Origin of the sequence: Shewanella benthica KT99 (assembly GCF_000172075.1) — a bacterium.
Classification (GTDB): domain Bacteria; phylum Pseudomonadota; class Gammaproteobacteria; order Enterobacterales; family Shewanellaceae; genus Shewanella; species Shewanella benthica_A.
Genome location: NZ_ABIC01000028.1, coordinates 1 through 56418, shown reverse-complemented (window position 1 = coordinate 56418; position 56418 = coordinate 1). Strand labels below are relative to the sequence as shown.

At 44.6% G+C, this 56418-nt stretch carries 48 protein-coding genes and 9 pseudogenes; 36 read left to right on the top strand and 21 right to left on the bottom strand.

Annotated features, from left to right (window positions below; all coding sequences use genetic code 11):
• Positions 1–256: 256 nt before the first annotated feature.
• From KT99_RS21735 to KT99_RS13300, 8 genes and pseudogenes are all read left to right on the top strand, one after another.
• Positions 257–765, top strand: a pseudogene (locus tag KT99_RS21735) (DUF6444 domain-containing protein); the annotation flags it as partial.
• A gap of 98 nt (positions 766–863) precedes the next feature.
• Positions 864–1055, top strand: a complete 192-nt coding sequence (locus KT99_RS13325; protein ID WP_005500911.1) for a hypothetical protein — start codon at positions 864–866, stop codon at positions 1053–1055.
• Between the two features lie 57 nt (positions 1056–1112).
• A complete protein-coding gene (locus KT99_RS13320; RefSeq protein WP_005500909.1) occupies positions 1113–1493 on the top strand; it encodes a DUF6622 family protein in 381 nt (126 codons plus the stop codon).
• Positions 1468–1698 (top strand): DUF6622 family protein, encoded by a 231-nt coding sequence (locus KT99_RS23605; protein ID WP_005500906.1) that lies wholly within the window; start codon positions 1468–1470, stop codon positions 1696–1698. The genes KT99_RS13320 and KT99_RS23605 overlap by 26 nt, the downstream gene beginning before the upstream one ends.
• A 145-nt stretch (positions 1699–1843) precedes the next feature.
• A complete protein-coding gene (locus tag KT99_RS20930) occupies positions 1844–2020 on the top strand; it encodes a carbon storage regulator (RefSeq protein ID WP_005500905.1) in 177 nt (58 codons plus the stop codon).
• 153 nt (positions 2021–2173) lie between these two features.
• A complete protein-coding gene (locus KT99_RS13310) occupies positions 2174–2527 on the top strand; it encodes a group I truncated hemoglobin (protein ID WP_005500903.1) in 354 nt (117 codons plus the stop codon).
• Between the two features lie 214 nt (positions 2528–2741).
• Positions 2742–3320, top strand: a complete 579-nt coding sequence (locus KT99_RS13305; RefSeq protein ID WP_040571981.1) for a PhnA domain-containing protein — start codon at positions 2742–2744, stop codon at positions 3318–3320.
• 435 nt (positions 3321–3755) lie between these two features.
• The gene (locus tag KT99_RS13300) at positions 3756–4211 is read left to right on the top strand and encodes a YaiI/YqxD family protein (protein ID WP_005500899.1); all 456 of its coding nucleotides are present in this window, start codon (positions 3756–3758) and stop codon (positions 4209–4211) included.
• Between the two features lie 86 nt (positions 4212–4297).
• On the opposite strand, the gene KT99_RS22065 is transcribed toward KT99_RS13300, so the two are convergent.
• Positions 4298–4438, bottom strand: a complete 141-nt coding sequence (locus KT99_RS22065) for a hypothetical protein (protein WP_005500897.1) — start codon at positions 4436–4438, stop codon at positions 4298–4300.
• 344 nt (positions 4439–4782) lie between these two features.
• On the opposite strand from KT99_RS22065, the gene KT99_RS13295 reads away from it, so the two are divergent.
• Positions 4783–6072, top strand: coding sequence for a dicarboxylate/amino acid:cation symporter (locus tag KT99_RS13295; RefSeq protein ID WP_005500895.1), 1290 nt, complete (start codon positions 4783–4785; stop codon positions 6070–6072).
• Between the two features lie 60 nt (positions 6073–6132).
• Here KT99_RS13295 and KT99_RS22945 read toward each other — a convergent pair whose 3' ends face one another.
• Both KT99_RS22945 and KT99_RS13290 read right to left on the bottom strand, forming a co-directional pair.
• Positions 6133–6282 carry a diguanylate cyclase gene (locus tag KT99_RS22945; protein WP_269764051.1) on the bottom strand — a complete coding sequence of 50 codons (150 nt, stop codon included), beginning with the start codon at positions 6280–6282 and terminating at the stop codon, positions 6133–6135.
• 420 nt (positions 6283–6702) lie between these two features.
• Complete coding sequence (locus KT99_RS13290; RefSeq protein WP_005500891.1) at positions 6703–6954, bottom strand: hypothetical protein; 252 nt, start codon at positions 6952–6954, stop codon at positions 6703–6705.
• Between the two features lie 150 nt (positions 6955–7104).
• On the opposite strand from KT99_RS13290, the gene rsmS reads away from it, so the two are divergent.
• Positions 7105–7317, top strand: coding sequence for a pleiotropic regulatory protein RsmS (rsmS, locus tag KT99_RS13285; RefSeq protein WP_005500889.1), 213 nt, complete (start codon positions 7105–7107; stop codon positions 7315–7317).
• A gap of 19 nt (positions 7318–7336) precedes the next feature.
• Here rsmS and KT99_RS13280 read toward each other — a convergent pair whose 3' ends face one another.
• The 3 genes and pseudogenes from KT99_RS13280 to KT99_RS13270 form a co-directional block, all read right to left on the bottom strand.
• Positions 7337–7741, bottom strand: coding sequence for a hypothetical protein (locus KT99_RS13280; protein ID WP_005500887.1), 405 nt, complete (start codon positions 7739–7741; stop codon positions 7337–7339).
• Positions 7742–8302: 561 nt separating this feature from the next.
• Entirely contained in the window at positions 8303–8974 is a 672-nt protein-coding gene (locus tag KT99_RS13275; protein ID WP_005500885.1) for a cupin domain-containing protein, read from the bottom strand.
• Positions 8975–9063: 89 nt separating this feature from the next.
• Positions 9064–9225, bottom strand: a pseudogene (locus KT99_RS13270) (SDR family oxidoreductase); the annotation flags it as partial.
• 359 nt (positions 9226–9584) lie between these two features.
• On the opposite strand from KT99_RS13270, the gene KT99_RS13265 reads away from it, so the two are divergent.
• Positions 9585–10565 (top strand): sensor domain-containing protein, encoded by a 981-nt coding sequence (locus tag KT99_RS13265; RefSeq protein WP_005500881.1) that lies wholly within the window; start codon positions 9585–9587, stop codon positions 10563–10565.
• Positions 10566–10628: 63 nt separating this feature from the next.
• On the opposite strand, the gene KT99_RS13260 is transcribed toward KT99_RS13265, so the two are convergent.
• Positions 10629–12866 carry an acyl-CoA dehydrogenase gene (locus tag KT99_RS13260; RefSeq protein WP_040571980.1) on the bottom strand — a complete coding sequence of 746 codons (2238 nt, stop codon included), beginning with the start codon at positions 12864–12866 and terminating at the stop codon, positions 10629–10631.
• A 514-nt stretch (positions 12867–13380) separates the two neighbouring features.
• Positions 13381–15714 (bottom strand): TonB-dependent receptor, encoded by a 2334-nt coding sequence (locus KT99_RS13255; protein WP_040571979.1) that lies wholly within the window; start codon positions 15712–15714, stop codon positions 13381–13383.
• Between the two features lie 233 nt (positions 15715–15947).
• Here KT99_RS13255 and KT99_RS13250 point away from each other — a divergent pair, with 233 nt between their 5' ends.
• The 7 genes from KT99_RS13250 to KT99_RS13230 all read left to right on the top strand — a co-directional run bounded on the left by KT99_RS13250 (position 15948) and on the right by KT99_RS13230 (position 20345).
• Positions 15948–16271 carry a hypothetical protein gene (locus KT99_RS13250; protein ID WP_005500875.1) on the top strand — a complete coding sequence of 108 codons (324 nt, stop codon included), beginning with the start codon at positions 15948–15950 and terminating at the stop codon, positions 16269–16271.
• On the top strand, positions 16261–16512 hold the full coding sequence (locus KT99_RS13245) for a hypothetical protein (protein WP_005500874.1): 252 nt from the start codon (positions 16261–16263) through the stop codon (positions 16510–16512). The genes KT99_RS13250 and KT99_RS13245 overlap by 11 nt, the downstream gene beginning before the upstream one ends.
• Positions 16513–16598: 86 nt before the next feature.
• Positions 16599–18203, top strand: a complete 1605-nt coding sequence (locus KT99_RS13240) for a PepSY-associated TM helix domain-containing protein (RefSeq protein WP_005500873.1) — start codon at positions 16599–16601, stop codon at positions 18201–18203.
• 553 nt (positions 18204–18756) lie between these two features.
• Complete coding sequence (locus tag KT99_RS22060; protein WP_157752207.1) at positions 18757–18918, top strand: hypothetical protein; 162 nt, start codon at positions 18757–18759, stop codon at positions 18916–18918.
• A 7-nt stretch (positions 18919–18925) separates the two neighbouring features.
• Positions 18926–19216: a hypothetical protein gene (locus tag KT99_RS20180; protein ID WP_050774365.1), complete on the top strand. Its 291-nt coding sequence runs from the start codon at positions 18926–18928 to the stop codon at positions 19214–19216.
• Between the two features lie 150 nt (positions 19217–19366).
• Complete coding sequence (locus tag KT99_RS20175; protein ID WP_050774364.1) at positions 19367–19579, top strand: hypothetical protein; 213 nt, start codon at positions 19367–19369, stop codon at positions 19577–19579.
• Between the two features lie 13 nt (positions 19580–19592).
• Positions 19593–20345, top strand: a complete 753-nt coding sequence (locus tag KT99_RS13230; protein ID WP_005500867.1) for a cache domain-containing protein — start codon at positions 19593–19595, stop codon at positions 20343–20345.
• A 26-nt stretch (positions 20346–20371) separates the two neighbouring features.
• Here KT99_RS13230 and istB read toward each other — a convergent pair whose 3' ends face one another.
• The 3 genes from istB to KT99_RS13215 form a co-directional block, all read right to left on the bottom strand.
• Positions 20372–21070: an IS21-like element helper ATPase IstB gene (gene istB, locus KT99_RS13225; RefSeq protein WP_269764050.1), complete on the bottom strand. Its 699-nt coding sequence runs from the start codon at positions 21068–21070 to the stop codon at positions 20372–20374.
• Positions 21003–21371, bottom strand: a complete 369-nt coding sequence (locus KT99_RS22055; RefSeq protein WP_157752206.1) for a Mu transposase domain-containing protein — start codon at positions 21369–21371, stop codon at positions 21003–21005. The genes istB and KT99_RS22055 overlap by 68 nt, the downstream gene beginning before the upstream one ends.
• Before the next feature lie 346 nt (positions 21372–21717).
• Positions 21718–22865, bottom strand: a protein-coding gene (locus KT99_RS13215; RefSeq protein ID WP_086017597.1) for an IS3 family transposase whose coding sequence is annotated in 2 segments (ribosomal slippage) — positions 21718–22613 and positions 22613–22865 — 1149 coding nt in all. Because the reading frame shifts where the segments join, the coding sequence is not laid out codon by codon here.
• 67 nt (positions 22866–22932) lie between these two features.
• Here KT99_RS13215 and KT99_RS13205 point away from each other — a divergent pair.
• A pseudogene (locus KT99_RS13205) lies at positions 22933–23378 on the top strand (IS1595 family transposase); the annotation flags it as partial.
• Between the two features lie 138 nt (positions 23379–23516).
• Here the strand turns inward: KT99_RS13205 and KT99_RS13200 are convergent.
• Positions 23517–27668 carry a collagenase gene (locus tag KT99_RS13200; protein ID WP_005500863.1) on the bottom strand — a complete coding sequence of 1384 codons (4152 nt, stop codon included), beginning with the start codon at positions 27666–27668 and terminating at the stop codon, positions 23517–23519.
• 495 nt (positions 27669–28163) lie between these two features.
• Between KT99_RS13200 and KT99_RS13195 the strand changes: the two genes are divergently transcribed.
• The 5 genes and pseudogenes from KT99_RS13195 to KT99_RS22935 all read left to right on the top strand — a co-directional run.
• Entirely contained in the window at positions 28164–28643 is a 480-nt protein-coding gene (locus KT99_RS13195) for an aminoacyl-tRNA deacylase (protein ID WP_005500862.1), read from the top strand.
• A 500-nt stretch (positions 28644–29143) separates the two neighbouring features.
• Positions 29144–29878: an IS1595 family transposase gene (locus KT99_RS13190; protein ID WP_005500861.1), complete on the top strand. Its 735-nt coding sequence runs from the start codon at positions 29144–29146 to the stop codon at positions 29876–29878.
• Between the two features lie 25 nt (positions 29879–29903).
• Positions 29904–30542, top strand: a complete 639-nt coding sequence (locus KT99_RS13185) for an IS4 family transposase (protein ID WP_005500859.1) — start codon at positions 29904–29906, stop codon at positions 30540–30542.
• Positions 30543–30685: 143 nt separating this feature from the next.
• Entirely contained in the window at positions 30686–30991 is a 306-nt protein-coding gene (locus KT99_RS22940) for a helix-turn-helix domain-containing protein (protein WP_232504303.1), read from the top strand.
• Positions 30943–31422, top strand: a pseudogene (locus tag KT99_RS22935) (IS30 family transposase); the annotation flags it as partial. The gene KT99_RS22940 and the pseudogene KT99_RS22935, both read left to right, overlap by 49 nt.
• A gap of 426 nt (positions 31423–31848) precedes the next feature.
• Here KT99_RS22935 and KT99_RS13170 read toward each other — a convergent pair.
• The 9 genes and pseudogenes from KT99_RS13170 to KT99_RS13130 all read right to left on the bottom strand — a co-directional run bounded on the left by KT99_RS13170 (position 31849) and on the right by KT99_RS13130 (position 42052).
• A complete protein-coding gene (locus tag KT99_RS13170; RefSeq protein WP_005500857.1) occupies positions 31849–33486 on the bottom strand; it encodes a methyl-accepting chemotaxis protein in 1638 nt (545 codons plus the stop codon).
• Between the two features lie 170 nt (positions 33487–33656).
• A complete protein-coding gene (locus KT99_RS13165) occupies positions 33657–34793 on the bottom strand; it encodes a hypothetical protein (RefSeq protein WP_005500856.1) in 1137 nt (378 codons plus the stop codon).
• Positions 34794–35159: 366 nt separating this feature from the next.
• Entirely contained in the window at positions 35160–36488 is a 1329-nt protein-coding gene (locus KT99_RS13160; RefSeq protein ID WP_005500855.1) for an MFS transporter, read from the bottom strand.
• Between the two features lie 561 nt (positions 36489–37049).
• Positions 37050–38032, bottom strand: a pseudogene (locus KT99_RS23600) (IS30 family transposase).
• A gap of 76 nt (positions 38033–38108) precedes the next feature.
• Complete coding sequence (locus KT99_RS13150) at positions 38109–38432, bottom strand: IS30 family transposase (RefSeq protein WP_005500844.1); 324 nt, start codon at positions 38430–38432, stop codon at positions 38109–38111.
• A 220-nt stretch (positions 38433–38652) separates the two neighbouring features.
• Entirely contained in the window at positions 38653–38940 is a 288-nt protein-coding gene (locus KT99_RS13145; RefSeq protein ID WP_005500842.1) for a 4Fe-4S dicluster domain-containing protein, read from the bottom strand.
• Positions 38937–40229 (bottom strand): FAD-dependent oxidoreductase FixC, encoded by a 1293-nt coding sequence (gene fixC, locus KT99_RS13140; RefSeq protein ID WP_005500840.1) that lies wholly within the window; start codon positions 40227–40229, stop codon positions 38937–38939. The genes KT99_RS13145 and fixC overlap by 4 nt, the downstream gene beginning before the upstream one ends.
• 91 nt (positions 40230–40320) lie before the next feature.
• Positions 40321–41268, bottom strand: a complete 948-nt coding sequence (locus tag KT99_RS13135) for an FAD-binding protein (protein ID WP_005500838.1) — start codon at positions 41266–41268, stop codon at positions 40321–40323.
• A gap of 10 nt (positions 41269–41278) precedes the next feature.
• Positions 41279–42052, bottom strand: a complete 774-nt coding sequence (locus KT99_RS13130; RefSeq protein ID WP_005500837.1) for an electron transfer flavoprotein — start codon at positions 42050–42052, stop codon at positions 41279–41281.
• Between the two features lie 493 nt (positions 42053–42545).
• Between KT99_RS13130 and KT99_RS13125 the strand changes: the two genes are divergently transcribed.
• The 12 genes and pseudogenes from KT99_RS13125 to KT99_RS21710 form a co-directional block, all read left to right on the top strand.
• Entirely contained in the window at positions 42546–43430 is an 885-nt protein-coding gene (locus tag KT99_RS13125; protein ID WP_005500835.1) for an IS1595-like element ISSbe2 family transposase, read from the top strand.
• 707 nt (positions 43431–44137) lie between these two features.
• The gene (caiT, locus tag KT99_RS13120; protein WP_050774366.1) at positions 44138–45682 is read left to right on the top strand and encodes an L-carnitine/gamma-butyrobetaine antiporter; all 1545 of its coding nucleotides are present in this window, start codon (positions 44138–44140) and stop codon (positions 45680–45682) included.
• A gap of 56 nt (positions 45683–45738) precedes the next feature.
• On the top strand, positions 45739–46875 hold the full coding sequence (gene caiA / locus KT99_RS13115) for a crotonobetainyl-CoA dehydrogenase (protein ID WP_005500831.1): 1137 nt from the start codon (positions 45739–45741) through the stop codon (positions 46873–46875).
• A gap of 211 nt (positions 46876–47086) precedes the next feature.
• Complete coding sequence (gene caiB / locus KT99_RS13110; protein WP_005500830.1) at positions 47087–48313, top strand: L-carnitine CoA-transferase; 1227 nt, start codon at positions 47087–47089, stop codon at positions 48311–48313.
• 10 nt (positions 48314–48323) lie between these two features.
• Entirely contained in the window at positions 48324–49877 is a 1554-nt protein-coding gene (gene caiC / locus KT99_RS13105; RefSeq protein WP_040571976.1) for a crotonobetaine/carnitine-CoA ligase, read from the top strand.
• 61 nt (positions 49878–49938) lie between these two features.
• Positions 49939–50724, top strand: a complete 786-nt coding sequence (caiD, locus tag KT99_RS13100) for a crotonobetainyl-CoA hydratase (RefSeq protein ID WP_005500828.1) — start codon at positions 49939–49941, stop codon at positions 50722–50724.
• 610 nt (positions 50725–51334) lie between these two features.
• Complete coding sequence (locus KT99_RS13095) at positions 51335–52285, top strand: alpha/beta hydrolase (RefSeq protein WP_005500827.1); 951 nt, start codon at positions 51335–51337, stop codon at positions 52283–52285.
• A gap of 79 nt (positions 52286–52364) precedes the next feature.
• Positions 52365–52570: pseudogene (locus KT99_RS22920) on the top strand (IS3 family transposase); the annotation flags it as partial.
• Positions 52571–52662: 92 nt separating this feature from the next.
• Positions 52663–54099, top strand: a pseudogene (gene tnpC, locus KT99_RS13090) (IS66 family transposase).
• Between the two features lie 162 nt (positions 54100–54261).
• Complete coding sequence (locus tag KT99_RS13085) at positions 54262–55158, top strand: LysR substrate-binding domain-containing protein (RefSeq protein WP_005500825.1); 897 nt, start codon at positions 54262–54264, stop codon at positions 55156–55158.
• A 467-nt stretch (positions 55159–55625) separates the two neighbouring features.
• A pseudogene (locus KT99_RS21715) lies at positions 55626–56083 on the top strand (DUF6444 domain-containing protein); the annotation flags it as partial.
• 100 nt (positions 56084–56183) lie between these two features.
• Positions 56184–56418: pseudogene (locus tag KT99_RS21710) on the top strand (DUF6444 domain-containing protein); the annotation flags it as partial.

The following is a 56418-nucleotide window of genomic DNA, read 5'->3' as shown; positions in this document are numbered from 1 at the left end:
GGCTATGATCACTGTGCCTCTTTAGGTGATCTCATCGGCCTCGGGCTTGTTTTTACTCTTCTCGTATCTGGGCAAGAGCTGGTATCAAGTAATAAGTGCAACAGATTAAGGTTGAAAAGTGAGAGAGCCGAAGAAAGTTTATCGGCTCCTCACTCGTAACCGTTCACCAGCCCCTTATTGACACGATCAATTGATGATCGATAAGGTTTGGTCATATAGCTATTGAACGATCTCTTTGCCATGTGAAAATGGCTTGATGAAAAAGAAAAAACAATTCGTAACAGAGCCACCTACGGTTGCTGAACTAGGTGAAAACAAAGCAAACTTACTCATTCAAGAACTGTGGGAAAAGTTACTTGACCACTTCAGACCGCCTAGCATTGAGTTCTAGAAACTCATCCAAGTCACCATCCTCTGATTCCCCTGCGGATAAGGCCGAGCGAAAAAGCTCAAACGCCTCGTAGTGGAAATAAGGTTGGCGCTCAACCTGGATATAGGGGGCATAAAAGACCATTAGCGGAACTCAGCGCAACCGATGAGCAAGTCGCTTGCTTACCCGATTCATGTTGTGCTGATTGTGGTGGCGAGGTCATTGCCAACTCGGCTCCAAACTATCGTCATCAGGTGTTTGAATTACCTAAACCTACACTTGATATCACCGAATATCAGTTATTTCACGGGCGTTGCCAGCAATGCAACACCCCTCTGGTGAATGCTTACCCTCACTCGCTCTTATGGCGGCCTGAGTTGGGAGCTAAGTTGCTCATTATCGATAAGGTGGATTTCAAGTTACAGCAGTGGGTCGACCTTCCCGCCGGCTTCGCGTTTCATTTTGGCTAAGCTGTCGAAATTGGCAATTAGTATTGGCTGCGAAAGTCGCCAAGTTAACCCGCAGTAATATTGAGATGGAGTTCCCACAGTTCGATAACCGCATAAGTGATTCTATGGCACCTGTGTTTGGGGTCGGTGCAGGCATAAATAATGCCACGGGTCCCATTGCCGAGGCTAAGATGGCGAGAGTACTGCCATTAGGCTTTCACGGCTGTTTAGTTTAGTAGATTGTTATTCATTATGTTTTTTGCCGAGTTAAAATATCAAAATGGAATTTTATTATGCAACTTGATTCACTTTCTCAAGCCTTATTAGAGCCGCTATCCCAAACGTTTTCGCAAACACCGATCTGGGTATTTATTCTTTTTATTGCTTTATTCGGCCTGGGATACTCCCAGAGTAGGCAAAGACGTGTGAGTCGGGTAAGGGCGTTTATCTTCCCCCTTGTCATGTCAGTATTCTCATTAATCAGCCTGAACACTCTAGTTAGCAGTAGAGGGAATGAAATGCTTGTTTTCGGTTTAGCCTCTTGGCTGGCGGGTCTATTGTTAGTGTTTATTTTGGTGATGGTTTATCAGACTGGAAACAGAAATAGTCATGGAGAGAGCTGGGAAGGAGTCGTCTATGTAAAACAGCATGATATTTTTTGTCTTGGGTGGTAGTTGGTGGCCGTTATTTTTGATCTTGATGATATTTGTATTTAAGTATGTGGTGAATGTGTTGTTAGCGACCCATGAAGAAGTGGCAGATCAAGTCGCATTTATTGCCGGTGTCTCATTGCTTTACGGCTGTTTTAGTGGGTTTTTCATGTCTCGACTCATCGTATATCGAAGTGCAATGAAAGTAAGAACAGAGACACATGTATAACCTACGTGACTCGCCGCAATACAAGCACGGCTAGTCATCTCTGTATTTCTATCACTATCTTTTAGTTAATTGGCTAAAAGTTAACTTCATTGCTAAACCTAGTGGGTATACTGCTCAGGGAGCCATATCTGGACATGGAGGTTTTATGCTTATTCTTACCCGAAAGCCTAATTCATCGATCACGATCACCAATATCTATGATGAAAACGGCCAGAAACTTGAAGATATTGAGATTAATATCTATTCAGATAACCGCATTGGCATCGTTGCCGATAGGTCGATTGATATCTATCGAAGCGAGATCTTGGAGCTAGGTGATTGATTTAGGCTCTGTGTCTCTTTCCACCAGTATGGGAAAATCTGGACCCGTTTGGTTGAATTAGTTTCTCTGCATAAAACACCATGAGTTTTTATTCACACACACGCGTTTCAACTAGACTTAGTGGGTCTTAGCTTAATGAATACGAGGTGTGTTATGAGTCTTTATGAGCGTCTTGGAGGGGAGCAGAAAATCGCACGGATCGCGGCAGATATATTCGATACCCATGCGACAAACCCAACCGTGGCTAGTCGTTATAAGGACAGTGACAGAGAGCGGGTGATCAAGATGGTGACCGAGTTTTTGTGTGCCGGTACCGGTGGACCACAGGACTACACGGGCAAATCTATGCCGGAAGCTCATCGATGCATGAACATCAATGAGGCGGAATATTTAGCCGTCATCGATGACATCATGGTGGCGCTGGATAAGAACGAAGTGGGAGATCAGGAGAAGCAAGAGCTGTTGATGATAGCCTATTCGCTCAAGGGAGAGATCATCGGCGCCTAGCCAGGCACTGACAATATCAGCTCATCCTTTTATCTACGCAGCCAACTGGCTGCGTTTTCGATCTCATCATCCAGGGTTAGTGCCGATCGGTCATCGAACTGAAAACTGAAACATGAGCTAGCTCTAGGCTTAGGCCTCACTCACTTTTTCACTTTAGGACTCTGTGCTATAGTGCCGCCCATTATTGTGCAGATGTTTGATTGAAGAGATCGAGATGACTAGAGAACTATTAAAGCGCTGCGACAGCAAGTGTGAACTGTGTGGTAGCGGGTCAGAGTTAGCCTCCTATGAGCTTCCAGACTCAAAAGGATATGGCGATGCGCGTATCATGATCTGTGATACTTGTACTGGTCAAATTCAAGACCGTAGCACCATAGACATGAACCACTGGCGTTGTCTCAATGACAGCATGTGGAGCCAAGTTCCAGCCGTTCAGGTGATGGCTTACCGTATGCTTAAGCAAATTAGCGAAGAAGCATGGGCACGTGATCTACTGGATATGCTCTATCTTGATGATGATATGCAGACATGGTGCGATGCAGGCATCGAAGAGGTTGATGACGATTTCGTCCCTCATAGAGACAGCAATGGCGCCATTATCGAAGCCGGTGATAACGTGGTGATCATTAAAGATCTTAACGTGAAAGGCACCACTTTTACCGCTAAGCGTGGTACTAGGGTTCGTGGCATCTCACTGACAAATAATCCTGAGCACATCGAAGGCCGCGTTAACGGTACCCGCATCGTTATCCTCACTTGCTTCGTTAAGAAAGTGCCGTCAAGCGAAGAGTAATACCAATCGGTATAAATACTCTTCCTCTGCGTATATTCAGATTTTAGGCCGCCGTTATTGCACCATAACGGCGGTTTTTTGTGGGCCTAAAATACACTCTCTGTCCTGACCTGAGTTATAAAATAAGCAGTTGAATATTTAGCTTGTTTTTTCTGTTCAATGAAGTGAAGGAGGCTCTAATCTCGAGTAAACCATCCTCTCATAACCCTGAGACCCATTGGGGATTTTAGGTTTAGATGTTCCCATCTTACTGCTTGACGATAGCCAAATTGAGAGCTCAGATCATGTTAATGGTAAAAGTCCTGAGAGAGCTCTGAATTGAGCATAAATTTAATGGAATTGGTATTATACTGTCAACTTGTATTTGGGTATGAAGATAGTGCTTTCTATTAAGTCGCTAGACTCGATTGATGTGATGATAGTAATTGGAAAAATATGAAAATTTGGGTTGATGCCGACGCTTGTCCCGGCGTGATAAAAGAGACGCTGTTTAGGGTGGCCGACAGGGCTAAAGTGGAAGTAACCTTAGTGGCTAATCACTCGATGCGTGTGCCGCCATCACGTTTTATTAAGATGGTGATCGTGCCTTCGGGTTTCGATGTGGCCGATGATGAGATAGTTAAGCGTCTCGATACCGGCGACTTAGTGATAACCGCAGATATCCCTTTGGCATCTGAGGTGATCGATAAAGGCGGCGTGGCACTGAATCCACGCGGTGAGCTTTATACGGTGCAAAATATTAAGGCTATTCTGAATATGCGTGATTTTATGGATACCATGCGAGCCAGTGGTGTGCATACCGGCGGCCCGGCGGCATTGGGCCAGAGTGAACGTCAGGCGTTTGCCAATCAGCTCGATAGATTTATCACTAAGCACCACAAACCCGCTTAATATCTCTAGGTTGACCAGATACTTTTCTATGCTTAGCTTATTGCTTAAGCCTTAACTAGCTAATTTAGCTTAGCTTCTTCTAACTTTTATCTGTGGTCAACCATAGCCACTACCGCCGAGTCACCCACTAGGTTAGTACTGCCAGCAAAACCATATTGAATTATTGTACCTAATATCAGGCCGGCAAATAAGCCGACAAATATACCGGATGATAGAGATTTGAACATAAGTCTGCACCTTCAATTTTAACTATGATGACTCCTTCCATAGAGCATTACTTCCTTTTTTAGTACTAAAAATACTCTGATATATACAAGGCGCTAACAAGTCCTACCACGGTGATTAGGGTGAACTTTAACCTGTTTTACTTAAGGCGATAACTCAGTGAACCTCTGACGCTAACGTCTGGAATACGAGGCTTGTACACGAGGATCGTGAAATTAACTTTTTAGCAATAAAACTGATAATTGTCAGGTAGGGATACTGATTGACGGCCTTATTTAGATAATTCCTCTGTGTTTTACTAGTATTTGTAGGGTAGTTACCATGTATATTCATTGAGGTGTGACAGATGAAACTTCATTGGCAGATAATGATAGCGATGGTTATAGCCATTTTTGTTGGCTTGATCACGCCGCAGAATAGTCAAATTTACCAAGTCTATGGCTTTTTCGGTACCCTGTTTCTTAATGCTTTAAAAATGGTGATTGTCCCCTTAATCATGGCATCGATTATCTCCAGTATGGCTAGCCTTAATCAGGGGGATAATTTGGGCCGTTTGGGGCTCAAGACCTTGGGCTATTACGCCACGACGAGTCTCATTGCCATCTTGATTGGCCTCACGGTCGTTAATATCACTACCCCAGGCATTATTCATGGTGCGCCCGCGGGTGAGCTATTAAACCTGCACGCCGATAGCGCCGAACTCGAGTCGACGCTGATGAAAGTCGAAGGCAGAGGCAGTAAAGATCTGATTGAGATTTTTATCCGCATGATCCCTACCAACATAGTGGCCGCGGCGGCAGAAGGGCAGATGTTGGGATTGATATTCTTTAGCCTGCTGTTTGGCTTCTTTATGGGACGTGTGGAAGGACGCAGGGGAGAGGTGCTACGAGACTTTTGGAAGGGCGTGTCTAAGACCATGGTGCTTATCACTCAATTTGTCCTCAAGTTTGCCCCTATCGGTATTTTTGCATTAATCGCTAAAACCGTGAGTGCCACAGGCTTTGGTGCCTTCGCCCCCATGTTGGTTTTTCTGTTGACTGTGATCACGGCATTAGCACTACATGCATTTGTGGCTTTACCACTCTTGCTTAAATTTGTCGGGGGCGTGAGTCCGCTAAAGCAGTTATCTGTGATGTCGCCAGCCATGTTGATGGCATTTTCTACCGCTTCATCATCTGCCACTCTGCCTCTGACTATGGAGTGCGTGAAAAAGCGCGCCGGAGTATCACATAAGACTGCCAGTTTTGTACTGCCCTTAGGGGCAACCGTGAATATGGATGGAACCGCTTTGTATGAGTGCGTTGCAGCCATGTTTATTGCTCAGGCTTATGGTCTGGAATTGGGACTCGTCACCCAGTTCACCATAGTTCTCGTGGCGCTATTAACGTCTATTGGAGTCGCTGGGATCCCAGCGGCAAGCTTAGTGGCCATTACCGTGATTTTAGCCGCCATAGGCCTGCCACTCGAGGCGATAGGCCTGCTCTTAGTCACCGATAGGGTCCTGGACATGATGCGAACTGCGGTCAATGTGTATAGCGACGCCTGCGGCACTGTGATCATTGCGCGAACCGAGGGAGAGTATTGGGTGCTCTCCCCTGAGCAAGGTCACGATGCCACCGAACCTGACAATGATTAACCTTCATTAATGAAAGTGTTTGATACCGGCTAGTTCGGTATCTGGGCAGATCACAATAAATTAATCTCCACCAAGACGACAGCATAAATCATCGGTTCGTAGGCTATGGGTTATTTGTCGGGCCAATTCGCAAAGCACCTTATCTCCGGCATCATGGCCGTAAGTATCATGCACTGATTTAAAGTCATCGGCATCACTTAACCCGGTAATGAAGTTGAGCTTAATTTCACCAATGACAGTGATTTACAGCCAAAAACTAGTGACTTTATTGTGGCCAATTATGTCTTGATCTCAATGACACTTTTATTTAGCCATCATAAGATACCAATCTTGCAGAACTAGTCGTGAGTAAGTCATTTTACCCTGCTTACATTTATCTAAAATGCTTATAACAACTCTTCGACGATGAGCTTGAGCAGGTAGATCACTCGTTCGATAGACCTGCCTTTCTTGGGGCCGCTCGCTATGGTGTGATCGTTGCGTTTTATTGCCTCATATATGTTGATCTACACTGGCGTCATGCCATTTTTAATTTCGTGTTTTTTCTCGTTTCGTTGCACCGAGTTCGGGGTGAACTTTCTGCCTTAACGCCTTATTTAAGAAGGATTTAGCAAGAGGATTTTGGAGGGGTTAAAGCACCACCTCCAGTTCTAACTCAATATCGGTACAGCCTTGTTTACAAAAAACACCATATTTCCCGGTCTGTTGCTTGTCTGTCGGCACGATGAGCTGGAGAGGTTGCTTACAGGTTTCACACAAGACTGTGTTACCTTTAAAGAGGCGTTTAATCAAGTTTTTCTGTGCGTTAAACGATTTTGCAGTGGTCTTATTAATTGCTGAGAAATCGAGTTTCTGTGTCTTGCCTGGGCTAGTTTCGCTCATTATCCGCCATCTAAGTCAGTTATCCTGATTATCTATTGTTGAGTATATCTTTGCTGGAGCAAACACTAAAGGCTTAATCGAGCTTGTGGCTAAGATAAGAAATATCTACAATGTCAGTCAACCAATATCCGATAGGTCCCAGATGACAAGATGTCCAAGCTAAACAAACCTGAATCAGAGGAAGTCCCCACAAACACTACCGCGCCAGCTTCTTCTCTGGATGACGCTGCAGATGAAGTTAAACTGGCTGTCGACCTAATCTACCTCTTCGAAAGTAACAAGATAGAAGTCGAAGTCGCGTTAGCGGCCATCGAGATAGTCAAAGCCGATCTTATGTCTAAACTAGGTAAACTCGCAGGCTAATCCCCATAGTTGAGTGCCTCTAGAACTGATAGCGAACTCCCGCTATGGCTTCCAACTCGACTTTCACATCATCGATAATATAAAGAATAGGCTGAGCCTCAACGAAGAAAGTGAACTTCTCTACTGATGTTTGCGCACCAAATATGGCTCTGGCACCCAATTTAACATCATGATGACTGGAATTGATATCGTCAATCTTGCCACCAAAGCCATAGTAAAAATACGGTGTGTTATTAAAATCAATCATCTTGTCTAGTGTGATTGAAAAATTATCTAACCCTACTCCTATCTTAATATCACCAAATTTAGCATTGATCCCAGAATCGCTGCCAAGCATGACGCCGACTTGAGGCGCGGCTACTGCCGTTGAGCTGGTTATTATCACCAACGCGAGCAGACTGAAGATATATCGGATTGATTTCATGTTTTACCTTTAACTGGAATGGTCATATACCTAATGGTATTGTCGCCATCGATGGGGCAAATCGACTCTCTATTTCAATCGAATTCAGGCTTAATTCATTATAGTTACCATTAATGATCTTTTATTGAAAAATTATGATAATAAATACTGTGCCGCCTTATCTATAATGAAAGGGAGCTGTGAGTTTTTTGCTTTTAATCTGACTAAAATGATGTAAGGTTCGCCCCGTTGTGGTGTGACGTCCCTTGCTGTCATCACCATTAAGTACCAGCCAGTCACCCACTGTAATATCAGGCATCTGCTTTGTGATTGAGAGCGTTAAAACCTTGGTACTTGTTTCTAGTTCGAACTGATTGGATCAAGGGATCGTCAACTAACCTGAGGTATATCTGAGATCCCGGTGTTATGCGTTACTTGCGCTTAGGACGAATCGTCGCTAGTCGTAACGATAAATAAAACCGAGCAGTGGGAGCCTACCTACATGAACAGCTACTAAAAAGAGCTAAACAATAGCAAAATCCGCTAGGCCTAGTTACTCGTTGCTGCTTTTTCTCTTATTTTTTAAACAGGCAGATGTCCCACCTTAACTAAAATAATCGTCTCCTGTTTCACAAAGGGATGATGCTCACTCTGATGTGGGCTGCGTATCCAGGTGTTTGCCGGATATCTGCCATGCTCATCTTCAAACAGCCCCGATAATACCAGCACCTCTTCGCCGCCAAAGTGTCTATGGGGTTGAAACATTTCATCGGCAGGCCATTTCACCAGCGCCGTGTGCTGGCCCTCAAAATCATGCAGTGACATGACCTCGAGCCCTCCAATGCCTCGTTGCCATGCCTGTCTCTTGGTATCGACTCGTACTTGCTGAATATCTCGAATATTAAACTGGTTGAGTTTGACAAAAAGGGTGCAGCCATCTGTGCTAAATGGACTATGACTGCTGCCTGGCGGATTACGAATGTAAGTCCCCGCCGGGTAGTCACCAGTCTCATCGGAAAAGGTGCCTTCTAACACAAATATCTCTTCACCCTTTGGGTGACTGTGAGCGCTGAAATGTGAACCAGCCTGATAACGCACTAGGCTGGTGGCATGGCCGCTCTCTTGGTTCTCCCTTGCCAGAGGCTTACGAGTGACTCCCTCAAGGGGGCTTGGAAGCCAGTCCATATCATTACTGTCGATAACGACTCGCTCTGAAAAATCCATATGCAGATTTATATTTAATGAAGGATTCATATCCTGGCCCTTGTTGATTCCAAAGTGCTGATGATTACTCTACTTAAAACTTAAAACTTAAAACTTAAAACTTAAAACTTAAAACTGACTTAATTACGTCTAGCCATCACGCCACCATCGACATCCCAGATGGCACCTGTGACCCAAGTGGATGCATCTGAAAGTAAAAAGCTAATGACATTGGCAACATCTGATGGAGTGCCTACCCTACCGATTGGATGTAAGCCATTAAAGCCAGCTAAGGCTTCATCCTCACTCAACTCGGCAACGGCCTTCTCTAGCTTAGCGGCATTTTTAGCCGTTTGATGTGATAATCTTATGCTTTATCGACAGATTAAAAAAGTAATGTGATGCCTTTCGGAAATAAGTTTATGACAATATTGGACGCGCTTAAAGAGCTGCAACAAGAGATAGAGGCGCAATAATATGCTTAATTGTAGATTATGGCATGCCAGTATCAGGCGAAACCAGTTAGCCAGCATCACTAACACTTTTAATGATATCGCTTGCTTATTATCAGTGTGGCAGGCCATGCTTTATTACGGCACGCTATTCCGTTAAGCTCAGCGGTAGGACCTTAAGAAAATAATATGTCAGGGATACAGGGGAGATGTGCGCAGATAAAACCATCAGGCAATTACAAGAGCAGATAAAGGCGCTGCAAGACAAGAATGTTGAGCTGAAACGACAGAAGCTAAATGTCGAGGAGAAGTTGACCGCTGCTCTGGATGGCACAGGTTTATGTCTTTGGCAGCAGCATATACCCAGCGGCAAGCTCACGATCTTTAATCGTGAGTGGGGACACCTGCTGGGTTATACGGAGCAAGAGCTGTCGGCTCATGTGGATAGCTGGAAAGAAAAGCTTCATCCGGAAGACAGAGATTGGGTGATAGCCGCTTTTGAAGACCATGTATCCGGTAAAGTTGATGCCTATCAGGCAGTTCACAGAATGCTGCATAAAGACGGCAGCGTGAGTTGGGTCTCTGACAGAGGCCGTATCGTCGAATATGACACTGAAGGTCGGCCCGTTCGTATGATGGGAACTCATATCGATATTACCCAAAAGAAGTGCTATGAACTTGATTTAGCCAGGCTAGCTCACTGTGATCCTCTCACCCATCTGCTCAATCGTAAGGCGCTAGAGCAGGCGTTTTATACTCAGCCACGCATTGGTGGTGCACTCTTCTTCATCGATCTCGACAGTTTCAAGCAACTTAACGATAAGCATGGTCATCGATTCGGGGACCAAGTGTTGATGGATGTGGCACAGACTCTAAAAAATAAGGCGGGAGACTTAGCAAAGCTGGCTCGCTTTGGTGGTGATGAGTTCGTGATTTTGCATACCGCTATCAATAAAGAGGTGATTGTTAAGTTAGCTCAAAGCATCTTGGAACATTATCGCACACCCGTTCAGATTGATTGCTGTGAAATCAAATTAGGGTTAAGTATCGGTATCAGTCTATTTGATTGCTCAGATCCATTTATCGCGACGTGTGAATACGCAGATAGGGCTATGTATCGGGTGAAGCAGAGTGGAAAACATAATTATGCCTTTAATACCAATAACATGATGGCAACAGGTTTGCTTTAATTGCAGGACATAAAAAATGCAGCCACTTGGCTGCATCTCTTCGTTGTATAGTGAAAACTGAACTTAGTTAGCTATCTTTAGCTCTGCTTTATCAGCAATTAAGTTCATATCAAAATCGAACTCATCGACGCGGATCGCGCGCTCACGTTTAAGGTTGTAGCTCTGTAATTGCTTGTGCTCGGTGGCGTTGATGACTTTAGCGGCTAAGGCATTATCGAGTGTGATAGGGAAGCGCATTCCTGATTTGAATGCACGCGCCTTAAGCCCCTTTTTCACCTTAGCCAGTAATTCGAGGCAATCCATCTTAGCCAAATAGGCTTGCTCGTTGATGTAGTGACCATCACCGACAACGGGTTTAATCAAGTGCGTCAGGTTCTTCTTGAACTCGGTATTGAGCTGGGCCTGCTCGGCAAGCTCTCTGACTAAGTCATCATTCACTTTCGGCATTTTAGCCGAATAAGTCACAGTTAATACACGCATTAACTTACGTACTGGCGACGACGGGAAGTTATCCAGGAAGGCAAGCAGTGCTTCTTCTGCCTTACACAGAGACCAACGGGTCGCATAGTGAAAGTAAGGCGCCGCTTGTGCTCTTTGCTCGCTTGGCAGTTTCTGCTCGTAATAACGAATCGACGCCATGGCAGCGTACAAGTAACTCATTACATCACCCAGGCGCGCCGATAGCATCTCGGCTTGCTTGAGTTTTCCGCCAAGTACCAGCAAAGAGAAGTCGGCGTATACCGCGAGCTTCGAAGCCAGCTTGTTGACCGATTTCTCGTATGTCGCGACTTCAGGTAGCTTAGAGATTGAAGAGGCTGTAAATGGCAGTAGGCCCAAACGGAATGCGCGCAAGCTGTTGTTGATGCTGTAAACTATGGTTTTACGGAATATGCTGTTAAACACCTTATCGGCATTCTTATGATCGCTGTGAATCGCCTCGACCATGCTCTGCATGTGAGGGTGACAGCGCATCACGCCTTGTCCGAAGATCATCAGGTTACGGGTCAGAATGTTAGCGCCTTCGACTGTGATAGCGATAGGCTGGGCAATATAAGCCGAGGCTAAGGTATTTTGTGGACCACGTTGAATGGCCTTACCGGCTTGAATGTCCATGGCGGAATTGAGTATGTCTCGGCCAAGTTCGGTCATATGATATTTTGCGATAGCAGTCACTACCGAAGGCTTAAGGCCTATACCTAGGCCTTCTGTGGTCAGCACTCGCATGGATTCCTGCAGATAGGTCTTACCGGCAATGTCTGCAAGTTTCTCTTGAATGCCTTCAAACTTGCCGATAGATAATCCAAATTGCTCACGGACGGCGGCATATTCTGCCGAAGACTTAAATGAGCACTGGCTCACTGCTGCGCCAAGAGCAGGTAAAGAGATACCACGACCCGCGCCAAGACATGCAACTAGCATAGCCCAGCCACGGCCAATCTTAGCCTGGCCACCTATGATGAAATCCATAGGGATAAATACGTTTTCGCCGCGTGTGGTGCCGTTATAGAAGTTAACGCCCATAGGATCGTGACGATTGCCAAGTTGCACCCCAGGGTGAGACTTAGGGATCAGGGCACAGGTAATGCCAAGGTTTTCTTTGCCACCAAGCAGACCCTTTGGATCTTGAACCTTAAACGCCAGTCCAAGTACTGTGGCGATAGGGGCTAAGGTGATATAACGTTTATCCCAGGTGATCGAGAGGCCAAGTACCTGCTTACCTTCAAATTCACCCATAGTCACTATGCCTACATCTGGGATACCACCGGCATCAGAGCCAGCTTCCGGGCTGGTCAGGGCAAAACAAGGGATCTCCTGACCTTTGGCTAGGCGCGGTAGCCAGTAGTCTCTTTGTTCACTAGTACCATAATGCATCAATAGCTCGCCTGGACCCAAAGAGTTAGGCACCATGACAGTAACGGCAACGGCTGAGCTCTTGGCCGATATGGTGGCGACTATGGTTGAGTTAGCATAAGGGCTAAATTCGAGTCCGCCGTAGGATTTTGGAATGATCAGTGAGAAGAATTTGTTCTTTTTAAGGTAGCTAAGAATGTAATCCGGTATATGTATATCACCCTGAATCGCGAAGTCATCGATCATCTCTATCAAGCTGGTCACTGGACCGTCGAGGAAGGCCTGTTCATCGGCGCTTAACTTAGCGACCGGAATATCTCTCAGTGCCGCGAAGTCAGGTTTGCCTTGGAAGATCGATCCCTCTAACCATACATCGCCGGCATCGAGTGCCTCTTGCTCTGTGGTAGAAATACTCGGCATTATCTTTTTTAATTGGGTTCTTATGCTCATCTTCTTCGCTCCTCCGACCAGAAATTCAGATCACATTACCACATAAAATCAGACTTAGATCAATGACTCCAAACAAGTAATTTAAACGATTGTTTGAATTGCTCGTTTTATATAAAATTTATAGTCGACTTTTCACTGGCTTACACATGTATTCTCAGTTGTGATTAATTTATAATAAGATTTTATTTCTTACTGATTAGAATAGAAAATTGGATATATCTGGGTCTTTTCATTGGTTATTTGGGTGTCGTGATCAGTGTCATAAGGATAGGTGTTCTCTGGTAGGGCTAAGACCTAGAGTTAAGTTTTAAATAGTAGATGACTGGATTTAGCACTAGGTCAAATTTAGTCGAGGCTAAATGTCTTATCTAAAGGTAGCGATAAAGGCTAGGAGAGTAACTCCTAGATGGAATCAGACCCTGAAATAAAAATGAGCAGCCCTTGCTGCTCATTTAGCTTATCTAAATATAATCATCAACTTATCTAGTTTTAATCATTAACTGACTCGTCCTGGTTAAAACTGAGCTTCGACTCTCAGGGTGAGTTGTCTTGGTGCGCTCAATGTTTGGAAATCATAGCCAACATCCACTAATGACATATACTCATTGTCGAAGATGTTGGTGCCTAAGGCATAGATTGAGAAAATATCCCATTCATAGCCGACACGCGCGTTGACTAAGATTCTTTCTTCGTTCATTGGGTCGTGATCAAGCCCGGCGGCTTCTGGATTATTGATGCCAGATGATTCACCGGCATAGCTGACGTTTAAGTTAGCGAAAAACCCTGAATCACTGCGATAGGTGGAACCTAAGTTAGCCGTCCATTCGGGGGCATCTTCGAAGCTGCGACCGGAGAGATTATAAGTGACAGTAGGCAGTACGACCAAAAACTCTTCAAACTCAGTCTTGGCATAACCCACACCGCCATAGACATTCCAGTCACTGTCGATCTGATAAAATAGCTCAGCTTCGAAACCTTGGACCGTGGAGCTACCTGCATTACGGGTTTCACTGTCAAAGGTGTTAGAGGAGAACTGTACATTTACCTGTTGATCTTGCCAGTCGACATAGAAGATGTTGGCGTTGGCACTTAAGCTGCCCTCTAACCAGACCGAGCGAAATGCCAGTTCATAGTTCCAGGTATATTCGGGATCGAAGGTATGTGTGGTGTTTTGGGCCGTGTTAGTGCCTACACCGCCGGAGCGATAACCTTGTTGTACGGTGAAGCTGGTGGTGATATCGCTGTTCCAGTGATAACTGGCACCGAGTTTTGGCAGGAAGGCATTGAATGAGGCATCGACTAAGGGCTCTGCTCCTGAGGCATTGTTGGCAAAACCTAGCAGTTTTTCATTGATGCCTGCAACTAGCGCGCTGGTCATAGGGTCGAATGCTGGGTTGCTTGGGTCCGGCATCAGATAAGCGTTGGTGATGGACACATCACCAACGGATTCATTTTCCTGTTTTTCGCGATCGAAACGGAAACCGGCAAAAATGTCCCAATTGTCATTGATCTCATAAACGGCATCGGCAAACAGGGCTAAGTTAGTCACGCTTTTCTTGGTTAATGCTTCATTATAGATAAGCACTGGATCCACATCGGCATATAGGTCTAATACCATGTCAGCTAAAGGTTGTGGCAGGCCTAAACCGCCATCTTCTGGAGAAGTGACTAGCAGTGCTGGTACACCTAGTCTTTGGAAGGTGATATATCTCTGGCCATGGGAGGTAACTTCATTCTCCTGGTTTGCATAGAAGCCACCAATCACACCGGAAAACTGTTCGGTACCGAAGACAAATTTTACTTCCTGACTGAAAGCATCTTCCTGATTATTCCAGAATCGAGCCGCCGTAGGCTCCGAGGTGCCATCATCGTCCCAGCTAAAACCAGCTTCGACTGCGGAGTAAGTGCTGACGGCGGAAGCTGTCCAGATGTCGTTGATGTCATAGTTGAGCGCTAAGGTGTATATATCCATATCGGTGAAGGTAAAACTGGCTAGATCGAGAGATACTTGTCTGTGAGTGAAAGGATCCGTTAAAAGGCTACCATCTGCTGCTAGGGTACTGGTACCTCGTATGCCTAAGTTGGTTTTATTCTTGGTGTAGCCTATTTGGGCATAAAACTCTTGCAAATTTGATGGTTGATATTTGAGCTTAATGCGGTAGGTTTCATTATTGTTGTGATCCGCCGGCTCTCCAGTGAAAGTATTGTCGATATATCCGTCAAAATCATTTTTATCGGCGCTGGCCCTGAAGGCGACTTCATCTTCGATAACCTCACCGCCTATGGCTGCTGCATATTCCCGTTGGCCGTATTCGCCCACACCGAGTCTGGCCTTACCTTCCCATTCGAAGCTAGGGTCTACAGTACGCATAATGATGGCGCCAGCCAAGGAGTTACGTCCCTGAAGGGTCGATTGAGGACCACGCAGAATTTCTATCTGGCTGACATCCCAAGTTGAGAAACCGCCTTGACGAATCACATCGAAGGGCATGACTGCACCATCGATATACAGGGAGGCTAAGTTGCTGGATCCGCCACCTGAAACGTTATAGGCATCTATGCCACGTATGCTGAAGCCATTGCGAAGGTCGCCGTTAACGTTTGGGGTACGCTCGAGTGCATCATAAAGATCGCTGATATTCTGATCTTCGATCTGCTTGCTGGTGATCACAGCGACACTGGCCGTAGTTTCTTGTAGTGTTCTGTCTACTTTCTGACCTGTAACCACGATTCTTTCTATGGCTTGGTCATCGGCATTAGCCATGAATGGAAGCATGAGTGAGCAGAGTATGCTGGTGCGAATAGCGAGTGTTATTGGGTTTTGTTTCATCATAGGTCCTGTTAGCATTCATTTCTTGATAAAAATTATCGTGAATGATAACCATTATTATTATCGTTACGCTTGTGCGGCGGATGTTACCAGAAGGTGGGGGGGGGAAGGCAAGAGCATTTACACTAATATGCCTCGTATCCATTGCCAGGCCGCAGATGTGCAGCCTGTAATGTAAATTTTAATGTAAAGTTTATGAAAGCTGGTAGGCTCGCCTGTTATATGAATGATAACTATTTGCATATATTAAGATGAGTGTAACAATTGTCGTACTCTGGATTGGGTGTTTAAGCGTATTTCTGTCCAGTAAGCATCAAGGTTTACTGGCTAAACCTTTGATGAAGTTTTTTTCCATTTCTGTTTTTATCGGTTGCTTAATCGCTAGTACCTGGTTGTTAACCTATATCTATAACCCGATTGCTGCGGCGCTGATGGTATTGGCGTTTACCATGTTTATCTGGCTGAGTTTAGTGCTACAGCTTGGGCATGTTAAGGCTAAGTTGGCCCCCCTGTGCTGTGTCAACTTGGTTTTTTGGTTAGCTGTGGTTCAGCTAGGAGGTCAACATGTGGCCTAAAACCTTCGCTGCCATATTCGGTGGTTGTCTTATCTCGATTTCGGTCATGTTGAATCTCAATTATCTGCTGCCATTAGATGTCGATACTCGGCTATTTGTCGGATTATTGATGGCCTTTCCACTCTGGATTGGCGCTATGATCTGGTGTTATGCCAGTGACTCAGGCTGGCATGCCTGGCGACGTTGTGGCGGCTTACTGCTGGTATCGATTGGATTCAATACTCTGTTTTTCTTCAGTTAAATTGAGAGATATCTGAACTGAGGTCAAGCGAACAACAGCTTATTAAACATAAGTCATTAAACCTAACTCATTAAAACTAAGTCATTATGAATAAACAATTTTTAAAGCATTTAACCGAGGCTCACAGTTGGCTGGGATTGATCATCTCTGGCTTGCTGTTCATCGTGTTTTTCATGGGCTCAATAAGCTTATTTCGCAGTGAAATATACCTCTGGTCTGTGTTGCCACATCATACACCTGCCCAAGGCGAGGTATTGTCTCCCAGTGAGATCATGAAGTTGGCAATTGAGGATCGTTCCTTCAATGCCAAGGAGCATTTGACCTTAGTGTCTCCCACTGCCGAGATACCATTCTACAAAGTCTATGTGGATATCGTCCTAGCCGAAGATGCGACGACGGACATCGATTATGTGTCACTCTTGATGGACCCAGTATCTGGTGAAATTGTGGCAAATATCGATGACTTCTATCTGGCCGAGTTTATTTACCAGTTGCATTATAATCTTAATATTCCCAATGGCGGTTATATCATAGGTTTTGTGACCCTGTTTTTCTTGTTCGCACTGGTGTCAGGGATCTTCATTCATGCGCGTAAGTTATTCAGGCAGTTCTTCCTTTATCGCACTAACGAGGGCAAGCGGGATCAGCTGCTGACCATGCATAATGTCATCGGTGTAATGACCCTGCCTTTTACCTTGATGTATGCCATCACAGGTTTGATATTTAACTTGGTTATCATCTATCAAATCGCGTTCGCCTTAGTGCTTTATAAGGGAGATCAACAGGCGCTGTTGGTCGATGCCGGCTATACCCAACAGATGCCAGAGTGGCTGGATAAGCCGCTGGATACCAGTGCCGAAGTTGATACCTTAGTGGCTCAGTATGTTGCAGCGTTTGGTCAGCCACCTAGAGTCTTACGCGCCTATAACTATGGCGACACTAGTGCACTGCTGCACATGATCGGCGATGAAGCTGGCAAATTTGTCAGTCCGGTCGAGCAAGTGTTTGCTCTCGATGACGGTGAAACCTTATTTTCAACAACACCTGAGTCGCCTAATTCTATGACAACCGGGAGAATTGTACTCTCGACGCTACACTTTGGTGACTATGCCGGCATGGATCTTAGACTTATCTATTTATTGCTTGGCATGGGCGTGTGTGTGCTTATCGTCAGTGGCAATCTAGTTTGGGTCGAGAAACGGATGCAGCAAAGAAAATCTTCGCCGAAGAGTATCGCATTAGTTAATAGCATGACTTTGGGTTCGACCATGGGAGTCATATTAGCCACAGCCATGGCATTCTTATTCGAACGCATACTGCCCCTGGGAATGGCTGGGCGAGATGAGTCGATGATGGCCAGTTTCGTGGCGAGTCTTGGACTCTATCTGCTGTTGGCTTGGTTGGTGTCTGATAAGCGCAAAATGCTGTTTATCTCGCTGATTGCTACGGCATGTATCTTATTAACCACCATTTTAGCCGATTGGGTGCTTTTCCATGAACAGATAGTGACGGCGTTAAATGCGGGCTTCCTGGCCGTTGCCGGGGTGCAGATAGGCTTGGCGATCACTGTGGTACTGTTTGTTACGGTCGCTTTCTCTCTGTTTAACAAGCACAAATCTGATGTACATGACTCGGGTTTCAGCCCTGAACGGAATAAGAGCCTGGCCGATGAGGCGCTAACTCAAAGTTAGCCATCAGATAAGGGTTTTACCAATTTGGCCATACTTGTATCAGAAATAGCAAGCGCCGCCAGATAGCGACGCTTGCTTGTGGTAGAGCCTTATTAAAAACTTGGGGCGTGATTAATTTATGCTTGACATCTGCTGCTCAAGCCCGGTGTCATTTTGCCAAACTTGGAATTGTGGAGCCCTAGTATCATAAAACCACAGCACGGCAATCAACTTATCCTGATGATTCGCCACCTTAATTTTGGTGGTGAGTTTTCCCTCATCGAGTGGACCGCGGAATTGGCAGGAATTGTAATATTTTTATGATTTTATGATTTTATGATTTTATGTTTTGTTTGTTATTTCAGATCGCAATTTGTGATTCAACTCCGTACTTATCCTGAATCCATTAATAATGAGTACATGGGTGATTATCAACCATGTTAAATGTAAGGAATTAGCTTGAAATTCATCGGGTGTTTTTTTACTCTTGCTTAGTGAAAAGATGACGATGCTCTACTAAGCTCTGTGAGTACTGCTATGCAGTTGCTTATCATCACGGGTCAAGGAGAGACGCATGTCAGCTAGTGTTCGTTCGCCACATCGATTTATCACCTATTTAGCGTTTGTTATCACACTCTTTTTTGTCTTAGCTGTGTCGGCTAGTGCTCATGGTGCCGATAAAAAAGTCATCAAGGCTCTGTATATTCCTCTTGCAGGCATACTTTCAATCTGGTGAAGTCGATATGGCCTATGTGATGAGCCCATTGGCGATGGATATGTTCAGCGAGAAATCGCATTTCAGATGGATAGGCTTGATGCACAGAGATGGAAACGCACTGGCGATAAATGATCTGCTCAATGAGCAGGTCAAGCTTGCCGCTGTGAGCCATGAAAGAAAGCCCGATGATAAGGTTGCCAAGGCATTGAAGCAAGTATTTGAGTCGACAGGCCGCGCAACCGAAATCGGTATGCCTCATCTTTTGGCGACTGTTACTATCGCTATCTTAAAGAGCACGGTCTCACCATGGGTTTAACGCCTAATTCAGGCTCAGATGTGCTGGCGATAGCCGTCGCGCCATCTAAATCACCAAGCTTCATAAAGAGTAAGAGCAATAGAGCCCAAGCTGCCGCTTTCGAACAATCCTTACCCTGGGCGGATGTGGTTGAGACGGGGGGGTGGGCATGTGGCCTGGTATTCAAAAGATGTGATGCCTTGGAAGCATGGTCATGTGGAATGCATCGCTCTGGCGACTGATGCTGCGATTAAAGGTAAGCGTCAGGCTGTTCATGAAGTGATGAATTATATTCATCAGGCGGGAGAGGACATCGAGTTTGCCGATGAGAATTTTAGTCGCCATGACTTAGCCGCAATGAGCCAGGCCCAATTGAACCGCTAGAGTGAGAGAACCGATGGAACATGAGTTCACACAAGCACCGATGAAAGAGGTAAACCGGCTAAGTTCTTTAAGCTTCAACCTGACTATCTGGTTCTTGATCTTATCCTTACTACCTCTAACTATCGTTGCCTGGTTTAGTTATCAGCAGGCCAAGCAGAGTCTGGTCGATGCCGCCGAAGAAGAGTTAACTCAGTCTTCGCTGCTGAGTGTGCAGTCCATCGAGAGCTGGTTTAATTATCGTATGATAGATCTTAATGTCGAAGCCGAATCTATCAATGCGGGGCTTATCTTGAGTTCGCTCACCGAGGGAAAAGAATCCAGCGGTAAACCTGTTAGCGAATATGTGACGAGTTACGACTGGACCCAACGTGTCGATGGCCTGCAGAACGATCTTATCGTATTAAGTCGTCAATATGATTATATCAGTGATATATTTTTGATCGATCTCGATGGAGACATTCTTTACTCGGTGATCAGTAATGATGCTAAAGGCAAAAATGTTTTTTCGGACAATTTAGTCGACTCGCAGTTTACTCAAAGTTTAACTGTGACTATGGACTCAGGTTTGGCTAACTTTTCGGGTCTGGAGAGGAGCCCATTGAGCCAAGGTCAAATCACCGGCTTTATCTCTGCCCCCGTTCTCGATGAGTTTGGTGATCCTATCGGAGTCTATGTTATCGAATTAAAGTTCGACAAAATATTTAATATGCTGCACTCGACCATATCAGATTCTAGTTCTTTAACGCATTACATTATTGGTTGTTAGACGTCAACTAGCTTGGCCTATAGGCGTCAATTAAGTTGGCCGCTTTTGCCGTTTATTTTCATGGCTTCTTTTCTTCGATAACTCTCTCCTTCAAGTTGATAAATCTCTGCGTGATGCACCAGTCGATCAATCACGGCTACTGTCATCATATTGTCTCCAAATATACTGTCCCACTCACTAAACACCTGGTTCGTTGTGATCACTAGGCTGTTGCGCTCATAACGATGTGCAATGAGCTCAAATAGAACCTGACTTTCACTATCACTCTTTTTGACATAACCGATGTCGTCCAAAATGAGTAGCTCATATTTATCGAGTTTTTTAAGTGCATCTTCCAGACCTAAACCTTCTCGGGCTTTCTGCAAGTGCTGCACCATCGCCGTGCCTGTCGTGAATTTCACACGAACAGATTGCTCAATAAGCGCATAACCCAGCGCGGCTGCTATGTGAGTTTTACCTAGGCCGCTCGCACCGAATAATAAAATATTATGCCCTTGTCTCAACCAGCTCAACTCACTGGCCTTACGTTTAACTTGAACTGCGCTAATGCCCACCACTTCACTGAAATCGTATTGAGACAACTGTTTCCCTATCGGTAACTGGCTTTCTTTGAGTAAGCGTTTTAGGCGTACTTCCTGTCGATGTGTCGCCTCTATTTCACATAATTGAGCGAGAAATAGCTCGGGTTCCCACGGCTCCTTCACCGCCTTTAGGGATAAGAGCATCCCTGATTTGCGATGCTTTAAAAGCATTACGTTTCTTAGCCAATGCATGGATAACATGATGATAATCTATTGAGCGACCACGAGTTGCGCCTTGAGTATGCATTCGCGCTAAGGTTAATGTGAGTTCATGCCCATAGAAAAGCACTACACGGTCATCAAAAATATGTGCCAGTAATGTCACACCAATGAGTCGTGATGGCACCGAATATGTCACACGCTTAATTGAAATCGTGCTGCTGGATGTCACTTTGACGTATTGCTCACTAAAGTCATGAGTTCGACGAGCGGGTAAGGAGGACAAGTAGGCGCACTCCTCTAGATAACGGGTATGACATTGATGAAGTTTCGGTATTGCTTTAAATCAGTGAAATCACGACTGTCGCGTAATAACAGTTGTTGCTCTATCTTACGCTTTAGATGGCCATTAGGGCCCTCAATTGCGCCATTTTCATGGGCGACACCTTTGTTGTTTCGAGTGGCTTTTACCCCGTAATGTGTGCATAACTTGGTGTAGCGTTCTGTCAGAACTTCAGCTTCGGTGTGGTTTTTAAATGCAGCGCTTAAGCTGTCTGTACGGTGGGTGAACTAGCCCTACGTGATGCGCTTGATATGTAGTGGTCAAGTAAAACTGGACAGCTCTCAGTGTTCTATCCAGCTAGTCTAGCTTCTGATTCAACAGGAGTTAGATAGCCATTGTAGCTGTGAGGTCTTCGTTTGTTGTAATATCCCATCAGGAATTCGCCTATATCTGTCTTAGCTTCATCCAGCGAGCCATATCCTTGTTCTGGTACCCATTCGCTCTTTAGGCTTCTAAATACTCGTTCCATTGGCGCATTGTCCCAGCAATTACCACGCCTACTCATGCTTTGTTTGAGCTGATATCGCCAAATCAGTTGCCGGTATTTTGAGGCAGTATATTGGCACCCTTGATCTGAGTGAAACATCACACCTTTAGGGTTTCCTCTTATCAGATAAGCCATGGTGAGAGCTTTAGCTACTAGCTCAGTATTAGGAGAGTCAGACATCGACCAGCCAACAACACGACGGGAAAACAAGTCGATAACAACGGCCAAATAGACCCAGCAAGTACCAGCCCAGATAAAAGTGATGTCACCACACCAAACTTGATTTGGCTCCGTCACCGCAAATTCACGAGATAAATGATTGGGGATATCAACATGCTCTTTAGGGGCCGCTTTATACTTATGTTGACCTGGTTGACGGCTTTCAACACCAGCATCTTTCATCAGACTCGCGGCCTTATATCGACCTACCTTTTCACCCTTTTTCGTCAGCTTTGCAGCAATGGCTCTTGCTCCTGCTGAGCCTCTCGGATCCTGATGAAATTCTTTGACCATATCTAATTGTCTCGCCTTATCTAAATCTATCGGCTTATCTTTAACGTTCAGCCAGTAGTAATAGCGGCTTCTTTCAAGGGTGAAAATATCACAAAGTGATACCATGCTATGCAGCTCCCTTAAGCCATCAACTATTTCAAAAGATTGATGGAGTCCGACATTAAGAGAGCGGTAGCCTTTTTTAATATTGTATTATGCTCTTCTAACTGTTTGACTTTATTTTCTAATTCTTTAATCCTCTGCTGCTCTAAGGTTAATGCCGAGCCTCTTGGTGTTTGCCCCTGACGCTCCTCTTTCAGCTGTTTGACCCACTTCCTAACAGCGCTATGGCTGACTCCTAATGATTGAGCCGCTTCTGCAACCGAATAATCTTTGTCCAATACCAACTGAGATGCTTCAAGTCTGAACTCTCGTGGATAGGCATTTCTTCTTTTCATATTTACACCTTATTTAAGTGGTTATTTAAACACACAAAAAGGTGTCCAGATCTATTAGGCCACATCAGCCTTCGTTGGGGGAAAGAGAAAAGGTAAACGCCTGTGTTAATTGCTGTTGAAAGCAAAGTGAAACGCGCGGGATTTATCGCTATGCAGGCCGTCGACAGTGTTTGTCATGAAGCCGTTAACGATTTTGTTGCTAGGCACTTAAATGCACAGCAAGAAGTTCATACTGACGGACTAGCCGCTTTGAATATCATAGATAACACTCAACAGCATGAAGCTAGGGTTACACCGAGTGAGTTGGTCGATGAATGGTTGCCTTGGGTTCATATTGCAATAGGTAACTTAAAAGCCTTTTTACTCGGCACATTTCATGGAGTTTCGGGAAAATACCTTCAAGAATACCTTAGTGAGTTCTGTTATCGGTTTAACCGAAGAAAAATGGAAAAAGAAATCCCTAATAGGCGGTTAAATCTGGCAATAATTCATGCGCCGGTACATTCGTACTGAGTGAGGTACATAAGCATGTTTTTTAATCTTCTATTCAAAGACTATCTGTTTTTACACATGAAAAATGGGCCTTAGTTGCCTAAGACCCGCTTGTTTTATGTGCGAACGACAAAAATCGCTTTCAGTAGCGACTCAATGCTATTTAAGCGTGACCTTTAGCGTCACATCTTCGCTGCTAGGCATGCTCTGCACCGAGACATAGTACCAACCACTCTTTGGCTGGTTCACAGTCACACTCTCTATGGTTCCTGGGTTAGCTGATGCGCCAGTATTGCTGCTCGCATCGGGCCAGTTCTCACCAACATATAACTCCAGCTCTCCAACACCATGACCCGTCTCGGCCGTTAAGCTCTGAGTACCGGCAGGCACATTGATATAGAAATATGAGCGACCATTTTTGACACAGATAGGGACACCGTCACCGATGCTACCATAATCTTGAACAGATTCAGTCGCGCACGTATCGGCTAATGCACTAGGCAGCTCTGGCTCAACGGGCGGCTCGACCGGCGTGGAACCCGAGTCAATTAAACTCACCTTCACTGTGACACCTGAATAGCGAGTGCCGGTGTCGATGGCAATATAACGCCAGCCACGATTAGCTACCACATGCAGGCTCTCGCTGTTACCGCTTAGCTCAGACTTAGATTGCGCATTAGTCGATGATGCCCAGGTATCGGCATTGAAGTAGATGTTGGCATCTCCCTCACCGCCTTGTGTGGTGATGTAAAGATCTGTGTTATCCGTATCCACATAGACATAGAAACTGCCTTTGCCACCGCTGATACACTCTTCATTTTCAAGGGTCAACTGGCCAGAGGTGATCGTGGCGACGCCACAACTCTGCACAACACCATTGTTCGGATCGTGCGGATATACATCGGCATTATCACCCACACCATCGCCATCACTGTCCAGAGTTTCCGTCGCATCGTTAGGGAAGGCATCTAAGTTATCACCCACACCATCACCGTCACTGTCCAAAGTTTCCGTCGCATCGTTAGGGAAGGCATCTAAGTTATCACCCACACCATCGCCGTCCGTATCGACAGATTCAGTTGCATCATTGGGGAAAGCGTCTTGTGAATCTATGACGCCGTCACCATCTGTGTCCACAGGTGTAGAACCGCCACCGACGAGTTCCTCTGTGATTTCATAGTCATTACTGACACCTTCTTCAGTCATCACAGCCACACCTAAACACTGGCCGCTAGTATTGGTTATTGCCGCACGGCGGTGACCAAACCACTTCCAGGTGGTCGCACTGTCATAGGTTTCACCGTTAGCCAAGGTCGTGAAGCCGAAGCTGTCGCTTAGCTCACCGGTTTCATTGTCTACACGATAGACACGAACAGGTGTGCTGCTGTTATTGGTAAAGGAGAAATCAGCCTCGAACGGACCCGTTAGATGCTTATTCATCAGATCACAACTGCCTATGGTATTGGCCGCAGGAATCACCTCAGGCGCCGCCACATTGGCAATGGTAGCCGCGTCGATAATGAAATCGGCAGTTGCATTGTTTAACACACCCACACTTAAACAGTTCAAGCGGGCATCGGTTAGCATGATGCGACGATCGCCAAACCAGATATCGGATGTGTAGCTCTCACCTTTATTGAGCGTGCCGTAACCAAAACCAAACCCAGTTGCCGCACTGGCATACTTAGGCTTGCCCGTCAGGCTATCGACCCTGAACAGACGAATTGGATAATCTGTGGTGTTAGTGATGGTAAAGGCGTGGGACTGATCCTTGATAAGGTGAGGTCTGGCTAACTCACAGCTACCCAACATATCTTGCTCTGGAATCGCCTCAGGCACCACATCCTTGACTAAGTCGGCATCGATAGTGAAATTGTTCTGAACCGGTTCCATCATGGCAACCCCTAAACAGTTCATGGCATTATCGGTCAACATCAAGCGATCGCCTTCGCTCCAGCTAGCAGCTGTGTAACTTTCACCTCGATTTAATGTCTTGTAGTTCTTGGCAAAGTTAGCAGTGCCCTTGTTGTTATCTACCCAAAACAGAGACACTGGGGTATCTGTGGTATTGGTGATCGTATATTCGGTCTTATTCGCGTCCACCTTACGCACGTATTGCTGAGCCAAGGCGCAACTACCTATGGTATCCGCTGCCGGAATCGCCGCCGTGGCAGGTGCTAGAGTTTCGGAATTTGCTAACACGAAGGCTTCGAAGCCAGCCTCTGTGCGCTCCGCAACTCCTTTTAGTACTGCTATATAGGCGGCATTATCACCGGCCTGTAGTGCAGCTGCGATAGAGGCAACTTCGTCCGGATGCTGCTCACCTAGGTAGCGCATGGCAAAATAGCCCCATTGATACAAGTCATCATACTCGTAGGACATAAACAGCACGTTATACAGAGGCGGAATCGTTTCGCCCTTCAAGGCATTGAGTGTACGGGTATGCTCGGCGCCGTTGGCCATATATTCGGCCATTCCCTCAGACCAGGAAACGTTATAATCGAATGAGCCATATGATCCGGCCTTGATGTAGCGGCCATCGAGGTAGTGAACAAATTCATGTCTTAAGTTATAGATCTGATCGATATACTGACAAGAGGTTCCCACCCAAGAATCCGGACACTGCATGGCGATAAAGCGCGCCTGATTACCGACATTTTTCGGTGTTCCTTCGAGGTACATACCACCGTTATTGGTGCTAATGCCGAAAAACTCAGGGGCATACTTCTCATAATCTTCGGGGCTGGCGAACGCCACCACTTCGATGACATCGTTTTGATCATCTGTGACAGGCACGCCGCCGGTATTGAAGAAGTTATGGAACTCAGTCTCTTGCAACGCAATATCGGCGCAAGACTGGGCTAAAGTTTCCTGGCTAATACTGCTTTGGGCGCGGATAACCACCTTATCGGTACACTGATGGCGTACAGTTAAGATATCTTCCTCTTTGGGTGGCACCAGACAGATACCAAACAAGGGATCACTGGCCTCACACTGACGACCGGCTGACTTTAAGTAATTCTTGGTCACTATGCCCTCAGTGGTTTCAACCGAGATAACCTGGGTCACCTTGCCGTGTACCTCTAAGACGGTGCTATCGAAACGCGCCTTGGCTTCATCGGTGGCTATGCTGGATATTTTACCCATAGCAATAAAAGTGTGAGGCAAAATCCATTTTCTATCGGCTTCATTAGGCCATTGCATATCCAGAGAGGTTTCACCTAGAAAGGCGAAGGAACGCATCACAGAAAGAATATCCAGCATATTATTGTTGTAAGCAGATTTGACCGATGCATCACCATAGACAGCAGCAGAATCCAGAGCACCTAAAAGTGCCATGGTCGCATTACCAGCATTGCCAGCACCAAATGGAGTGGTCTGAGTAGAGTGGTATTGAATCGTCGCTAACAGATGTGGCAGTTGGTCTTTAAAATAGGTCGCGCCAGCATCACGCTCAAAGTTATTCAGTGCCTTGGCATAACCTTCCTGGATAACGCCGCCATCAGTGCTCAAAAAGCCGGTCATACTCGCGACGGCTTGTAGTGCAATGCTCAGCTTAGCCGCCTCTGCATCAGATATAGCTGGTGCGTAATATTTATATGACCCCAAGAAGTAGAGCAGTTGATTAAGATCCGGGTCGGTCAGATCGTCAGTGCTTGCAAGGTGGTGAATCGCATCACTCACATGGTCAATTGGGTCTTCCAATGCGCTGGCGATGCCTTCAAAATCGCTGTAGCTTGCGGCTAATATGCTAGCAATAACGCTGGCATATTGTGATTTTGATGTGATACTCGGCGCTGGAATATCGACGACAATATGTGTATCAAAAACGATATAGTCACCCATAGGAGGAGGAATTATACCGCCTGTCACCGTCACTTGCAGTGTCGTTTCTTGTATATTGCCGTTAATCCTAAAATAACGAGAACCGGCGCGGGAAACAAAGGATATGGACTCGTTGTTAGTCCCACGGATTGCACTACTTAACTCAACATTTCCACTCCAACTATCACCCTCATAGAGGAAAATATCAGCGTCACTACCATTGAATGTTCCATTGGATGTAGTGATGGTGACGTCACTGTTTTCATAGGGCACATTCACATATAAATAGTGACCATAATCGGTAATACAGTGAGTCTGATTCGCCAACACTTCGCCTTGTCGATCTAAGGTCTTAGTACCACACATGTCTACGGCTTGAACCGAACTAGAATAGAGTGCACCTAGGTTAAGTGTAAGTAAGATAGCGCTAGCCAGAACAGACTTTTTGGAAGATATACTATTTTTTGATTTTATTATATTTTTCATCTGGTTTACCTCATGTAACGACGTCTGCTTATTGCTAGACATACAAGTCATCTACGTTAAAAGACACTTTAGTTCTACGATACAAGCCGTAGATATTCCTTTAACTGCACACATTAAAGTGGCAGGTGTCTTTAATAATCCATCTCAATTTGTTGTTTTTTCTTCTGCGCCTACGAAGTAGCAATTTTGTTAATGGGATGTATCTTCATTACTTCTACTGTATATTGCATGCACAATCAAGGGTGAATGAATTTTACTCATGTTAATGCCTGAAGAAGATTTGGATAAGAATAGAAGAACAAAGAAAATAAGACTTGTTAATCAAACGCATAAGCAATGGAATGGATTTTTTATAACAAAAATTAATTATCTGACTAAATACTCAGTACCTATGAAAGTTCGGTTTGACTCTATTCGGGCCTAAGTTTCAGTCTGCATTTATGCCTCTGGACTATAATTACTACTAACGTCATATCAGCTTCGAGAGGTAACACCATGACTATTTCTACCCGGTTAAATGAGTATCTACAGGATAATGAAGTGAACTATGAGCTTGTGTCTCATCCCCATAGTTTTAATTCTCTGAGCTCGGCCATAGCGGCCCAGGTATCACCCTCTCAGCTGGCAAAGGCGGTGCTCTTAGAAGATCATGAAGGACGTAAGATGATGGCTGTGTTGCCCGCTAACCATAAAATCAGCCTAGGGGCACTGGGTGACAAACTCAATCGGGACCTACACCTGATGAAGGAACGGGCTGTTTATAAGATGTTTAATGACTGTGAGAATGGGGCTATTCCCCCCTTAGGAGGCGCCTACAACTTAGAAGCGGTTTATGATGATCTGTTAGTCGATGCCCAAGAAGTCTATTTTGAGGCCGGAGACCATAGCAGCTTAGTGCGCATAAGCCGAAAAGATTTCGTTAAACTGATCAAAGATGCCAAACACTTAAGATTTAGCCATCAAAATATACACTAGGCTTGAGCCTGACTCTTCTACACAAATATTGAAAAAATTGAATTTTATTGAATCACCAGGATCTAATCATAAAATTCAATAACTTAAAGTCTTTAACAATGTCAATTTTCAATGCAGAAGAATGGGCTAAATCTCACTTTCAACATGCTAAATTAGGTGATTTCGCCGTGCTGATAGGTTAGTCAGTACCGCAGCCAATATGGCTCGTAGCAGCGGTAAGTCTATCGCGCTATTCAGTCTGTGATAGAGAGGCCGATATATTAAGTTATATCCAAGATAAACAAAAGCATAACGAACGGTTTGTCATCAGAGCAAAGCATTCCAGAATCATTGAAAACTCAGACGAAAAACCGTTTGAATATCTTGAGGCGCAGCCCATCTTAGGAACGTATAGCATCGATGTTGCTCAAAAGTGAATTAAAACAAATACATGCCTCTGCATATGAGTCAGTTTCAGTCTATTCTTATTGTATAAATCACGACTAGAAGTGAGATTGACGATGAAAACGCCTGAAGCTAGTTTTTTTGAATGGCAACGCCAGTTTGGTTCTGAAATTGATTGTTTAAACCACCTTCCCTTAGCGAAGTGGTTTTGGGCCATCTACTTTCTCTGCTCAGATAAAGGCAGCATTTCAGCATTGAGGCTCAGTAAACTCATTGAGGTTAATTGGCGAACGGCACGCTTAATATTGAGCAAGTTGAGAACGGCAATGGGTCATAGAGACAGTCTATATAGGCTTTCAGGTCTCATTGAAATTGATGATGCCTTCGTTGGGGGAAAGAGAAAAGGTAAACGCGGACGTGGAGCTGCAGGGAAAACGCCTGTGTTAATTGCTGTTAAAAGCAAAGTGAAACGCGCGGGATTTATCGCTATGCAGGCCGTCGACAGTGTTTGTCATGAAGCCGTTAACGATTTTGTTGCTGGGCACTTAAATGCACAGCAAGAAGTTCATACTGACGGACTAGCCGCTTTGAATATCATAGATAACACTCAACAGCATGAAGCTAGGGTTACACCGAGTGAGTTGGTCGATGAATGGTTGCCTTGGGTTCATATTGCAATAGGTAACTTAAAAGCCTTTTTACTCGGCACATTTCATGGAGTTTCGGGAAAATACCTTCACGAATACCTTAGTGAGTTCTGTTATCGGTTTAACCGAAGAAAAATGGAAAAAGAAATCCCTAATAGGCGGTTAAATCTGGCAATAATTCATGCGCCTGTACATTCGTACTGAGTGAGGTACATAAGCATGATTTATAATGATCTTGCCGTGGCTTAATGCTAAAGAAGGCGTGAAATCAGTCAATGTGATTTACGCCCAAGAGAAAGCATCAGCCACGGTTACCGAGCCATTACGCTGGATACTATTAACCACAGAACCCATAGAGACTTTAAAACAAGCCCTGCATGTTATTGATATTTATGCTGCCAGATGGCGAGTAGAAGATTTCCATAAAGCCTGGAAAACAGGCGCTGGTGCTGAGCGGCAGCGAATGACGGAGCCGCAAAATTTAGAACGGGCCGTTTCCATTTTGGCCTTTATTGGTGTGAGATTACTGCAACTGCGAGAAGTCATGACCTTAGCCCTCTACCTCAGAAAGAAAGGGCTTAGCGATGAAGCAACAAGCATAGAAAATCAGTGTTGTGACAGGGTATTAGAAACAGATGAATGGATGGTATTGCTGCAACATTACAAAATTAAAGGTCATGACGGAAAAACAGCTCCGGATATGAAATGGGCTTACAAATCATTAGCTAAGCTAGGTGGTTTTACTGACAGCAAAAGAACAGGAATGGCGAGTTGGGGGACTATTTGGGAAGGCTGGGACACATTGCAGGCACAAGTTTCAGGCTATCGTTTAGCTAAAGAAATGTTGGCTGCAGGTAAGGCGCTATGAGATGTGACTAAGAGACAGGGCTTGAGCAGTTAATTTAACTCGTAAAATGCTGAGGTAATACAATAAGTGCAACAGATTAAGGTTGAAAAGTGAGAGAGCTGAAGGCAGAATTTTAGTTCTCACACACAAATTCAGAGTCGGTCATGAACAAACAGTACCATCAGCTCACTCAGGAACTACGATACCAAATATCTGCCTCCCGTAAAACAGGTATGACACTTCGTCAGATCGCCGAGGAAGTCGGGGTACATTTTAGTACCGTATGCCGTGAGTTAAAGCGAAATATCACCAGCCTAAACTATGACCCGAAAATGGCACATACGTTAAGCTGTAAGCGTAAAAGGATGTCGAAAAAGCCTGTAAACGCCAGCCAAGTACTGACGAGATCATTCGAAAATGCATGGTGCTTAACTGGTCTCCTGGGGCGATCTGTGACCGCATGCCAATAGAATTCGCCCCAAGTGAATGCTTGAGTCATACAACCATTTATCGGCGTGTTGAAGAGAATAAGCAGCAAGGTGGCACTTTATATAAGCAGCTACCTCGCTATGGTAAAACACGTTGGAAAGGTGGAAAAAGGAAGCGTAATGCGGGTGTCAGCTTGATCCCAGACCGAGTAGATATCAGTGAACGCCCGAAAATTGTAGCAGCAAGAGAACGAATAGGTGACTGGGAAGGCGATACCGTTCATGGGCAAGTCCATACTGCATTGACAATAACCTTGGATAATGGCGGTGAGTTTGCAGGCCATATGAAGGTTCATGAAGCGACGGGAGCGAAGGTTTATTTTGCCAAACCTTATGCGAGTTGGCAGCGAGGAACGAATGAAAATACTAACGGTCGGATTCGGCGGTTTTGGCCTAAGAAATTCGACATGGCTAGGCTGACGGAGGAGGAAATCGAGAACAGGATATTGCAACTAAATTTAACGCCAAGAAAGATATTAGGCGGGCTAACACCCCTCGAGGTCTTTACTGGTAAGCGTGTTGCACTTAGCGCAGAAGATATCGACAGTGCGTGTGGGGCCTTTCTTATTGGGTTTTGCCATGTTTTTTGACTTACTATTGATAATGTTAATGTTATAAGTGGCTATTCTAATCGAGTAAAGCATGAACACAAAATATGCACTGAGGTGTTCAAACATACCAAGAAGGGGCTTGGTAATATGTCGCCGGATTATAAGGCGGCTACCGCTAGTGAACGGGCGTGTGTTATGGCGGCGACGAAGAAGGGTAAACCGTGCACTCATTCAGGATCCCAAATCGAGTGATTGGGATCGCTGGATTAGTCACAAATCAGATTATATTTAGACGGTCTTAAATTGATCTACCATGCTTTTTAAACCTAAAGACAGCTGACTCAGTTCGATACAGGCTTGCGCCGTCTGGCCTGCTCCGGTTGCTGCCTCCGATGAGGAGACGTTGATGGCTTCTACGCTGCGGCTTAGATCTTCGGTTACCGAATTTTGCTCACTACAGGCGCTGGCGATCTGGATGTTCATCGTTGCGATTTGAGTGACGGCCTGCTTTATCTCGGATATCTTCTCGCCCGTAGATCGGGTTTGTGCTACGCAGCTTCGGATCATTTCGCAGCTCTGCTTAGTGGCAGCACCAGCCTCAATGGCGCGGAGTTGCAGTTTCTCGATTATCTCTACAATTTGACGGGTCGAATCTTGGGTTCTTCCTGCTAGTGTGCGGACTTCATCGGCGACCACAGCAAAGCCACGACCCTGTTCACCGGCGCGCGCCGCTTCGATGGCTGCGTTTAGGGCCAGCAAGTTGGTTTGCTCGGCAATACCGCCGATAACGTCGACCACCATGGAGATACTCGCGGAGTCTTTCTCTAGCTGGGCTACCATTTCACCGGCATTTTCGATGACCTCTGAAACCTGTTGGATCTCGATGATGTTCTGTTGAACCTCTTGATTACCTTGATCGGCATGTTCGGTCGCCGAGTTAGCCGAAGATGATGCCTCTTCGGTATTCATGGCGACTTCATTGACGGTCGCTTGCATCTGCTGCATCGCAGTGGCCACCATAGTGATCTCATTTTGTTGCTGCACCATACCCTGAGATGACTGCTCAGAGATGGCGCTCACCTCTTCGATTGAGGAGCTAAGTTGAACCACGGCGCCGCTTATCTCATCGACAATCTCTCGCAGGTTTCTCTGCATGCTGATACAGGAGTCGGCCAGCCGTCCAAACTCGTCATTGCCTATCTGGTCGCGATTTATCTGATAGATCAGATTACCGGCGGCGATCGCTTCGGCCATCGCCATCACTTCACGCAATGGGTTACGAATTTGTCGTCCGAGAAAGAGAGTCATCATTGCCATTAAAGCAAATAGCGCCACAACACCGGCATAGGTCTGCATGATTGCGGTGCTGACACTTTCTAGTGTACTAGTACGGTCATTTTCCGTGAGCGCTAGATTGATATTTGTCAGCTGGGTTAAGGCATCTTGCATCTTATTAAACTGCTTATATGAGCTTAGCAGGTACGTGTTAGCGCCTGCCAGATCATTTTGCAGCACTATATCATTGAAACCGCTCTGGGCACTGAGGTAGTTCTGCCAGTGTTGTCTAGCAAGTATTAAAGCCTGCTGCTGCTGATCATCTGTCTGAATGCTCTTTTCATAGGTGTTGAGCATGTCGGTGACATCATCAATCATATTGTCGGTTGTCTGCATCCAGCTCTTCATCTCTGGGTCGCCAATACTGGGCAGGAAGGAGAACTGGTCCCGGCGAATGAAGATGGTGACAAATTTGATTTTCTCGACCAGTAACACATTAGGTAGTACTTCGTCAGTCAGTGTCAGGATATTATCGCGTGTGTTGTTCAGTCCCGATATAAACAGCATGCTGAGGGCTATGACTGCTATGGCGATACTGCTAAAGGCCAGGGCGATTTTGTTATTAATCGATAAGTTTTTGATATTTATCATAATCGGAGTTCCTTATTCCTTTGGTGATAAAAAAAGCCTTCGATAGGGCGAAGGCCGGGTCATAAGATGTCCATTTAATACATCGAGATGAGAACGTGCTGACCCTTAAACCGAAAGAGGAGCAATAAAATATGGGGGGAGCTTATTGCCTACCTCCTTCGTGCTTGCGCTTAGAAGTAATAAGCCATGCTGATGTTAAAACGCTTGTCCCAATCACCGCCCATTTCAGGCAGACCGATATGGTCGTTGTTCGCCGTTGAGAAGGTCATATTCTTACCCATGATGAAATCGATTTGGGTGTAAGTAGGGCCTGCAGAAATAGCAGCACCTAACACGTTTTGCATACTGTCATCATAGCTTTCGTCGGCAACATCTGGTGTCATTAAGCCGAAGTCATTGTAGAACTTTACACTACCCCAATCGGTTGGAATCGTTTTTGCCAGATTGATACTGTATACCTGTGCCTTAGAGGCTATTTCATACTGCCAGCTGACCACAGCGATGGCGATCTTGTTGTCATCCGCGCTATCTGCCGCATTATATTCATACTGCATGGCTTGAAGTTGCAGGTTCCAGCCATGGAATTTGCTGTCAATGCTAGCGGCAACGGCATATCTATCGCCATTGTTACCGGTTTTAGCGTTATAGATTTGACCCACTTCAACCGAGGCACCAAAAGTGGTTGAGCCGCCCTGGTGTTCCATGGTGTAAGTTTGGCGCAGGTTAAGCTGGTTTGTTTCTTCGTTGTTATACTCGGTACCGTTGATCGTGCCGGTATACAGGTCAGCTGCGTACTGTTTGTTTTCGCTTGGTCCATATTCTGCACTCTTATAGAAAGCCATATCTGTGTGCCAACCGTTTTTCTCGAAGGTGGCTTTTACACCAATATCATAGTCGTCTTCAAAACCAAGGTAGTAGGGAAGGCCGAACCAATAGCTGTTAGAGATATATCCCAGGTTGCCAAATGGTACTTGGTTAATACCGAACTGAAGTTCCCAATCAGGATTGAAATCGTAGAAACCGTAACCATATTTGATATAGTTAGTGTCGGCAGTGAAACGGTAATCCGACTTTAGTCCCCAGTTACCATGCTTACCGTCAAATTTTAGTGACGCCATGTTAAATGTCATGTCACCACCTTTATCTTTTGAACTCTCGCTGTACTCTTTATATGAATAGTTAATACGCACTCCACCGTGGATACTCATGCCATCTTCATCAGCGGCTGCAATGGTGTTGAAACTACTTAATGCAAGAGCGCTTGCAATAAGATAGATATAAAATGTTTTGTTGTTTTTCATCATCATTATATTCCAATAATATTTAAAGTTTTTAGTACTTAGTTTGTACTTATGTGTGAAATGGTTTTCACTTATATGTAAATTAGTGTTTCGTATTAAATTTAGGCAAGTCATCTTCACCCATTAAGTTACAGGTTATTTTAAATTCATAGGTTATGTATATGTTCACCATGGTTATAACCTGCGCAGGCATGCTCTCCTAATTAATTATGTTCCTCATTGGTATGCTTATTGTAGGCTAAACATTTAGGTTTATAGGCTTGGGTTAAAGTGTATATCTCCGTTAGATAAGTTATTGAGCTCCGTACTTTATCTTTGCCTATTGAATAAGTACGGAAATATTTTAACCCCATAAATAATAATCTAACTGTATTATTTAACTGGCACGGTGAAATCAACTGAACTGGTTGTTTCTAATGTTAATCCTTTTGTTTCTGGCGCCATGAATACAGACACAACTAATCCGAGCAGCGATATGGCTGCACCGACAAGCAATGTCGATGATATGCCATAGGTAGCCATAAAGACGGGCAGAGCATAAGTCGAGATTATGGTACCGATTCGGCTAAAGGACATCACAGCGCCTATGGCTGACGCTCTTATCTCTGTAGGAAACAGCTCATTCGGATAGAGCCACTGCAAGATCCCTGGGCCACCGGAGAAGAAGGCATAAACTGCAAAAGCCGCTACAATCAGCCAGATACTTGGATCTGGCACTATACCAAGCAGTGCCAAGGAGGCGGTCATAATACCGAAACTGCCAATTAACAGTGGTCTGCGACCGATAGAGTTCAGCCAGTACATAGCAGGAATGCAACCGGCCATAAAGAATATACTAATAACGATATTGCCCAGAGCTGCATCTCGCCCCTCAGTAAATCCAAGTAGTTCGATTATTTGAGGTCCAAATGTATAAATGGCGAACATGGGAATAACCTGACAGCTCCATATAGTGCCGATGAATATAATTCTTTTTAAATATGCCGGCTCGAATAATTTACTATATTTAGTCTCTTCTGCCTCTTCGAAATTAATTTCGACATCTTTGCCAAAAAACTTATGCATTATTTCACGGCACTCTTCGACACGGCCTTTTTTAAGTAACCATCTTGGAGACTCTGGCAGGTTAAAACGTCCGAATAGAATAACTAGACATGGAATAATTGCGCTACCAAACATCCATCTCCAGCCATCTTGAACATCGTAGAGAAGGTAGCCAACTAAATTGGCTGCAGTAGCACCAACGTACCACATGGCAGCGATGAAGCCCATTGTGAATGCCCGCTTCTTAGTCGGAGAAAACTCGGCAACCATAGAGGTAGCGATGGGGTAATCGGCACCTATGACGATGCCGATTAAAAATCGTAAAATGACTAACTCTATGGGTGAAGAGATAAACATGGTTGCAAATGAAAGTACGCCAATGGCAATGATATCTATCATAAACATTTTTTTACGACCGACAATATCTGCTATATAGCCAAACAGTGCGGTTCCAATAAATAGACCGACCAGTGTCGCCGCACCAACTAATCCTATCCATTGTGAATCTAAGCCTAATTCTGGTGTAAGTTGTTGCAGTGCGAGTCCAATAATAACTAATACATAGCCATCTAAAAATGGACCACCGCTTCCCCAAAGCATTATTTTTCTATGGATTGGAGTAAACTCCATATCATCGAAGTTTTTCTTTGACTTCATACTAATAACCACCAACTTTATTTGTTCTGTTAAGAATATTCGCGACTGTCATCGTTGCTAAATATTACAGGTGCGTATAAAAATCAATATTCAACTGATTTTTGTATTTATTATCGGCTCAGATGATGCCACGCTGAATTTTACAATATATACATTTTAAGAACAGTGATGTAACCAATGATTCTTCTTACTTTTTAACTTTTAAATTCATATTGGATATTTTTTTACGATATTTTCATTTTACCTGTATAACTTTTAAACTATGTAGTTAGGTTATTTATAACAAAGACAATGGTGTTTTAAGTTTAAATTTAGATTTAGACAATATACAAAGCCTAGAACTCAGCAATAAGCGACACACGCTTACCTGTTAAATACTCATACGGGCTCAAATAGTCTAACGCTTTTCTGGGTCTCATGTTAATCAAAAATTCTGTCTGTTTGATCTCTACTTTTGATAATGAGCATATCGCCATTCCTTTCGGAAAAAATCGCCGCAGTAGTCCGTTAGTATTTTCATTCAAATCTCGCTGCCAACTTGCGTAAGGCTTAGCGCTGGATTCAAGTAATAAGTGCAACACCCTGTCCCATATAGACCTCAAATGGAGTGAGGCCACCTAATACTTTTCTTGGCGTGAAATTAAGTAGCAAGATCCTTCTTTCAATTTCATCATCTGTCAGTTTGCCCATGTCGAATTTTTTTGGCCAAAAACGCCTGATCCGACCATTGGTATTCTCATTGGTTCCTCGTTGCCAACTGGCATAAGGCTTGGCAAAGTACATATCTGCACCTATTGCCTTTGACACTCGAACGTGACCTGCAAATTCACCGCCATTATCTAACGTCACTGTCTTTACCGTGTGAACGGTTTTCAGCAGAGCAATCATTGCATCGCCAACTTCTTCTTTCGTTTTGCTAAATACACGTTTGGCTAGCGTAAAGCGGCTTGTGCGATCGACGAGTGTCACAAGGTGGGCACTCTGCCCGTGTACCGTGTCTCCTTCCCAATCACCTAATCGCGTCCGCGCATCCACAATATCAGGCCGCTCTGTAATATCGACTCGATCAGGAATTAGCCTAACTCCCGCTTTTTATTACGTTTCCCACCCTTCCACCGTGTTTTACCAAACCTGGGCAACTGACGGTACAGGTGACCACCTTGCAACCTATTCTCTTCAATACGTCGGTAGATCGTCGTATGGCTAAGCGTCTCTGTGACTTTACTTTCAACCGTCATTCGCAGACTAATAGTCTCTGGAGACCAGCCTAAAATGACGGAGCCACGGATGATGTCATCTGTGTGGCTATGACGTTTGTTCGCTTTTAAGGATGTTCGTTTCCGTATATCACTCAGCGGGTGAGCCTCAGCACCTGAGTATCCATTAGGGGGTGAATTTCTATTCAGCTCCCGACTAACAGTGCTGTAATGTACCCCGATCTCTTTGGCAATGCCTCTCAGTCCCATCCCTGTTTTACGAAGGGCTGAAATCTGGTATCGTGGCTCTTGAGTTAGCTGTCGGTACTGTTCGTTGAGTTTATTCATAACGGACTTAATTTTTGTGTGAGAGCTTAGATTGTGCCTTCAGCTGGCTCACTATTCAAATTTCAGCCTGTTGCACTTATTGTATTACTCCAGCTTCAGCTTTCATTCGTCCTGCTATTTGCTCAGGACTCAAGCCTAATAACAAAGATGTATTGATAGTCTTCTTATGCATCTCTGTACATTTCGAATGCTTGGCTGCTGAGCGGCGTTTTTCGTCTGCAAACCGGTGGGCGGTTTCAGTACCATATCGCTGCTTGAGACACCGTGCTAGCTCTTCAGCAATAGTCTTATTGCCTCGCTCAAGTTTTAGAGCCATCTTACGTGCACTAAATTCTAGTTTACTTAATGTTTCTATCTGGTATCTTTCTTTCAGTGTCAGTTGCTTATACTGGGTTGCCATTGTGCGGCCTTAGCTAATTGCGTGAGAACCTGAAGCTTATAAGCAACTGACTCTTCAAGCTATACCAAGTGTGTCGGTTATCCTTGGGATCTAAGAACATATTCAATGCATAAGTTTTGTTACTTTAAAATTAATCACTTCTATCGAGATAACACTATCTTGACTCTATAGTGATAGAGCCAAGAAATAGGAGGTATATAAACATTCAGTTTATATATGGTTACCCATAACGGTATTCGATGCCAAATGTTCCTCTTGGATATTCCCATTTCTCTAAAATGGTGTCACCACAAAGAAATTTACAGGTACCGCACTCCAGACAACCCGCAGAATCGAACCGGATAGACCCGTCTTCTTCAAGCTTATATAAACCGGCAGGGCAGGCGTTTACCAGCTTGCGATACTCGTTCATATTTGGATTATCTTTCAAAATAATATGTGGATGACCTTCATCTACGTAAAATTTATTGACGCCAAGTTTAACGTCTACATTGACTGTTTCGGTCATATTGAAGTGACTCCTTTGATGCCATCTTTAAGTAAGTTCATGTAACCCACCTCTTTACAATGTTTCATGATGGTCTTACGTAGTGGTTGTGATGCGCTGCCATCTACTGTGAACAGACTTTCCATTATGTCGGCAACCATTTTCGGATACTGATTGAAGATCCGTGGTGTTTCCATAAATGCAGGCAGCTTCTTATACAGTTTCAGATCTTTCATCAGGAAGCTGTCTTCCAAAAGAGTCTGATATAAAGATAAACCTTCAGCACTGAAATCACCTGCTGCGCGTGCCGCTAACACGGCTTTCGCTGCAGCTTCGCCAGAAGCGATGGCAAGATCCATTCCGCGAACGGTATAGCCGATGTTTAAGCAGAAACCCGCCGCATCTCCGGTGATCAGTACGCCATCATCGACCAGTTTTGGCACCATATTAAAGCCCGCTTCTGGTACCACATGACCCGAATACTCGAGTAACTTGCCGCCTTCGATTAGTGGCTTAATCATTGAGTGATTTTTGAAATCTTCCAGCATCTGAGGAACGGTTTTATCTGAACTGCCTATGTCGTGTAATCCGCAAACGATACCCAACGATATGCTGGTTTTATTGGTGTAGATAAAGCCGCCACCCATCAGACCATTTGATGGCGAGCCGGCGAATAACCATGCCGCACCTTCATTATCAGAGAGATTAAATCTGTCCTGAATGACTTCTTTCGGTAGTTCAATTAATTCTTTGACACCCACGGCCATCACGTCTGCGTTTACCTTAGGCTTTACCATGCCTAACTTTTCCGCCAGCACGGGATTAACCCCTTCGGCCAGAATAACTGACTTAGCCATCAGCTCATCACCGTCGGCTCGAACGCCTACGACTTTACCGTCTTTAGTAATGAGCTCATCGACACGAATACCGGTAATAAACTGGGCACCAACCTCTTCGGCTTTCCCCATCAACCATTGGTCAAAGTCACCTCTTAATACGGTATATGATTCTTGAACCGATGTTTGCGCCCGGCCATTATGGTAGTCTAGGGTGACGCCGGTATCATCGGTCAGGAAGGTGATTTTCTCTTTAGTGACTTTTCTTTCTAATGGGGCTTCTTTAGCAAAGCCGGGAATAATTTTCTCCAGGCTATGAGCATAGAGTCGGCCACCCGTCATATTTTTGCTACCAGCAAAATTACCGCGCTCAATAACGAGAACATCCGCTCCCTCTTTTGCTAACACATAAGCGGCAACGCATCCAGCAAGCCCTGCACCTACGATAATCGCGTCAAATGCTTCTTCTGACATACAAATTTACTCTTCACATAATTTGAGTTTTAACACCGGGCTTATTGGTGCCCGATGTTACGTGGGGAGATAAATACGACCCGATCTTCAATTAACCTTTAAAGGCGCTGATCAGTGCCGGTACAACCTTGTTCAGGTCGCCGACAATTCCGTAGTCTGCATATTGGAAGATTGGGGCATTCTTATCTTTGTTTACCGCAAGAATAGTCTTTGAACTCAATGCGCCTACCATGTGTTGGATCTGTCCAGAGATGCCCAGAGCCAGATATAGATCAGGTTTTAGCATGACTCCGGAAACACCGATGTAACGCTCGCGTTCCATCCACTTTTCTGTTTCTGCGATCGGGCGAGAACAACCCAGTTCTGCACCAAGTATCGCACCTAGTTCGGCAACCATCTGAAGATTTTCTTGCTTGCCGATACCGCTACCGATAGCAATGACGCGTTTTGCTTTACCCAGGTCTACGCTTTTGCCTTGCTTAGCGCGGCGCTCGATGCACTTGATCGAGGATTTAGGTTCGATGAATGAAACCGAAATCGCTTCACCGGTTTTCGAGCTGTCGGCTTGCGCGGCTTCGAATATGCCATTTCCTATAGTGACAAGCGCGATTGGCGATAGAATTTTTTCTTCACCGATAGCCAGGCCGCCGTAAACCATATGCTTGGCTGTTACACCATCACCATCAGCGACAGAGACTTCAGAGGCGTCGTTGATAACACCAGCTTTAAGTTGTACACCTAATTTTGCAGCCAGTGCTTTACCACGTTTGGTTGCACCTAACAGCATTAAGGTGTTGCTGTCGCCATTAGAGATAGCATGGGCCATAGTTTCTGCATAATCTTCAATGATCTTGCTGGTGTCTTTTTCACCCAGGTAATACACATGGGTTGCACCCAATGAGTATGCCTTGGTGATGTCATCTTCAGAACCCAGTACGAAAGCCGACACTTTTTCGCCTAGCTGAACACCGCCGGCGATAACTTCAGGTAAACGGGAAGCGATATCACTAAATACCCATACATTAGACAGTTTGCTCATCATTTTCCCCTTACTTAAGTGCTTTGCGCAGGTGTTCTGCAAATTCAGCGATTTGTGCTTCATCATCGCCGTGAATAATTATCTGCTTACGCTCGGTATGTTCTGGCGCAAGTACTGAAACCGATTCGACCAGGACCGGAATTTCAGCAAGCTCGATATCTTCGACACTTAATTTAGTGACCGGCTTTCTGGCGGCGGCCAAAATGGTCTTCATCGATGGGATAGAAGGTTCGTTGATGTCGGCTGAAACGGAGATAACAGCAGGTAAAGTGATCTCCAAAACTTCAACTTCATCGTCTAACGCTCTTTCAACAGTAATTTTACCGTCTTGGGCCGAAACAATTTTGCTGACGGCGTTGATTGTAGCGACTTCCAGTAACTCACCAAGCTGTAGACCCACTTGTTGTGCGTAGAGATCACCAGAACCATCACCACAAATAATCAGGTCGAAACCTGTTTTCTGTGCAGCCGCAGCTAGTACCCGAGCCGTTTGATGGGGTAGAGCCTGTTCAAATTTCTCGTCAACAACCACAGTCAGATCATCGGGTCCGCGAGAGAGGATGTCTTTACGTGCTTTGGGATTGTCCAAAGCCTTACCGCCAATGCTTAAGGCGGTGATCTTGCATTCACCTACGAGGGCTTTGATCTCTACCGCAGTTTCTATCGCATTGAGATCAAATTGACTGATCTTCGGCGCGGCTTTGCTCGTGTCAAGACTAGCGTCGGCTTTCACCGCGATATCTTGCTCTTCAGGAACTAATTTGTAACACGTAATAATTTTCATTATTTCTCCAGTTTAGATATTACATACTTCTAAATTTGATATATGGCTATATTCTCTATGAATTCACCTATACAACCATCAGATAATGTTTTGACGGTAAAACCGCTGCATACTTATTATTTGTTGCCAATCCGGTGTACCAATAACGTTATCTCTTGGTGTTGTAAATAATTCATTTATAGCGACTGTAATGTCTCTGTGGCCTATAGTTTAAAAGTATATTGTTTTATTAATGCACGTTGATTTAGTAGACTGTTCAATTATATGACTAGAATTATTATCGCTAATGTTAGACGGGTCACACTTATTAAGAGTGTCCTGTTAGTGTTTCTAACGTTAATATTAGTCGTTCTAATGCCCTGCATTGGCCTGGTGTTTTACCTCTTAAAATACAAGGTGTTTCAGCTGGTGAAATAATGATACATGCCTCTGCATATGAGTCAGTTTCAGTCTATTCTTATTGTATAAATCACGACTAGAAGTGAGATTGACGATGAAAACGCCTGAAGCTAGTTTTTTTGAATGGCAACGCCAGTTTGGTTCTGAAATTGATTGTTTAAACCACCTAAAGCACATCAGATGGCCTACTGGTTTTATTTGTCCTAGGTGCAGTTGTGAGCATAGTTATCAGCTCACTACTCGTGATGTCTATGAATGTAGTCAGTGTCATAAACAAACATCTGTCACCGCAGATACTGTATTCCATGGTAGCCGTATTCCCTTAGCGAAGTGGTTTTGGGCCATCTACTTTCTAGGCTCAGATAAAGGCAGCATTTCAGCATTGAGGCTCAGTAAACTCATTGAGGTTAATTGGCGAACGGCACGCTTAATATTGAGCAAGTTGAGAACGGCAATGGGTCATAGAGACAGTCTATATAGGCTTTCAGGTCTCATTGAAATTGATGATGCCTTCGTTGGGGGAAAGAGAAAAGGTAAACGCGGACGTGGAGCCGCAGGGAAAACACCTGTGTTAATTGCTGTTGAAAGCAAAGGGAAACGCGCGGGATTTATCGCTATGCAGGCCGTCGACAGTGTTTGTCATGAAGCCGTTAACGATTTTGTTGCTAGGCACTTAAATGCACAGCAAGAAGTTCATACTGACGGACTAGCCGCTTTGAATATCATAGATAACACTCAACAGCATGAAGCTAGGGTTACACCGAGTGAGTTGGTCGACGAATGGTTGCCTTGGGTTCATATTGCAATAGGTAACTTAAAAGCCTTTTTACTCGGCACATTTCATGGAGTTTCGGGAAAATACCTTCAAGAATACCTTAGTGAGTTCTGTTATCGGTTTAACCGAAGAAAAATGGAAAAAGAAATCCCTAATAGGCGGTTAAATCTGGCAATAATTCATGCGCCTGTACATTCGTACTGAGTGAGGTACATAAGCATGTAATGATGTTAGCCCTACTAATGATGTCTTTTTCAATGCTTTTATTGTATATGTTTAGCGTCCCTAATAGTAATATTAGTACGGCTAAAATTCTTTATTAGTAGAGCTAACTCGGCCATTAGAAATACTATTTACTAGGATGGTTTTTAGGTGTTATCGGTAGTTTTATGACACTGTTTTTAATTAGTTATTAAATCGATTTCGGTTTAATATATCTATTTTAAACAATATGTTGCACGTTTCTCATTCTTCTATTTTCTAGTGGTTAACTGCTGTATTATAGCTTTGTTATATCTCCTTTCAATCTCATTTGCACCCCCTGTTTTGTGATGGGAATAACACTATTTTACGAATGGTTTTTTCGTTTTTTTTCTATTTCAAATGATCGTGATAACGATCACTGAATAAGATGTTCAGGGCATGCATTATTCTTTCGTCAATCAAGGAGTATTAATTAATAAATCATCGTTATTCATTATTTATTATTTATTATTCGTTGTGTTGATAAGAAAATGAAAAGGCGTGTTAGTTGTTTTTTATACTTTTAACCAATCTTAACATTATGATTTATAGTCAAAGGTTAAAGCTTCTGACTATCAAGGCAATACTAAGTTTGATAAGTGTATAGATTTAAACAACTTCGAAACCTTAATTATTATCCTCCTAAAATAAAGAGGGAGATGTATAAGATGAATGAAAAAACTCTGGATGTAGATGTCACCGCGGGAAAGAAGAGAAAGGTCACAATTGACCCTAAAATATTTTTTCCTTCATTGATTGCCGTCATATTGCTGTCTTACTGGACTGTAAGAGACCTGGATGCGGCTAATATGGTGATTAATAATGTATTTCACTATTTGACCCACACATGGGGTTGGGCGTTTGAGTGGTACATGATCTTTATGGCTGCGGGTTGGGCCTGGCTGGTATGGGGACCATATGCTAATAACCGCTTAGGTCAGGAAAAACCTGAGTTTAGTACCGGAAGTTGGATCTTCTTGATGTTTGCCTCCTGTACCTCGGCGGCTGTACTGTACTGGGGGTCATTAGAAATCTTCTACTATGTGACTTATCCTCCTTTCGAGCTCGAATCCCTCTCGGTTCCTGCTAAAGAGTTGGGACTCGCCTACAGCTTGTTCCATTGGGGACCTCTGCCTTGGATGGGTTACGGTTTCTTCACCGTTGCTTTGGGTTACTTCCTTTATGTTAAGAAGATGGATGTGGTTCGTCCCAGTGGCACATTAGAGCCGATTTTGGGTAAGTATCATAAAGGTATTATCGGCACTATTATCGATAATATCTATGTTGTAGCGCTTATCCTTGCTATGGGAACCAGCCTAGGTTTGGCGACACCTCTAGTGACTGAGTGTATCCAATGGTTGTTCGATATTCCACGCACCCCCGCAGTCGATACCATCGTTATTTCAGCATGGATTATCTTCAACGCTGTGTGTGTAGCCTTCGGTCTGACTAAGGGTATTAAGCTTGCCAGCGATCTGCGTAGCTACCTGAGTATCATCATGCTTGTGTGGGTGTTCCTTATCGGTGCAACCAGCTTCACGGTTAACTACTTCACCGAGTCTGTGGGTGTCATGTTGGACCTACTGCCTCGCATGTTGTTCTATACCAGTTCTATCAGTGAAGGTAGCTGGCCGCAAGATTGGACCGTGTTCTACTGGGCTTGGTGGGTCGTATACGGTATCCAGATGTGTATCTTCCTGGCTAAGATCTCTCGTGGCCGTACCGTGCGTGAGCTTTGTCTGACAATGGTGGGTGGTTTGACTGCTTCTACCTGGTTCCTTTGGACCATTCTGGGTAGTAACACCGTGAACCTGATGAATGAAAATATCATCAACATGCCTCAACTTATTGCTGACCATGGTGCTCCCAGAGCGATTATCGAGACCTGGGCAGCGCTACCGTACAGCACTATCACCATGTGGGGATTCTTCATCTTATGTTTCCTCGCAACTGTCACCCTGATCAATGCCTGTTCTTACACCTTGGCTATGTCTACCTGTAAGGGCGTCGATGCGGACAACGAGCCCCCTATCTGGGTTCGTGTGGGTTGGTCTGTACTGGTAGGCGTCATAGGTATCGTGCTGTTGTCATTGGGTGGACTAAAGCCTCTACAGACGGCGATTATTGCCGGTGGTGCGCCACTGATTATTATCAATATCATGATTATCATATCTTTCTTGAAAGATGCCCGCAAAAACAACTGGAGTTCTTAGTGTTGGCCGATAAGCCCGCATTTGAGCCAAATAAAAGTAATTTATAGGAATATACGATGGATTTTAAATTAACCGACGAACAAGAGTTATTTGTTTCTGGTATTCGCGACTTGATGGCGAAGGAGAACTGGGAGAGCTATTTCGCAGAGTGTGACGAAAATAGTCAGTACCCAGAGAGATTCGTCAAAGAGTTAGCCGAGATGGGGATCGATAGCCTGCTACTGCCTGAAGAGTACGGTGGATTTGATGCTGGCATGGTTACCCTCGCCGTTATCTGGGAAGAACTGGGCCGTTTAGGTGCACCGACATATGTCTTGTATCAGTTACCTGGGATCACCACGATGCTAAAACATGGCAACCAAGATCAGATAGATAAGATCATGGCGCTACGTGGTACCGGTAAACAGATGTGGAACTCGGCCATTACTGAGCCCAGTGCCGGCTCAGACGTGGGTAGCTTGCTAACCACTTATAAGAGAAAGAATGGCAAGGTTTATATTACGGGTAGTAAGTGCTTTATCACTAGTGCGGCGGGTACGCCTTATATTGTGGTGATGGCCAAAGATGCAGATTCTGAAAAACCTATCTTCACCGAGTGGTTTGTCGATATGTCAAAACCTGGAATCAAGCTAAATAAGTTACCTAAGCTTGGTTTGAAAATGGACAGCTGCTGTGAGCTTCAGTTCGATGAACTTGAGCTGGAAGAGTCAGACATGTTTGGTAAAGAGGGCAATGGCTTCTTGCGGGTTAAGCAAGAATTTGATTCTGAACGTTTCCTCGTTGCACTGACCAATTATGGTGCTGCCTACTGCGCATTCGAAGATGCGGCTAAGTATGCCAACCAGAGAGTTCAATTCGGTGAGGCGATCGGTCGCTATCAGTTGATCCAGGAAAAATTTGCTCATATGGCTATCAAGCTTAACAGCATGAAAAACATGGTTTATGAAGCAGCCTGGAAATGTGATAACGGCATGATGACTTCCGGTGACTCGGCAATGTGTAAATTCTATTGCGCCAATGCCGGTTTCGAAGTCATCGATTCTGCTATGCAGGTTCTGGGTGGCTATGCCATCGTCGGTGAGCATCGTATCAGCCGTATGTGGCGCGACATCCGTGTCGACAGAGTGTCAGGCGGTTCAGATGAGATGCAAATTCTGACCCTAGGTCGATCTGTGCTTAAGAAATACAGATAATTAATGCTGGGTTAATCCGTACGGCAAGGCCTCCACAAATCATTGTGGAGGCAAATTAAATTCTTGCTCAGTTCCTGGAAACGCGCATCTGTCTTATCACGGTTTCTAGGTTCCGTACGCCTTATCTTCAAATCCATTTGAGTCTTTATTAAAGATTGTCGACGCCATCGTCGTGCAGAGTCTTTGTTTGAATATAAAAGAGAAGGGTATTATGTCAAAGAAATTAACTACTCCTACGTTCGGTCCGTTAGCTGGGGTTCGGGTTGTATTTTCCGGTATTGAAATCGCAGGGCCATTTGCAGGCCAGATGCTTGCCGAGTGGGGCGCTGAAGTTATCTGGATTGAGAACGTGGCTTATGCAGATACCATACGTGTGCAGCCTAACTACCCAGAGCTGTCGCGACGTAACCTACATGCCTTGTCTCTGAACATCTTTAAAGATGAGGGGCGGGATGCTTTCCTTAAACTGATGGAAACCACCGATATCTTCATCGAAGCGAGTAAAGGCCCTGCCTTCGCTCGTCGCGGTATCACAGACGAAGTCTTGTGGGAGCACAACAAGAAACTGGTTATTGCCCATCTGTCGGGATTCGGACAGTACGGCACCGATGAGTATACTAATCTTCCTGCTTACAACACTATCGCTCAGGCATTCAGTGGCTACCTGATCCAGAACGGGGACAAGGACCAGCCTATGCCAGCCTTCCCTTATACCGCTGATTACTTCTCGGGTATGACGGCGACCACTTCAGCTCTGGCGGCGCTATACCGCGTTCGTGAAACGGGTGTCGGTGAAAGCATCGACATCGCTATGTATGAAGTGATGTTGCGTATGGGTCAGTACTTCATGATGGATCATTTCAACGGCGGCGAAATGTGCCCGCGTATGACCAAAGGTAAAGATCCATACTATGCCGGTTGTGGCCTGTATACCTGCAAGGACGGTCATATCGTCATGGAGTTGGTTGGTGCGATGCAGATAGAGGAGTTGTTCAAGGATATGGGCATTGCCCATCTTTATGGCACCGAGGAGATCCCTGCAGGAACTCAGTTGATCCATCGCGTCGAGTGTCCTTTCGGTGAGCAGGTTGAAGACAGCCTAGATGCCTATCTCGCGACTCGCACCATAGAAGAGGCGTTGGCAAGATTCGCCGAGCTTAAAGTAGCCAGCTCTAAGGTACTGACGGTTCCTGAACTTGAGTCTAACCCACAGTATGTTGCTCGTGAGTCTATTACCGAGTGGCAAAACATTGATGGCAAGACCTGCAAGGGGCCAAACGTGATGCCTAAGTTCAAGAATAATCCGGGTCAGATATGGCGTGGTATGCCGAAACACGGCATGGATACCGCGGATATCTTGAGTGACCTAGGTTATTCAGAAGAAGAGATCCAAAGTTTAAGTGATAAAGGTTTGGCCAAAATCTCTGGTAGTAAGTGAGGCATTGAGAATGGATATCGTTGGTAGCAGAACAATAAGATGCATGTGGGAAGAGCGTGCGCGTAAATATAGTGATAACACAGCATTAGTTTTTGAGGATGCTGCTGGCGATGTCCGAGAGTTTACTTATAGCGCATTGAATGACGAAATTAACAGGGCTGCAAATCTATTCCTGCAATTAGGTATTAATAAGGGGGATAAAGTAGCCGTACAGTTATATAACAGCCCTCAATTTATATTCTGTTGGTTTGGGCTGGCAAAAATTGGTGCGGTTATCGTTCCTATTAATACTCAACTTGTATATGGGGAATGTAAATACATCATAAATAAATGTGATGTGAAAGCGGTCGTTATTGAAGAGGAATTTCTGCCTGTTTTTAAAAGAATAGAGCTGGATGACGATAATTTAGTAAGCAATATCTTAGTGACAAGGACGGTAAATACAGAGTTATCGGGTGTCATTAATTTCGATTTACTTTTGAGCCAACAATCAACTCAATTAGAGAAGCTCGTGCCATTAAGCAGTGACGATGTTGTCGAAATTTTATGTACCTCAGGCACGACTTCCAGGCCCAAGGGCGTTGAGATCACCCACTGTAATCTTCTGTTCGCGGGCTATTACACTGCCTGGCAAACCAGCTTGAGAGCCGATGACACCTATCTGACTATGATGCCCAGCTTTCATATCGACTTTCAGTGTAATGCCGCCATGGCTGCGTTTACCGTCGGTGCGCGTTTGGTCATGCTTGAGAAGTACAGTGCGCGTAAGTTCTGGAAGCAGGTTTGTGATTATAGGGCCACTATTACCCATAGCATGCCGATGATAGTTCGGACCTTGATGTTGCAGCCTGTCATGCCCAATGAGCGCGAGCATTGTCTGCGTGATATGTTGTTTTTTATGCATATTTCAGATCAGGAAAAATTGGATTTCGAGACGCGATTCAAGGTTGAGTTGTTTAATTCCTATGGCATGACAGAAACCTTAGTCGGCCTGATTGGCGATACGCCTGGTGAAGAACGTCACTGGCCGTCCATCGGCAGACCCGGACTATCCTATGATGCCAAGATCACCGATGAAAATGGCGATGAAGTTGCGCCCAATATTGTGGGCGATCTCCGAGTCAAGGGAGTCCCGGGAAGAACCATTTTTAAGTGTTACTATAAGGATCCCGAAGCGACAGCCGAGGTTCTGACTGCCGACGGTTGGCTCTACACCGGAGATAAAGGCTATGTCGATGAGAGGGGGTTATTTTATTTTATTGATAGAAAAACAAATATGATTAAACGCGCCGGAGAGAATATTTCAAGTAGTGAAATTGAAAATATTCTTATGTCACACCCTTATATTCTCGATGCTGCGGTTATCGGTATTCCCGATCATATTCGTGATGAAGCGGTAAAAGCCTTTGTTATTTTTAATGAAGGTGAATCATTGAGTGTCGATGAAATACTTAATTATTGTTCTGAAAATATGGCTAAGTTTAAAGTTCCATCATTAGTGGAAATAAGAAAGTCCTTCCCAAGAACTTGTACTTGTAAGGTGCAAAAGAAACTTCTTACATGACTTTAATTTAATTAATCTTTTAATCAGAGTCATCCTTGATGACTATAAATGGAGTATTAGCATGAGCGAATCATTACATGTCATCCGCAATGGCAGTATTTTAGAAATTACCCTGGACAGACCCAAGGCGAATGCCATCGACGCAAAAACAAGCTTCGAGATGGGCGAAGCCTTCCTGGCATTTCGTGATGACCCAGAACTTCGTGTCGCCATTATTACCGGCGCCGGAGCACGTTTCTTCTCTGCCGGCTGGGATCTAAAAGCGGCAGCCGAAGGTGAAGCACCGGATGCCGATTTTGGTCCTGGCGGTTTTGCTGGTTTAACTGAGATTTTTAATCTAGACAAGCCCGTCATCGCAGCCGTGAACGGTTATGCGTTCGGTGGTGGTTTTGAACTTGCGCTCGCGGCAGACATGATTGTTTGCTCCGAGAATGCCAGCTTTGCCTTGCCTGAAGCCAAACTCGGTATTGTGCCGGACAGTGGCGGAATGTTACGTCTGCCTAAATTGTTACCGCCTGCTATTGTCAATGAGTTGATGATGACTGGACGCGGAATGAATGCAGAAGAAGCACTGCGTTGGGGAGTCGTTAATCGAGTGGTTGAAAGTGATAAACTGATGGACTGTGCCCGTGAATTGGCTCTGCAAATTGTTCAAGGCGCGCCTTTGGCGATTGCCGCTATTAAAGAGATCTGCCGCGAAACGAGTGAGTTGTCTGTTGAAGAAGGCTATCGTCACATCCGCAGTGGAACCTTGAAAAACTATCCATCTGTATTACATTCTGAGGATGCTTCAGAGGGACCATTAGCATTTTCTGAGAAGCGCGATCCTGTTTGGAAAGGCAGATAATTTATCGATCAATTGTTTGATAAAAACGGTGGGAACAGATGCTGCTCCCACATTGATCCGTTTTTATGGTGAGCTCAATGATGGCATGAATATCAAAGACCCCTTGATATTCAGAGCTCACCACACTCTTACTAGAGCTGTGTTAGAGAAAGTCTTGGTTAATTTTTCTTCTATTGAGTCAGAGAATTAACCGCTATTTTTTCCCAGCATATAACAGAGTGATTTATGTGGCTCCCCGCTAAAGTCATTCGGCAGGTGTCAGATCAGAACCTAGATTGTAAAGGGGTAAATACCTTAGAGTATCAGTTATTAGCCAGTCGCTCATTGAAATCAATGAAGAAGGTTATACGCTTATCGAAGTGGGACTTTTTCCATGCCTCCGGATGAGATTTATTGCTCATATGTTCTAGTTCAAAGGGTCAGAGGATGATCATCAATTCCCACATCGTTTGATTCTGTTGCTTTTAGTGAGTGTCAGGCGGCAGACCTTTTAATGTTCAGCTTATAAGCGCTCAGAGTGAGGCGACACGCAATTTTTGCCCAAGTGCCAATTTATTATTTGAATAGAATACTAATTTCAATAAAACACATTAGAGATAAGGAGAGGATCATGCCGCTCGATCCAAAAGTTGAACAATTTTTGCAGGAAGTGCGTGACTCGGGAGCCCCAGCTTATGAAGATATGACGCCGGCAGAGTCTAGACGTGAAGATCTGACCGCATTAGCCACTGCAATACCGAGTCGTAAACCCGAGACCGTTGCGGCCGTAGAGCATAGATTTATTCCGGGGCCTACGGCGGATCTACCCATTCGTATCTATCGCCCCGAAGGTGTTGTAGATACAGCCAGTTTGCAGTCCGGGCTTATCTTTATTCATGGCAGTGGTTGGGTGGTATCTAACATCGAAACTAATGATTCATTCAGTCGGGCGTTGGCCAACCGTACTGGAAGCGTGGTCATTGCCATTAATTACCAGAAGGCGCCGGAGCACAAGTTTCCTATCCCTATGGATGATTGTTATGCCTCGACGCAGTGGGTGTTCGAGTATGCATCTCAACTTGGTTTGGATATTAAACGAATTGGCATTTTAGGCGACAGTGCCGGAGGTAACCTTGCCGCCGCAGTGTGTTTGCGTCTGCGGGATGAGAATGGTCCTAAGCTGGCTTACCAGATTTTAGTCTATCCTGCGGTGCAATATGGTTGGAATACCCCTTCGGCTGTCGCCAACGCCGAGGGTTATCTGCTTCAGCAAGCCAGTATGAAATATTATTGGAACCACTATATGCGCAGTGAAGATGATGCTAAAAATCCCTATTTCTCGCCTCTCGATGCTGCCGATCATAGTGGATTACCACCGACTTTTATCTATACTGCTCAGTATGATCCATTATGTGACGATGGCTATCATTATGCGCAAAAACTTCACGCATGTGGTGTGCCGGTAAAACATAAGATATACGACGGTGTTATTCACGGTTTCATTAAGATGTTGGGAGTGTTTGATCAAGCGGATGAGTTTCTCGATGAGGTCAGTGAAGACCTTAGTCAAATATTGGGATAGCTCAATTCCTTGTATATAAATCAGCCTAAACTTCATCATTAAGGCTTTTTAATAAACGCCCGTTTAATTGGCGTTTATTAAAACATGCCCCTTAACACCAGATCAGCTTAAAATTCGGGAGCTTGAAAAGACAATAAGGCGGATAGAGGAGGACAAAGAAATCTTAAAAAAGGCTACTGCTCTCTTGATGTCCGACTCCCTGAGACATTCTCGTTAATCGAGGAACTGAAAGAGAGCCATGCAGTAAATAGGCTATGTAGGCTATTTGGCGTTCATCGTAGTAGCGTAACCGTTCACCAGCCCCTTATTGACACGATCAATTGATGGTTTGGTCATATCGCTATTGAACGATCTCTTTGCCGTGTCAAAATAGCTTCATGAAAAAGAAAAAACAATTCGCAACAGAGCCGCCTACGGTTGCTGAACTCGGTGAAAACAAAGCAAACTTACTCATTCAAGAACTGTGGGAAAAGTTACGTGAATATGAAGACCGCCTAGTATTGAGCTCTAGAAACTCATCCAAGTCACCATGCTCTGACTCCCCCTGCGGATAAGGCCGAGCGAAAAAAGCTCAAACGCCTCGTAGTGGAAATAAGGTTGGCGCTCAACCTGGACATACGGGGCATAAAAGACTATTAGCAAAGCTTACAGAGACTGACGAGAAAATTGCTTGTTTGCCAGATAGTTGCTGCACTGATTGTGGCGGTAAAGTTGTGGCTAACTCGTCGCCAAGTTATCGCTATCAGGTGTTTGAATTACCTAAACCTACACTTGATATCACCGAATACCAGTTATTTCACGGGCGTTGTCAGCATTGCAACACAGTGAGTAAAGGAGCCTTGCCTGAAGACGCTCCCGATGGTCAGATGGGGCCACGATTGCTCAGTTACGTGGCTGTGCTCAGTGGCTTGTATCACCTGAGCGTACGAAAAATTCAACGTTTACTGCAAGACCAATATGGTACTCATTTCTCTACAGACCTGATTTCTGAGGCTCAAGGACGAGTCAGTAGTATGCTGACGCCGACACACCAAGCCTTGCATCAACACATAAAAAAAGCGTCATTAGTGCATGTTGACGAGACAACACATAATCGTAATGGCGAAGCGCATACCCGTTGGATATGCTTGCTATCGGGTGATGATGCGGTATTTCAGGTGGTGAAATACTTTCGCAATAAGGATGCCGCCAAATCGGTATTAGGTGCACAGACTCAAGCTATCGTAGTGAGCGACCAATGTCCGAGCTACAACTGGATAGCCCCTGAGCGTCATCAGTTTTGCCTAGCCCAGGTGCTACGCAATTTACAACAAATGGCCGATTATTCAGGAAAAGGCCTCACTGCGAATATTGGTAACCGACTGGTATTGCTTTTCAAGTCCGTATTTCGCATCCAGCATAGATATGAATCCGGTGAAGTTGAGGAAATAATGTGGCGTCGGCGAATGCAACGACTAAGGCGCAGTATTAAGCGCTGGCTTGAGTGCGGGGGAAATGTGCCCGCTTCACGCTATGCTGGCAGATGCCGTCATATTCTCAAATATGAGCAAGGCTTATGGGTATTTCTTAATCACCCAGGCACTCCTCTGACCAATAACGAAGCAGAGCGTTGCATACGTGGTAGCGTGATCATGCGTAAAATTTGCTATGGCACCCGTTCAGATCGAGGGGAGAAGTTCCGTTCCCGGTTACTGTCAGTGGTTGAAACATGCAAAAAACGGCAGTTATCGCCAATTACAGTGATCAGTAAGATCGTTACAGCCGTTGTAGGCAACAGTGAATACCCAGACGTGTTTGACCTGGTGTCAGCTTAGTCAACGCCCTTCTGGTGAACGTTTACTTTGTGATCACTGTCTAATAATTAATAAAATTCTCATTGGTTAACTAATCTATAACACTTTATTGTGCGCGTGATTACATTTTTAAAATGAAACCTTATTATAATCTGCTATAAGGTTTTCGATATCTAGTTATTTATGAATAATAATATCCCATTAAGATCGCTTCAGATTTTTGAATGCTGTGCAAGGTTAGAAAGTTGCTCTCTTGCGGCGAATGAATTGAGTATTACTCAAAGCGCTGTGTCGCAACAGATCAAGCAGTTGGAAGAATACTTCTTAGAAAAACTATTTTATCGAAATGCAGGAAAGATCAACCTTACCGAAGCTGGCCTTGAACTAAGGCTGAGATTGTCTCCGGTCTTCTATGACTTAAATAGTGTCTGTGCCAGTCTAGTGCCGACTATGTCAGGGGAGGTCAGGGTGCACTCTTATACATCTCTCGCGGCCAGGTGGTTGGTTCCGAATATGGAGAAGTTAAGAAAGCAATACCCTGAATTGAATATAATCGTCGGCATGTTTCAAAACGACATTGAAATGAGCGATATGATGGCAGATATATTTATTGTGACTCGAGAGTCACAAGATGGTTATATTTTTAAACCTCTTATTAAAGAGACGCTTATTGCATTTTGTAGTCCTAAATACCTTGAAAAGTCAAAAATAATCACTACGGAAAATTTACATGGCCATTGTTTATTATTTTCAAAACATAAAGATTATGGCCTTGATTGGGATAGCTGGTTCAGGGATAACAGTGTCGAAATGAGCTCGGATCAGAAAAAGTTAGTGTTCAATCATAATATGCTTGCCGTTCAAGCCGCTATTTATGGAGAAGGTATTGTACTTGGAGTTGAACAAACCTTAAGGGTCGAAATTGAATCCGGTAATTTGGTGAAATTAGATCTCCCTTCGTGTTATTCAGGTTTTAATTATTCGATAGCATATAAGTCATCGAAGCAGCGCGATGCCAGAATCATGAAAATCGTTGATTGGATCTGTGATAAATACCCAAGAGTGAGCGGTGCTAACTAAATGAGGGCAATGATTGTGGCTTTCCATCAAGCTTGATCGCTGGTTTTAATCACACTAGGTAACCGTTCACCAGCCCCTTATTGACACGATCAATTGATGATCAATAAGGTTGGGTCATATCGCTATTGAACGATCTCTTTGCCGTGTCAAAATAGCTTCATGAAAAAGAAAAACAATTCGCAACAGAGCCGCCTCTGCTTACGAGCGAGATCATTGAAATCTGTATTTTTAAAATTATCCATGAGTACAAATGAAGAAGATGTGATGGCCACAATTAGATCATATTTTTACTTAGAATGGTATTACGTGGCTGTGCTCAGTGGCTTTTATCACCTGAGCGTACGTAAAATTCAACGTTTACTGCAAGTAACCGTTCACCAGCCCCTTATTGACACGATCAATTGATGATCAATAAGGTTTGGTCATATCGCTATTGAACGATCTCTTTGCCGTGTCAAAATAGCTTCATGAAAAAGAAAAAACAATTCGCAACAGAGCCGCCTACGGTTGCTGAACTCGGTGAAAACAAAGCAAACTTACTCATTCAAGAACTGTGGGAAAAGTTACGTGAATATGAAGACCGCCTAGCATTGAGCTCTAGAAACTCATCCAAATCACCATCCTCTGACTCCCCTGCGGATAAGGCCGAGCGAAAAAAGCTCAAACGCCTCGTAGTGGAAATAAGGTTGGCGCTCAACCTGGACATACGGGGCATAAAAGACCATTAGCAAAGCTTACAGAGACTGACGAGAGAATTGCTTGTTTGCCAGATAGTTGCTGCGCTGATTGTGGCGGTAAAGTTGTGGCTAACTCGTCGCCAAGTTATCGCCATCAGGTGTTTGAATTACCTAAACCTACACTTGACATCACCGAATACCAGTTATTTCACGGGCGTTGTCAGCAGTGCAACACAGTGAGTAAAGGGTAACCGTTCACCAGCCCCTTATTGACACGATCAATTGATGATCAATAAGGTTTGGTCATATCGCTATTGAACGATCTCTTTGCCGTGTCAAAATAGCTTCATGAAAAAGAAAAAACAATTCGCAACAGAGCCGCCTACGGTTGCTGAACTCGGTGAAAAAAAGCAAACTTACTCATTCAAGAACTGTGGGAAAGTTACGTGAATATGAAGACCGCCTAGCATTGAGCTCTAGAAACTCATCCAAATCACCATCCTCTGACTCCCCTGCGGATAAGCCGAGCGAAAAAGCTCAAACGCCTCGTAGTGGAATAAGTTGGCCTCACCTGGACATACGG

Excerpts from the sequence above, each read along its gene's own strand:
- caiD (WP_005500828.1), top strand. The coding sequence starts at position 49,939 with ATGAGCGAATCATTACATGTCATCCGCAATGGCAGTATTTTAGAAATT.
- KT99_RS13265 (WP_005500881.1), top strand. The coding sequence starts at position 9,585 with ATGTGCGCAGATAAAACCATCAGGCAATTACAAGAGCAGATAAAGGCG.
- KT99_RS13275 (WP_005500885.1), bottom strand. The coding sequence starts at position 8,974 with ATGAATCCTTCATTAAATATAAATCTGCATATGGATTTTTCAGAGCGA.
- KT99_RS13240 (WP_005500873.1), top strand. The coding sequence starts at position 16,599 with ATGAATAAACAATTTTTAAAGCATTTAACCGAGGCTCACAGTTGGCTG.
- KT99_RS22940 (WP_232504303.1), top strand. The coding sequence starts at position 30,686 with ATGAACAAACAGTACCATCAGCTCACTCAGGAACTACGATACCAAATA.
- KT99_RS13290 (WP_005500891.1), bottom strand. The coding sequence starts at position 6,954 with ATGAGCGAAACTAGCCCAGGCAAGACACAGAAACTCGATTTCTCAGCA.
- rsmS (WP_005500889.1), top strand. The coding sequence starts at position 7,105 with ATGTCCAAGCTAAACAAACCTGAATCAGAGGAAGTCCCCACAAACACT.
- KT99_RS22065 (WP_005500897.1), bottom strand. The coding sequence starts at position 4,438 with ATGTTCAAATCTCTATCATCCGGTATATTTGTCGGCTTATTTGCCGGC.
- KT99_RS13135 (WP_005500838.1), bottom strand. The coding sequence starts at position 41,268 with ATGAGCAAACTGTCTAATGTATGGGTATTTAGTGATATCGCTTCCCGT.
- KT99_RS13190 (WP_005500861.1), top strand. The coding sequence starts at position 29,144 with ATGAAAACGCCTGAAGCTAGTTTTTTTGAATGGCAACGCCAGTTTGGT.
- KT99_RS13255 (WP_040571979.1), bottom strand. The coding sequence starts at position 15,714 with ATGCTAACAGGACCTATGATGAAACAAAACCCAATAACACTCGCTATT.
- KT99_RS13165 (WP_005500856.1), bottom strand. The coding sequence starts at position 34,793 with ATGATGATGAAAAACAACAAAACATTTTATATCTATCTTATTGCAAGC.
- caiT (WP_050774366.1), top strand. The coding sequence starts at position 44,138 with ATGAATGAAAAAACTCTGGATGTAGATGTCACCGCGGGAAAGAAGAGA.
- caiB (WP_005500830.1), top strand. The coding sequence starts at position 47,087 with ATGTCAAAGAAATTAACTACTCCTACGTTCGGTCCGTTAGCTGGGGTT.
- KT99_RS13160 (WP_005500855.1), bottom strand. The coding sequence starts at position 36,488 with ATGAAGTCAAAGAAAAACTTCGATGATATGGAGTTTACTCCAATCCAT.
- KT99_RS13125 (WP_005500835.1), top strand. The coding sequence starts at position 42,546 with ATGAAAACGCCTGAAGCTAGTTTTTTTGAATGGCAACGCCAGTTTGGT.
- KT99_RS20930 (WP_005500905.1), top strand. The coding sequence starts at position 1,844 with ATGCTTATTCTTACCCGAAAGCCTAATTCATCGATCACGATCACCAAT.
- istB (WP_269764050.1), bottom strand. The coding sequence starts at position 21,070 with ATGCTCTTATCCCTAAAGGCGGTGAAGGAGCCGTGGGAACCCGAGCTA.
- KT99_RS13230 (WP_005500867.1), top strand. The coding sequence starts at position 19,593 with ATGGAACATGAGTTCACACAAGCACCGATGAAAGAGGTAAACCGGCTA.
- KT99_RS20180 (WP_050774365.1), top strand. The coding sequence starts at position 18,926 with ATGGCCTATGTGATGAGCCCATTGGCGATGGATATGTTCAGCGAGAAA.
- KT99_RS13130 (WP_005500837.1), bottom strand. The coding sequence starts at position 42,052 with ATGAAAATTATTACGTGTTACAAATTAGTTCCTGAAGAGCAAGATATC.
- KT99_RS13305 (WP_040571981.1), top strand. The coding sequence starts at position 2,742 with ATGACTAGAGAACTATTAAAGCGCTGCGACAGCAAGTGTGAACTGTGT.
- KT99_RS13145 (WP_005500842.1), bottom strand. The coding sequence starts at position 38,940 with ATGACCGAAACAGTCAATGTAGACGTTAAACTTGGCGTCAATAAATTT.
- KT99_RS13295 (WP_005500895.1), top strand. The coding sequence starts at position 4,783 with ATGAAACTTCATTGGCAGATAATGATAGCGATGGTTATAGCCATTTTT.
- KT99_RS23605 (WP_005500906.1), top strand. The coding sequence starts at position 1,468 with ATGATATTTTTTGTCTTGGGTGGTAGTTGGTGGCCGTTATTTTTGATC.
- KT99_RS13150 (WP_005500844.1), bottom strand. The coding sequence starts at position 38,432 with ATGGCAACCCAGTATAAGCAACTGACACTGAAAGAAAGATACCAGATA.
- KT99_RS13095 (WP_005500827.1), top strand. The coding sequence starts at position 51,335 with ATGCCGCTCGATCCAAAAGTTGAACAATTTTTGCAGGAAGTGCGTGAC.
- KT99_RS13195 (WP_005500862.1), top strand. The coding sequence starts at position 28,164 with ATGACTATTTCTACCCGGTTAAATGAGTATCTACAGGATAATGAAGTG.
- KT99_RS13085 (WP_005500825.1), top strand. The coding sequence starts at position 54,262 with ATGAATAATAATATCCCATTAAGATCGCTTCAGATTTTTGAATGCTGT.
- KT99_RS13320 (WP_005500909.1), top strand. The coding sequence starts at position 1,113 with ATGCAACTTGATTCACTTTCTCAAGCCTTATTAGAGCCGCTATCCCAA.
- KT99_RS13280 (WP_005500887.1), bottom strand. The coding sequence starts at position 7,741 with ATGAAATCAATCCGATATATCTTCAGTCTGCTCGCGTTGGTGATAATA.
- KT99_RS13245 (WP_005500874.1), top strand. The coding sequence starts at position 16,261 with ATGTGGCCTAAAACCTTCGCTGCCATATTCGGTGGTTGTCTTATCTCG.
- KT99_RS13260 (WP_040571980.1), bottom strand. The coding sequence starts at position 12,866 with ATGAGCATAAGAACCCAATTAAAAAAGATAATGCCGAGTATTTCTACC.
- KT99_RS13300 (WP_005500899.1), top strand. The coding sequence starts at position 3,756 with ATGAAAATTTGGGTTGATGCCGACGCTTGTCCCGGCGTGATAAAAGAG.
- caiA (WP_005500831.1), top strand. The coding sequence starts at position 45,739 with ATGGATTTTAAATTAACCGACGAACAAGAGTTATTTGTTTCTGGTATT.
- KT99_RS13310 (WP_005500903.1), top strand. The coding sequence starts at position 2,174 with ATGAGTCTTTATGAGCGTCTTGGAGGGGAGCAGAAAATCGCACGGATC.
- fixC (WP_005500840.1), bottom strand. The coding sequence starts at position 40,229 with ATGTCAGAAGAAGCATTTGACGCGATTATCGTAGGTGCAGGGCTTGCT.
- KT99_RS13250 (WP_005500875.1), top strand. The coding sequence starts at position 15,948 with ATGAGTGTAACAATTGTCGTACTCTGGATTGGGTGTTTAAGCGTATTT.
- caiC (WP_040571976.1), top strand. The coding sequence starts at position 48,324 with ATGGATATCGTTGGTAGCAGAACAATAAGATGCATGTGGGAAGAGCGT.
- KT99_RS13170 (WP_005500857.1), bottom strand. The coding sequence starts at position 33,486 with ATGATAAATATCAAAAACTTATCGATTAATAACAAAATCGCCCTGGCC.
- KT99_RS13185 (WP_005500859.1), top strand. The coding sequence starts at position 29,904 with ATGATCTTGCCGTGGCTTAATGCTAAAGAAGGCGTGAAATCAGTCAAT.
- KT99_RS22060 (WP_157752207.1), top strand. The coding sequence starts at position 18,757 with ATGTCAGCTAGTGTTCGTTCGCCACATCGATTTATCACCTATTTAGCG.
- KT99_RS13200 (WP_005500863.1), bottom strand. The coding sequence starts at position 27,668 with ATGAAAAATATAATAAAATCAAAAAATAGTATATCTTCCAAAAAGTCT.